A 57671-nucleotide genomic window follows, 5' to 3' on the forward strand; every position below is an offset into this window, starting at 1 on the left:
AAGCGGTTGGAGATTAACACTATTTTGGCCTATATTTTTGGCGCTAACAAGGCAAGTCAAGCTTTATTTAAGGCAGCTGGTTATCAAGTCTACGGTCACTTGCCTAAGGTTGCCGATATGGATGGCCAACTGATTGACCTAGACATTTTAGGTAAAAAATTTGGGTAATATTTCAGTGACTTAATAAAAATAATTTAACGATAACAAGCAGCTAGTATTTTTGCTATAATCATTGTTGAACAATGTAATAAAAGTTTTAAAGGGCGGTGGCTGTTCAATTCCGAGGAGATGGTTGTCTATGGAAACATGGAACAAATTATTGAAAGGGTTAGCAGTTAATGAGCACGTTCGATGCAATTTCTTTGATGTTGCAATTAAGTTTAGTTTTGCTGGCGCTATTGACATATATCAACAGCAACCATCACGACAAATGATTGCAACAAAAAAGACCGTCCCAATCATAACTTTGACCAGTTATAGGATAGTCTTCTGACAAACTTATAATTTTAGCCACCGCTCTTAAAGGCGGAGTTGCTTGTTCAAAGAAGTTCTATTAGCGTAGAACTTCTTTTTAATTACAGTCATATTGTAACAGCTGCAATAACAATATGCAATTATCACGACAGATGATTGCAACAAAAAAAGACCGTCCCAATCATAACTTTGGCGAGTTATGGGATAGTCTTTTAGTTACCCTATAATTAAGTCACCGCTCTTAAAGGTGGAGTTATTTGCTTAAAGAAGTTCCATTAGCGTAGAACTTCTTTTTTAATTATAGCAATATTTAACAGGTTGGGCTAATTTATTCCTGCTTAAATAATTTGAATTTATACTGGCAAATACCGTCAACTTTAACCTCGTATTCGTGACCTGCAATTAGAGGTGTTGTACCTGGCAGATAAGTAATAATTGTTTCAAAATTGCCATAGCCAACATTCTGATAGTTAGTTACGTTGGTTGCCGGATAAGTTTGTGCAGTATCGTTATCCGTGATTGTAATTTGCGGCGTAGTTGTGATCGTTTGATTGGAAAAGTAGAGCGACCAGGCAATTTGTGGATCACTGACTAATTCTATTGGGAAGAGCCCACTGCTAGGATAAGTTACTAATTCTTGACTAGCTGGCCGAAAAGTATCACAGGCGTTGAGAACTTTTTGAACAGAATAACGATAGCCATTACTGCCATAAGCTGCCCCGGTACCAACGCAAGATAAGCGGGTTGATAATAGCCATGCACGGTGGCCAGTATCAAGCCCCGATAAGTTGTAGCGGTCGGTCAGTAGGTCAGTTATGACATCACCGGCTGACTGATTACCTGTATTAAAGTTTAGATTGGCTGTTTTAGAAGTGGCTTGCGCAATTTTCCAAGTAGCCTGTGTAATCTCTTTTGGACGTTTTTCGTAAGGCAAACCGTGTTGGTTAATCAGCGGGTTAGCATTTAATGCTGCTAGGACTGCCGCGGTCTTTTGTGATTTTAAATCAGCTGTTGAATTTTCAGTTACTGGACTTAAGTCAAAAAGACTACGGTAATAATTGATGTAGTCCAGCTGGGTATTCGAATAGCTGGGTGCAAGTATGCCTTCCTTGAAGTGCCGGCTCAATTTGGGCTTAGTTTCATAAAGATTGTTGAGATTAAATGGCGTTTTGTTTAGCGCGGCATATTGTTGCTGGAATTGCTCGACTTTATTGGCTTCAGCTGGTGTAAACTCAGCAGCCATAACAGTTGTGTTGCCGATCGCAAATACCAGTAATAGACTAGCAAGCGTAATTAGCAATTTGCGTGACATTCTAAGCCCCCTTCTTGTAAGTATGAAATTATTATAGTCGATATTTCGTAATTTTTGATTAATTAGGATTAAAAATATAATAAAAGATGTAACGGTAAAAATGTTGGATATTTTTGATTACTGTTATTGCATATGTGTATAAATTATTGCATAATAATAATTAAAAAATATGTTACATTATAATTTTGGTAAAGGCCATGAACTTAAAAACAATCAATATTTTAATCTCTATCATCTATCTTGTGCTGTCTATTTTGGTAATAATCTGTCAACCAATAATGACAATTACACTCCTGTTTTTCTTGCAGTTTTTTTCCATGATACTTTATTTTGCAAGGAAGATAAGTAAAAAGTATTTTGGTTAGTCCAAAGTTCATTAATATTTTAATTTCAATTATGAATATGCTACAATAACCACATAAAGAAAAAAGAACCAAGTTCCAGCTTGGTTCTTAAAAGATGTTCCCGCTTAAAAGGCGGTGGCAAGATTATTTTGACTAAAGAGTCGTCACAAACCTGCCAAAGTATCGGACGGCTTTTTTAGTACAATTATTTTTGGTTGTGCTTGTCGATATAATCGAGCAACGCAAGAATAAACATACCGAATGTAAACATCAGCGTTAATGCATCGTAAACACTCACTAGCTGCTAGTCCTTTCAATAATTTATTCCATGTTTCCATAGACAATCATCTCCTTGGGATTAAACAGCCACCGCCCTTTAGCTTTATTCATCTTTTGCAGTAATTATACAAAGATAATTGTTTGTTAGCAATCTGGGATTTTAAAAAATCTTGGGTTGTGTTTGTGCTAAATAAGTTAATTCTAAATAGAAAAATCAAAAGCAAATTAGGAAAAAACTAGTTTGCTTTTTTAATCCTTAAAAATATTTCAAAAATTACTCTAATTTAAGTTTTTTCTATTAGCTAATGCCGTATAATTAACAGGTGATAACGATAATTAAGAGGTAAAAATAATGACTAAGAAAACACAAGTTGGGTTAATTTTTGGCGGTAATTCATCTGAGTATGAAGTTTCAATTATGTCAGGCCATAACATTTATAAGGCGATTGATAAGGAAAGATTTGAAGTACATCCAATTTGGATTACCAATGATGGCTATATTGCTAGTGAGGAAGACTCGTTTAAGGTTCTTGATGATCCTAAATATACGGTAGCTAATCCACACAAGGTAGCCAATCTGTCTAACTTAAGTGAGTTAGCTAATTTACCGGAAATTGATGTTTTCTTCCCAATTGTCCACGGTAATTTAGGTGAAGACGGTAGTTTACAAGGCTTGTTCCGGATTTTGGATAAGCCATTTGTTGGCGATGATGTGTTAGCTGCTGCAGTTACAATGGATAAGGAATTTACCAAGATTTTGGCTCAACGTGCTGGTGTGCCAGTAGCTGATTGGATTGCCATTAAGCGTTTTGAATATGATGATGAAACTAATCCGAAGCGTGATTATGCCAAGGTTAGTGCTAAACTTGGCGGCGACCTATTTGTTAAGCCATCTAACCAAGGTTCATCTGTTGGGGTGCACCATGTTACTAATGAAGCTGAGTTCAAGGATGCCTTAGCTGATGCCTTCAAGTATGACGATAAGGTATTAATTGAAGAAACAATTCATGGTACTGAAGTTGAAACTGCTGTTTTGGGTAATGACCACCCAATCGTGTCAGGCGTTGGTCAAATTATCAATGCCGCTGGTACTTTTTACAGTTATGACAACAAATATGATGATGATTCCACTTCAAAATTACAAATTCCGGCTGATTTGCCTGAAGATATTGTTGCCAAAGTACGCGACAATGCAATCAAGGTTTATGAGGCAACTGAATGCAGCGGGATGGCTCGGGTTGATTCGACTTTGCGTGCCAGTGACAACAAGATAATTTTGACTGAAATCAATGCTTTGCCAGGCTTTACCAATATCAGTATGTATCCTAAGTTATTTGAAGAAGCTGGAATTCCTTACACTGAATTGATTACACGTTTGATTGATAAGGGAATTGAACGTTACAACCATAAGAAGACTTTACTTCACAAAATTGGTTAATCACTTAGTGCTAGGGAGAACACATGATGACAAGTGATAAGCATAATTTTGAAGAACTACTGGCGCCAGGTGCTACGGCGCGCCAGTTGCATATTAGTGTGGCAACTTTGCGTAAGTATTCGCTGATTGTTGAGCGGATTACGGGTAAGTCTGATTATTATGCCAGAAATAAGCAGCGAGCTCGGCTTTACAGCAAGCAAGATGTGCAGGATCTGGATGATTTTCATAAATTAGCGCAAAATAATGGCTTAACTCTGCAGGAAGCAGCTAGACAAATCTACGCCGTTAGTGATAAGGATGATGAGGCAGGTTCTACATCTGGAAAAGATCAAGAAGTAATGACCACGCCGCAGGCGGTAAAACTGTTAAACGCCTTGCAACAGACAATTAGTCAGCAGAATACGGCAATTAAGGATTTACAAGCTCAACTTAGCAGAATTGAAGAGCAGAATAAGGAGCTTTTGGCTAAGCAGGACCAATTGTCCAAGCCTAAAGACGAGCAGGATTTTAGTGCTTTGCCAGATATTTCTGGAATCGTGTCAGATGATGAAGCAGAATCCGCACCACTTCAAGCAATGCAGGAAGAAAAGCCCCTAACTAAAGAAGAAAAACGGGCACAAGTTGAACTTGATGAAGCAAAATCAAGTCAGCAGCTTCACGATGAGATTTTGTCTAAGGCCAAAGAAAACGCGCAAAAGCGTGCCGAAAGCAACGCCCATCGGACATTGCAGGATATGCAGTTGGAACCAGAAAAGAAGCACTGGTGGCAACGATTTATTAATTTGTAAATAGAAAAACGACTTTTAGTTAAAAGTCGTTTTTTCATGTTAAAATTAGCTAAAATCTGCGCCGTAAGGGCTAGTTTTGCGTTACAGTAGACGAATAGATGGGATGATTATGTTGAAAAAAGTTAAGCGGCGCTACTGGGTGGCGTTAATTATAGCGATTATCGGATTAATATTGACGGTCTGCACTTATTTTGCAACTACAATTTATAGTAAAGATGATGTGGCAGTTATCACGGACCATACGATTAAGGACACTTTAGTGCAGAAAAATCGTGATGTCTACAATAATCATGATGAAACCAGAAAGCAGATTTTGCACCTCAAGATTTTATCTGGAAAATATCGCGGGCGTACCTTTACAGCTCCGAATATCTATTATCCCTCGCAAATGGTCACGCAAAAATACCGCGCGGGGCAGCGGGTATTTGTCAGTATCAGGAGCGGCGATCCGGCAATCAAGAACCCCAAGCGTGATTGGGTTCTGGTCTTGGCGTTAACCGTGACAATTGTCTTAATGGTCTTGGTTGCAGGTAAGGAGTCATTGGGCTTAGTTGTTTCAATGGCATTAAGCTGGCTATTGTTTTATCTTGTAATTATCTGCGACGTGAAGTTAAATGGTTCCTACATTATTCTGTTATTTGGTTTAGCGGATGTTGTGTTCTCGTTCTTCAGCTTGTTAATTGTCCAGGGACTTAATCGCAAAATGCTGGCAACATGGCTGGCGACTTTACTTGGAGTATTCGTTTCCTTTGCACTCTGTTATTTGATTATGCACATTACGGGTGAGTCCGAAATTAAGTATGAAACTGGTGACTACGCGACCCAAGACCCGCGCGGGCTCTTTTTAGCCCAAACTTTACTTGGAATTTTGGGTGCAGTTATGGATGAGGCGACAGATATCATTTCCAGTTTATACGAATTGGTTCAAACTAAGAAGGACTTGACCGCTAAGCAAATGATAGCAAGCGGGCGCACGATGGGTCAGGAAATCATGGGGCCACTGATTAATGTGTTGGTCTTGATTTTTATGTCCGAGGCACTGCCCATGACAATTATCTATTTGCGTGATAATAATAGTTTAAGTTCAGCTTTTGGATTTACCTTGTCGCTGGGAGTGACGCAGAGTGTCATTTCGGCAATCGGAATTGTCTTAACGGTAGTGTTTGCGACCGGCTGCAGTCTGTTGTTTTTAGAAGATAAAAAATGGAAGGCGAGGGCTGACAAATGAGTACCTTAATGGCGTTAATTATTGTTTTGGCGGTTTTGATGACGCTAATTGGTGGTGAAACTGGTATTCGTAGCTTCTTTAGTGTGTTAATCAATACACTGCTTTTGATTTTGGTAGCAGTCTTTATTTCGTGGGGAATTAGTATTCCGGTCTTGATTTTGTTATTTATTCCGTTAAAATTAGTAACAATTATCTTTTTAGGAACTCATGATTATCAAGTTGCTAAAAACTCATTTTATTCAGCGCTGATTGTTTGTTTAATTGATAGCTGCCTGATTTTGGGTTTTCAATGGCTGGCGCAAGCTGCAGGTCTAGGGCCAGAAGCAGGAGAAGTCTTAGTTGGTCTGTCGCAAATGCCGGGTTTGAGTTACCCCCTGATTGCTGTGGCCGTGGCAATCTTTTCAACATTAGGTGCAGTGGCGGAAGCCGCGGTGGCAATGAGTTCCGGTCTATTAGAAATTAAAAAGCACAACCCTGACATTAGCCAGCACGAGCTGCTTGTTAGTGGCGGCAAAATTGGTAAGGATGTGTTAGGAACCGCGATGAACACAATTTTGTTCGGGATGTTCGGCAGTTTTCTCTCATTATTCTTGTGGTATTTCCGCTTGCATTACACTCTGGGTGAAGTTTTAAATGAAAAGTTATTTGTCAATGAAGCGTTAATCATTATGTATTCGCTTATTGGCGTGTTATTAACTGTTCCACTGTCGACGGCTTTTTTGGCACGAGGAATGGCAAAACGTGAGGTGAAAAATGAAGATAGAAGATAAGACGTTAACTAATTTTAATGGTCGTGAATTTAAGATTCATACTTATACTTTGGGTGATATTGGTGACTTGGTAACGGCCAAAAGACCACTAGCTGTAGTAATTCCCGGTGGCAGCTTTGACCATCTGTCTAAACGTGAGGGTGAGCCAGTTGCCTTGGCCTTTAATAATCGCGGGTTCAACAGTGTCGTAATGGATTATAACCTGATTCAAGATGAAGGGGACATCTATCCTGATGCGGGGTTAGATGTTTTGACCACGATTAAATATTATCGTGACCACGCTGCTGAATACCAGATTGATCCAGAAAGAATTGTCACAGTTGGCTTTTCTGCTGGTGGTCATGTTGCCAGCATTGCCAATGACTTTGCGACTTCAAGTAAGTATCAAAAACAGTACAATTTTGCTTGTCAGGATGTTATCCCTAATAAGACAATCTTGGGTTATCCATTAATTGATGTTAATAAGATTGGCTTTGATGTGCCTGATGGCGAAGAAGGCATGATCCCAGAAGATAGGTATCTGCAGGACAGTGCATTAAGTGTTACACGTGAAACTCCAGCAACCTTTATTTTTCATGCGTGGGATGACCAGGTTGTATTAGTTGAGAATACCTTGGAATATGTGGCGGCATTGCGGGCAAAAGATGTGCCGTGTGAAGTTCATATTTTTAATAAAGGTGGTCACGGCTTTTCACTGGGACGCGGCGACATGGTAACTAAGGGTCGCGAATGGCAAGAAAATCCGCACGCGGGACATTGGTTCGACCTTGCTCAAGAATGGCTGACAAGTGAATGGTAATTAAGATGAGGCAATCTGCTAAATAGCAGGTTGCCTTTTTATTTAACTAATATTTTCTAGAATTATTAAGCAAAGGACTTGCAATTTTTGCTAGAGGGTATATAATGCAAATATTTATATCGAAAGAAAGGACATGATTTTTTGAAGTTATTAAAGATGAAACTATTGACAGCAATTAATGGCTTACTGACAGTGAGCAGTTTAATCATGTTGTTCTTTGGGTTATGCAATCAAATTAATGAGTCAGGCAGCTTTTTAGCAGGTGAGCAGACAATCGCAAATAATGCTAATTTAATCATCTTTATGGCAGTAATCGCCATGATGATTTTCGGATTTGCGTTTTTTGCCAGCTGGATCAAGAAGAGAAAAGTTGAGGCACATTTATTACGACACGCGAGACACAGTGCGCACAGAGCGTAAACTGGTTAATTAAAAAAGCTGCATTTTGCAAGTTGCGAAGTGCAGCTTTTTGCTTGTTAAAAGTAGTTAAATATCAATACTTGATGATAAAAAACAGGTATTGAAAAAGCAGCCTAATAATTATTAGACTGCTTTTTATTGTGGGAATTAATAAAAATTAAATTTAATACCAGTTGTGAGCCAACCAAAATCTTTTGGCGTTAACCCATGAACCATAGCGACCGTAAACGTAATTATCAGCGGTTCTGTCTTGGTTCTTCTTCGAATAATCACCGTGCAGGTAGCCGATATTTAATTGGTATTTACCGTAACAAGAACCGTTTCTTGCTGAGTAGTTGCCGCCGGACTCTTGCATGGCAATCCAGTTTTTAGCTGCTTTTTCAGTTTTGGATAACTTACGTGCGGCTTGAACAGTTTGAGTATTAGTGTTAGTGGTTGTTTGGACAACTGCGGTAACACCTATGGCAAGCGAGAGAGCCGCGATTAATTTAAGGATAAAAGGTTTAATTTGTTTCATTTATTTATTCATTCCCTGTAATTCGTTAATTTTTACTATTGATTATAGTACACTAGCAATATTTCATTGTTGTTACAGAAATAACACATGGACCTTACAATCAAGTTTTAATGTTATTTCTGTACATTTTTGGTAGAATTTATAATAATGACTAATTCAGGAGGCAATTATGGCAGTAAAACATTTTTACGAAACTTTTCACCCAGAACATTATGATTTGTTCATAGATGTTAACCGTGAAAAAAAGACGATTACTGGTACCTCAACCATTACTGGTGAGGCACTTGAAGACACAATTTTAGTCAACCAAAAGTACATGAAAATTGCGGCAGTTAAAGAAGATGGCAGGGACGTGCCGTTTACTGTTGATGATGATAGAGAAGCAATTAAGATTGACTTGGGCAAGACTGGAACGGTTACCGTTGCTATTACTTATAGTGCGCCGCTAACTGATACTATGATGGGAATTTATCCATCATATTACATGCTTGATGGTGTCAAAAAGCAGATTATTGGTACCCAGTTTGAAACGACTTCCGCAAGACAAGCTTTTCCGTGTGTTGACGAACCGGAAGCCAAGGCAACATTCAGCTTAGCAATTAAGTATGATGAGCATGAAGGTGAGACAACGATTGCCAATATGCCAGAAGTCAAAGTTGAAAATGGCGTGCACTACTTTGAAAAGTCAGTTAGAATGTCCAGCTATTTGGTTGCCTTTGCCTTTGGTGAATTGCAGTCCAAATTAACGGAAACCAAAGATGGCGTTAAGGTCGGTGTTTTCGCAACCAAGGCGCATAAGGCTAAGGAATTAGACTTTGCCTTGGATATTGCTAAACGAGCAATTGAATTTTATGAAGAATTTTACCAGACTAAGTACCCATTGCCGCACTCATGGCAATTGGCATTGCCAGACTTCTCTGCTGGTGCAATGGAAAACTGGGGCTTAGTTACTTACCGTGAAGCCGCAATTTTACTTGATCCTGACAACGCGACAGTTGAACAAAAGGGTTACGTTGCTAGTGTCATTACGCATGAGTTAGCTCACCAATGGTTCGGTGACCTTGTAACCATGAAGTGGTGGGATGACTTATGGTTGAACGAAAGTTTTGCTAACATGATGATGTATCTGTCAGTTGATGCAATGGAGCCTAGCTGGGATGTTTGGAACAATATGTACCAAACTGGTGAAGTTCCGTCAGCTTTAAACCGTGATGCAACCGATGGCGTGCAGTCAGTTCACGTTGAGGTAGAACATCCAGCAGATATTGACTCACTCTTTGATAGTGCAATTGTCTATGCCAAGGGTTCAAGAATGCTGGTAATGGTGCGTCAATTGTTAGGCGACGATGCTTTACGTAAGGGACTCAAGTACTACTTTGACCACCATCAATTTGGCAATGCCACGGGGGACGACTTGTGGAACGCCTTATCAACGGTAACTGACTTAGATATCGGTAAGATTATGCACACTTGGCTCGACCAACCTGGCTATCCTGTTGTCAGTGCGCGGGTTGAGAATGGTCATTTATTATTAAGCCAAAAGCAATTCTTTGTTGGTGAAGGTAAGGATGTTGGCCGCACTTGGGCAATTCCGTTGAATGCTAACTTTACCGCACCGCAAATTATGACAGAGCAAGAATTAGACTTAGGTGACTACCAGACGTTGCGCGCTGAAGCCGGTCATGCTTTACGCATCAATGTTGGTAATAATTCTCACTTTATCGTTAATTATGATGAAACCTTAATGACTGACATTATGAATGAATTGGATACCCTCAAGCCAGTTGATGAATTGCAATTATTGCAAGACTTAGGGTTATTAGCAGAAGGCAACCAAATTTCTTACGCTGAAATTGTGCCATTATTGCCAAAATTTGCGGCTTCAAGATCAAATATTGTAATTAATTCCTTATTTAGTTCAGCTCGGCAATTACGTAAGTTTGTTAAGCCAAATTCAGTTGAAGAAAAGAACTTGAAGGCCTTCTTTAACCAATTGTCAGCTAAGCAAGTTGAACGCTTGGGCTGGGAAGTTAAGGCAGATGATAATAGTGCTGATTTGCAAATGCGGCCAATTGAATTATCTGCTGCCTTGTACGCTGATAATCAGGCCGTGATTGATGAAGGACACAAGATTTTCGCTGCGCATCAAGATGATTTGGCTGCAATCGAGGCATCTGTAAGACCATACGTTTTAATTAACGAGGTTAAGAATTACAATGAAGCGGGCTTAGTTGACCGTTTGATTAAGGAATACCAAACAGCAGTTGATCCTTATTACAAGGAAGATTTGCTTGCCGCAATTACCAGTACTAAGAATGATGCTGAGATCAAGCAAATTGTAGCTGACTTTGAAGATGCCGATGTTATCAAGCCGCAGGATTTGCGGACCTGGTACTACAATATCTTGGCTAATCCTCAAGGTGAACAAGCTGCTTGGGACTGGCTGCGTGATGAGTGGTCATGGCTGGAGAAGACGGTCGGTGGTGACATGGCATTTACCAGCTACATCACTGTTACTTCTAGAGTGTTCCACACACCAGAACGGTTAGCTGAATTTAAGGCTTTCTTTGAGCCTAAGGTTGACCAACCTGGCTTGGGTCGTGAAATTATCATGGACACCAAGGCGATTGCAACCAAGGCAGAGTTAGTTGAGAAAGAACAAGCTGCTGTTAATCAAGCAATTAAAGATTAAATTCAATTAAAGTTAAAAGAGCATTACTGTTCTCTAGGTAATGCTCTTTTATTTTGTTAATTGTGAGTATAAGATTTAATTTTTATTAACATTAGCTGTATAATTGTAAGGTACTGTCTAATTAAAGGAGCTTAATTTTAATAATGAAGGAAAAAAATAACGATACGGCGTTCTTTGGCCAACCTAAAGGGTTATCAACGCTTTTTTTCACTGAAATGTGGGAAAGATTTAGTTATTATGGGATGCGAGCAATTTTATTGTTCTACATGTATTACGCGGTAAGCAAGGGTGGTTTGGGCATGAACCAAACTACGGCTGCTTCGGTAATGTCAATTTATGGCTCGCTAGTCTATCTATCAAATATTGTCGGTGGCTGGTTGTCCGACCGGGTCTGGGGCCCGCGCAAAACCGTCTTTATCGGTGGCGTTTTAATTATGTTCGGTCACATCGTCTTATCTTTGCCGATGGGACTAGTTGCACTTTATGCTTCGATTGCCTTGATTGTTGCAGGTACGGGATTGTTGAAGCCTAATGTCTCTGACATGGTTGGTGGCCTTTATTCCGAAACTGACCGGCGTCGTGATGCTGGCTTTAGCATGTTTGTTTTTGGAATTAACCTAGGTTCCGCAATTTCACCAATTTTAGTACCTTGGGCTGCTAATGGCTTTGGTATTCACATGTTTGGCAATGAAATGAACTTCCACGCCGGCTTTTCACTGGCTGCAATTGGGATGTTCTTTGGCTTAATGCAATATTATTTTGGCGGGAAAAAATATCTCTCAAATGAGAGCTTGCTGCCAACTGATCCGATCGATCACGATAGCTTAATTAAGATTTTGAAAAAGTCAGCAGTTGCCGTGATTGCCGTTATCGTATTGTTAGCCATTATGGCAGCTTGCGGTCAATTAAATATTGCCAATGTTATCTTATTGATTACGATTGTGGCAATTTTACTGCCGATTTACTTATTTGTCGTTATGCTGCGGAGTAAAAAGGTAACCAAGATTGAACATTCACGTGTTCTCGCATATATTCCACTCTTTATCGCTGCTGCCGTATTCTGGGGAATTGAAGAGTCTGGTTCAGTTGTCCTAGCTCTATTTGCGCAAGAACGGACGGTTCTTCATATTGGTAGTTGGCATTTTGCTGCCGCTAACTTCCAGACGCTTAATCCGTTATTTATCATGATTTTGACGCCATTCTTTGTTTGGTTGTGGAGTAAGTGGAAGAAGCAGCCAAGTGCTGCCGGTAAGTTCTCATGGGGCTTAATTTTCGCTGGGTTATCCTATGTAGTGATGGCAGTTCCAGGTCTACTTTACGGTACTGCTGGCCGCGTTAGTCCATTTTGGCTTGTCGGTTCATGGTTTATTGTTGAAATTGGGGAAATGCTGATTTCACCAATTGGCTTATCAGTTACAACCAAATTGGCACCAGCTGCTTATAGCTCACAGATGATGAGTATGTGGTTCTTAGCTGATGCAGCAGGACAAGCAGTCAATTCACAAATTGTTAAATACTTCTCTACTGGTACTGAAATTCAATATTTCTTGATTATTGGTGGCGTAAGTATTCTGCTAGGCTTGTTGATGTTCTTCTTAGTTAAGAAAATTGACAGCTTAATGGCTGGAGTTCACTAATTAATAACAAAAAATATCCGTTAGTTATTAGGACTAACGGATATTTTTTGCTTATTTAGTTATAAACGATGACGGCTTCGTGCTTAACAACATTGTGCCAAACCTGTTTGATTTCACTTGGCTTAATATTAACGCAGCCGTGTGAACCACCACGTAAGTATGCCTTCTTGCTCCAATCGGTGCGCCAACTGGCATCGTGCAGACCGCAACCGCTCAATGTGAATGGCATCCAATATTGAACTTTAGAAGCATATTTAGAACCATCGTCATTGCGGCCGCGCAGTGTTGCCGGTGACTGCTTGTCTTGGATATACCAGACGCCTTGCGGTGTTCGGTTGCCCTTGCCGCCGTCCTTAGTTCCTGTAACAACGTCAGTCAGGTGAACTGCCAGCTTACCTTTTCGAACAATCCAAACCTCCTGCTTTTTAAGAGAAACGACAACGTAATTATCGCCAATACCGTGGTTGTTCTTGCCGTAGCCTAGGCCATAAGTGCTGTAACCAAGTCCATAAATATAATCTTGACCGTCAATTGTCTTGGTCTGGTTCAGATAGGCTTGTTCAACCGCTGTTTGGGCCTTTTTGACATAAACGCCCCAGCCGTAACTTTGGTTTTTGACCGTGATTTTGTTGCTGCTCAGTTTAGTTTTACTTGGTACGGCAAAGGTGTAGCTCTTATGCAAAGTTGAGACATCCTTATCAATTTGGTTGAGCTTAGCGGTTAAGTTCTCAACATTATTGAAGGAATATTTGCCATTTTTAAAAGTCAGCTGGTTAATCATTTTCTTTGCGGGCAAGTTATAATTTTTGCCAGCGACTTGATAATTAATCTTCGCTTTACTAATAGTTTCGAGCTTTTTGGCGGCCGCCTTTAACTGCTTAAAGTCATAAGTATGACTTTGCTTGTCGGGCATTCTTGTGTGCTGCTCTTTGAAGTAAGTCGCTACTGTGTCCGCGTCAATTGTACTAGTGTCAGGATCGCGTTCAATGGTGACTTTGCCGTTTTCAAGTAAAGCCATGTTATTGGCGCGAGCATTAATCTTACTGGTTGCCTTATTGACCGTTAGATTGCCAACTTTTACACCATAAATGGTGACGTTAGGATTGAAGTGGTCAACGGCAAACTCGCGTGCCCGCTTTTCGGAGGCAACATGGTTATTGTATAAGACTACACCAAAAATAACGGCCAAAATCAAAATAACGCCAGCAATAACTAAGTAGAGGTTATTGCGGTGATTGTACCTTTTTAAGTCTTTTCGTGATTGCATAAATTTACCTACTAAAAATCAAACAAAATAAAACACCTGTAAGATGATCGCTGCTACAGTTTATCATCTATTACAAGCATAGTAAAACTTATCAACAAAGCGGGTTATCTGTGATAATAACTGGATATGTATTTAATTAATTATAGAATATTTTTTGTTACTTGGGAAAGATTAACTTATAATACGTAACATTAAGGTGGCAAAATTATTGTTAGGGGGAGTAAGAAAATGGAAAATGAACCGTTAGTTTTTGAGTTAGGAATTGCCAAGGGTAAGCCGCACTCATACCGTAAGACACCGCGTAAGCCGGTCTGTCCCTTTTGTGAAGTTGACCAATTAACGGATATTTATGAAAAACGCGGCGAGATGATCTGGCTGCATAACAAATTCCCGACTTTGCGCGATACTGTCCAGACAGTGTTGATTGAATCTAACAATCATGCTGGTGATATTGCTAATTACACTCCCACTTATAATCGGAAACTCATGCGTTTTGCTCTGGCGTGCTTTAAAAAGATGAATGATAGCGGCAAGTACAGGTCTGTTCTGTGGTACAAAAATTACGGGCCGCGTTCTGGCGGCTCGCTTGAACATCCGCACATGCAGCTGGTTGGTTTAAAGCAGCTTGATGGCTACAAATATCTTCAGCAAAATAATTTTGTCGGGATTTCCGTGTTTGATAATCAGGACGTTGAGGTCAATATTGCCACGCATCCGGTTCAAGGCTATGACGAGCTAAACATTAATCTGTTAAAAGATTCAGGTCAGGATTTATGGTCTGACTGGATTCAGAGCGGTGTTAAATACATGCTCAATATCATGTTTAACGGTCGCTGCACATCGTATAATCTATTCTTTTATCCGCGTGAAGATGGCGGTATTTGTGCTAAATTAATTGCTCGTTTTGAGGCGCCGGCATATTTTGTTGGTTATAAATTATCGCAGGTTGATGATGAAAAGACGCTGCAAGTTGAGGCAGAGCAATTTCGCCATTTTTTTGATAATGGTTCACAGCTTGAATAAGGTCGTTGCCAGACACGGTTTAGCAAATTTTTGGTAAGATTAATGGTTAAGACAGCCAGTACAAATTTTATCAGTAATATATTGTAAGTATTTATCAAGGAGAAGCACATGCACAGAAAAGAAACGCGTAACTTAGCAATTACCGCAGTATTTGTTGCAATTTTTTTATTACAGACTTTCGTTCCTAATATTGGTTATATTCGAATCTTGCCGACATTGCCGGCAATTACGACCGTACCGCTGACAGTAGCCGTGTATTCATTATTAATGGGACCTAAGGCAGGAACGCTTTTTGGCCTTTTCTGGGGCTTGTTGCGGCTCTTTCAGGCATATACACAGCCGGGAGACATTGTCAGTTTGATGCTGTTTCAAAATGTCTTTATTTCTCTTGTACCCAGCATTTTGGCGGGGCTATTCCCAGGGCTAATTGGCCGCATGTTTGAACATAAGTCGGGTAAGGTGAAGGAATTGGGCTACATCTTGGCTGGGGCAGTTACATCCTTGACCAACACCGCGATGGTAATCTTACTGACAAGTGTTATCTTTATGGGAAATGGTAAATTGGCAGCAAGCATGGGGCATTTTGCACCGGGAACGCCGCTAATTGTGATTTTGATTTTGGCATTAGGGATGAACGGCTTAATTGAAGCAATCTTCACGGCAGTTATCACGCCAATTGTTGTTACCCCAATGAAAACAGTGATGAAAAAATTACGGTAGAGTAAACGGCCGTTAATAAACTCAAGAGCAGGTTACCTGCTCTTTTTTTATGGCTGAAATTATATTAAAATAAATATGTTCGAAAATTCAATTAATTAGTGGGAGAAAATTAAATGAAAAAGTGTCCAAGTTGTGGTGCATTAATGAACGTTGACGTAAATTTTTGCACTAATTGTGGTGCGGATATTCGACAAGTTGCGCAACAGCAGGTTAACCGTGCGGATATTCAAGCAGAAATTAATCGTGGTCAGGGTACAGCTGATGAAACATCACGGCAAAATTCCGACGACCAATTACAAAAATACTGGCATTGGCTCGTTAAGTCGTGGCGGCATCCGTTTAGTGAGCAGGAAAGTGTTAACTGGTATGGCGCAATTACGTTACTGATTGAGGACGTAATCTTTGCCTTAGGGCTATATATTGGCATGAGCGGGATTTCCAGCCAATATATCAATGGTCAACAATTGCCTGTCTTTACCGGGATTTCTTTTGGTACGGCACTTGAAGTTCTGTTTTTTGTCATGCTCTTAGAAGCAGCGATTGCTGGGGCCAATTATCTGGCGTATCTGTTTATTTATGGTCAAAGACGCAGTTTTATTTCGTTTTTTAATTATGCCATTCAGGCATCTAACCTCAATGTTATTTTGATCGTAGCTGCCTTTATTTTTATGATGCTGGGTATCGGCGGCAAAGTTTTTGCCGTATTGTTGTGCCTAATTTGCTTTGGCATTTTTGGCGATGCTTTCCAAGTAGTCTTATTGGGCGACACCAACCCAGTGCGTGACAAAATGTATGGCTTCCTAATTTCCTTATTTGCCAATTTTATTGTCGGATTAATTTGGCTGGCGGTTGTTTATAATACCGTTATTTTGCAGTTTATTTCGTACTTTACCAGGCTATAAGTTAAGGGAGGTTAATTATGGGAGAGAAAAAATTTTGTCCGCAATGCGGTAACCAAGTAGAGGCAAGCGTTAAATTTTGTCCACATTGTGGTGCAGATCTAACAGACGTGGCGACTGTTCAGCCGCAAGCAAAAGCTAATTCGGCTAAAATGACTGGTCAGCACACGCCACCTAAGTCGCGCCAGCAGGTTAATCAAGTTGCGGCACCGAAAAAACAGCCGCTCAAGAAGAAAACCAAGGTTACTTTGTGGCTAGTGGCAATTGTCGTGGTTTTATTTGGCGGCTTTTATGCTTGGGGCAGTAATCATTACAGCCGCAACAACCAGATTGACCAGATTATTGTTAGTTTGAAGAACCCGCAAATGGGTTTGGCACAATATGTGACAACTGATGACCATACTATCAAGGTAACTAACGATGCTTTGAAGCCGCTGCAGAAGTATTATCAATCGCACCAAACAACGGCTAACAATTTGAGTATGAATTTAAAAGCCGGCGGCAGTACCAGTCAGATCAGCCTAGTACAGTCGGGCCGCTATCTGCTGCTTTTCCCGAAGTATACATTGCACATCAATACGTATACCCCGCAAGTGAAGACCAATCATCGTGACACCCGCGTGTTAGTCAACGGCAAGTCAGGTGGTCAAGTTAAGGGCGACGCGGACAGCTATTACAAGAAATTACCGCCGCTGTTTCCTGGTAAGTATCACCTTGAAGTTGACTCTGTTGTGTCAGGGCGTGAGCTCAAGGCTGACTCGACAGTCAATGTTTGGTCGAACAAAACGATTAACATGAATATTAAGACAGCGACATTTTCAATTGCTAGTGTTCCCGGCGGGACGATTTATATCAATGACAAAAAAGTTGGCGTTCTGAGCGGCAATGGCAGTAAAGTTTTCAAGAATTATCCAATTACCGATAATATGGAAGTCTATGTCACGACGACTTTTGGCAGTCAAACGATTAAGTCGCAGTTGATTACTGACTTGCCAGAGGCAATTGATAACGGCGACAGCGATAGCAACATTAGTGATGATGTTGATTTTGATGATGACGATCATGTGGTCTTGAAGCCGCAATGGAAGGGGCTAATTGATAAGAGTGACGCGGAGGATTTGTTAAAGGGCGACTTTAATGATCCTGAAAGTGAAGACTTTATTGGCGGCAGTGACAACAGCAGCTATCAAGAATTGCGCAAGATGCTCAAGGGCTTTGACCGCAATGACTCCACGATTTCCTATGATATGGATTGTGACATCGTTTCAATTAATCCGGCTCCGAATGATTCCAGCAGTGTTATTTACAAAATCACCTATACCTTTGAAAAGGATAACGGCGACGAGCATACCCAAGTGATGCTCTATAAGGGTGCGATTTTGCAAGAAGACAGCGATAAGCAAAAGATTAAGTCAATCGGCAGCGGGGCAGTTATCAGTGATAAGACTGATAAGTCCGGCGAAGATGACGATGATGATTAACTAAATAATGACTAAAAGATAAATCTTTCTAAAGAAATTGAAGGATTTGTCTTTTTTTATGATTTTGTTTGACAATTTACCAGATTACATATTATTGTATTAGTTAGATAGTACAGATAAGTTTTTGAAGAGGATGAATTATGACTGAAATTTTACGGGTAGATCAAGCTACTAAAACTTACGGTAAACGTGGTGAAAAGCAATACCAAGCACTAAAAGGGGTCAACTTTGGTGTTGATGCTGGTGAATTTGTGGCCATCATGGGTGCGTCTGGTTCCGGTAAGACAACGCTGCTTAATATTTTGTCAACTTTGGATAAGCCGACAACTGGCCATGTGTTTATCAATCATGAAGATATTAGCACTTTGAATGCTAATCAGATGGCGGACTTTCGAAGCAAGCAGATTGGTTTTATTTTTCAAGATTTTAACTTATTAGAGAATCTGACTAATCGGGAGAATATCGCGCTGCCATTAACCCTTCAAGGCGTACCGGCACGTAAGATTGATCCGCTGGTTGACAGGATTACTGAGAGACTAGGTATTAAAGAGATTTTGGCTAAATATCCGGCAGAATTATCTGGTGGTCAAAAGCAGCGGGTTGCTTCAGCACGGGCTCTAGTTCATGAACCAGCAATTTTACTAGCTGATGAACCTACGGGGGCACTAGATTCAACCAGTGCGCGCGAATTGCTTGATACGATGGCAGACTTGAACCAAAAAGATGGAGTAACCACGTTGATGGTAACTCACGATCCGTTTTCTGCTAGTTTTGCTAATCGGATTTTATTTATTAAAGACGGTAAGATCGGCGAGCAACTCTTAAAGAAAGATCAATCAAGACAAGACTTTTATCACCTGTTAATCGAGCATTTGGGCACCGAAGAATAGGAAGTAAGTTATGATTTGGAAATTATCGCTTACGGGAATTAAAAGCCGGCTGAAAGACTATCTTGTCCTGTTTTCGGGTCTAGTTGTTGCCAGCATGATCTTTTATATGTTTCTAACTTTGGCAATTAATCCGGCCTTTTTAAAAAGTAACAGCGGAATATTGCAAGATAATCTGATTACTTTTATTTTTGGCTTCGGCATTGCCTTGTTAATGATTATTACTGTGGTGTATCTGGTCTATGCCAACTCGTTTTTACTTAGTATGCGTAAGCACGACTATGGTATGTTTTTAACGTTAGGAGCTAAAAGTTCACGTATCGGGTTGTTGATTTTTTGCGAAACACTCATCACGGGATTGCTTGCGGCTGCGTTAGGGATAATCCTTGGCTTTGGTTTAACAGCGTTAGTTGGTCACCTGTTAATCAGCAGGTTAGGCTTGGTAATTGCTTATTTTCAAGTGATTTTGCCCAGTGCGATTTTGGGGACACTTGCCTTCTTTATTGTCGTTTTCTTTTTGGGTGCGTTACGTAATGTTTATAAATTAACCCATACTAAAGTAATTGATTTATTGCATGAAGATCAGGAACCGGCAAAGTTTAAGCGGCGGCCAGTTTTACATTCGATTGAGGCAGTCTTGGGCTTAGTCTTATTAGCTGCTGGGTACTGGATTATGCAACAGCACGGGCTGGATCCGTTTAATGTCATTCCAATTGCCTTAGTAACGATTGTTGCTGGATCATATTTTGTTTTTAATTCTTTATTTACGGCAATTATTGGCTATTTGATTAATCAGCGCAAGTTTTCTTATCGCGGCATTCGCATGTTTACTTTAGGGCAGTTAAAGTTTCGCTTGCATGATTACACTAAAATTTTAACAGTGATTTCGTTATTGTTTGCTTTAGCTCTAGGCGCAATTACCGTCGGCCTTAACTTTAATTCTGAAAAGGAAATGACGAAGTCGAGCATCTATTATGATGCAACGATAATTAGCAAGTCTCCAGCCGTCCAAAAAGAATTAGCAAAGGTATCAATCAAGTCTAAGCAAACTTACCATTATAAAGAAACTAGACATGGTCTGTATTTTAACCAAGCAGAATTTAAGAACCAGCCAATAAAAACCGTTGAGACTAAAGGGCAAGGGGACAATCTCACTTGGTCTGAAAAGACACTGCCCACAAGTCAGCTTGACCGTGCAAGGACCGAGGCCAACAATGAATTTGGCAATCTGCTTCCTAACGGCATAGCGAAAAAGATTCGCTTGGTTTCTGCCGCTAGATTAGCCAAAGTTAAGGGCCAACAAAAGTTCATCTCGCTAATTAGGGTTAATGACTTTGACAAAGACTACTTAGCATTGCTTAAGATTGAACAGCTGCAGAATAAAGAAACACCAGCATTTCACACTGTCTATACTGGCAGTAAGCCATATTCCTATCAGGGAATATTGGGGATAGTCAGCGGGTTTGAATTCATGGGCTTCTTCTTAGGACTGGCGTTCTTAACAATGTTGGCATCAACTTTGATGTTTAAGGTTTTGAGCAGTGCAGCCAGTGATAAATTACGGTACCAAATGCTGTTTAAGATCGGTACTAGGCGGCAAGTCTTGAAGCGATCAGTCGCTGAAGAAATCGGCATGCTGTTTTTAATACCCGGTATTTTAGGAATTATCGACGTTTTGTTTGGCTTGCAGCTATTTAGAACAATTTTATTACGGCCGTACGCTGGAATTTGGCTGCCGTTTAGTATTTTTATTGTTTTGTATTTCTTCTATTATGTTTTGACAGTACATCTTTACGAAAAAATCGTTCTGGCAAAAAATTAGGGAGAGGATAAAGAAATTATGATTTGGAAATTATCGCTTACGGGGATTAAGAGCAGGTTAAAGGACTATCTAGTGCTGTTTTCTGGGTTAGTTGTTGCCAGCATGATCTTTTACATGTTCTTGACGATTGCAATTAATCCGTCATTTATGACCCATGATGTAAATGCTCCAGCTAATTATCTCAGCTTTATTTTTGGGGTTGGGATTGTCTTACTTGTGATTATTACGCTGGTCTACTTGATGTATGCCAATTCTTTTTTGCTGAATATGCGCCAGCATGACTACGGGATGTTCATGATGCTGGGGGCAAGAAGCTCACGGATTGGGATGCTAATTTTTTGTGAAACCTTAATTACTGGGATCATAGCGGCAATTGTTGGGATCATTATTGGCTTCGGGTTAACCGGACTAGTCGCCAACCTCATTATTGGTAACTTGGGCCTGCATATTACCCATTTTCAAGTAATTCTACCGAGTGCAATTTTATGGACGTTAGTCTTTTTTGTAATAATTTTTATCATTGGGGCAATTCATAATGCCCGAAAGCTCACGCGCAGTAAGGTAATTGACTTACTTCACGAAGATCAAAAGCCGGTAAAATTGGGTCAACATCCTACTTGGACTGCAATTCAGGCTATTCTAGGCGTTGTGCTGCTGGCAATTGGCTACTATGTACTCAATTTGTCGTCAGCAATGATCTTTGTAATTGTTCCGGTTGCTTTAGTGACCATCGTTCTTGGGTCATACTTTGTCTTTAACGCATTACTAATAGCAGTTATCAATTTCTTGTTAAAGAAAAAGAGCTTTTCCTACCGTGGCATCCGGTTGTTTACGTTGGGGCAATTGAAGTTTCGCTTGCATGACTATACCAAGATTTTAACGGTGATTTCATTGTTATTTGCCTTGGCATTAGGGGCAATCACAGTTGGACTGAATTTTAACACGATCAAGGATCAAGCCAAGACTAGTAGTTATTACGACGGCACCATTGTCAGCAATTCACCGCAAGTTAACCAGCTGAAGGCTAAGTTGACGATCAAGGATGAGCAGACATTTTACTATAAAGAAACGGCTAAGTATTTATACTTTAACCAAGCAGAATTTGTTCATCATCCGGTTAAGACCATGCGTTTTGAGCAGCAGAATGGTCAGGCAACTTATCACTTACAAACATTGCCGACTAATAAGCTCGATAAGCCAGGAACAACTGCCAATGAAGTTTTTGGCAGTATGGTACCGAATGGAACGCCGAAGGTGATTCAATTAGTTAATTCGCAGGAATGGCAAAAAATTGCTGGTAAAAGAGAGTTCGTCCAATTTATTAGGGTAAAGGATTTTGACAAAGATTACCCGACACTTTTGAAATTAGGTCAGCTGCAAGCTAAAGAAAAATCCAGCTACGGTGATGTTTTCCAGACCAGTAAGGCGTATGGTTACCAACTGATGCTGGGCATGGCGAGCGGTTTTGAGTTTATGGGCTTTTTCTTAGGGATTGCCTTCTTAACAATGCTTGCGTCAACGTTGATGTTTAAAGTATTGAGTGGGGCAGCAAGCGACAAGGTTCGTTATAAGATGCTCTTTAAGATTGGTGTTCGCAAACGCATCTTGCGTCGCTCAATCAGCCGTGAGATCGGAACTTTATTTTTGGTGCCGGGAGTTTTAGGTGTGATTGATGTTTTATTTGGCTTGAAGCTGTTTAAAGCACTATTGCCTAACCCATACGCTAATATCTGGGTGCCGTTTTTAATTTTTATTGTTTTGTACTTCTTGTATTACGGCTTAACCGTTAAGCTTTACGAACGAATTGTATTGACAAAAGAATTATAAATAAAAGGCTGCAAATAATTGCAGCCTTTTTAATTTGGTCTAATTTTGGTGACTTCACCACTAGTAATTGTGCGTAATTGACCGTGGCAGTCAAGAAGCAGGTTTGCCTTTCGGTCAAGTTTGACGGCAGTCCCCGTAATTGTCTTTTGTCCCAATTTAACAGTGACTTTTTGCCCAAGCATTGGCAGATGCTTTTGGTAGTCCGATAAGAATTCTCCTTGGGCAAAATTTGGCAGAAAAGACAAGATGTTTTTAATTAGTTCTGCTACAAAAATGCAAAATTGTTCGGTACTTGGTGGCTCAGCCAGCAAATTAGTGCTGGATGCCAGTTCTTGTTCTAAGTTAGGCTGATACAAGTTGCAGCCAATGCCGATGACGACTATTTGAGGAGCAATTTGTTCGGTTAAAATCCCAGCGATCTTTTTCCCATGCAAAAGCAAATCATTAACCCACTTAATGTCGGGAGTGATCTTGAATTGCTGGCGAATCGTTTGGTGCAGGCACCATGCGATTCCAGTAGTTAACAGACCTTGGTTATTTGCCGTTAATTGCGGCACCTTGGTAATAAGTGACAAATAAACGCCGCCGGTATTAGAAATAAAGTGGCGTTTTTGTTTGCCGTAACCAGCCGTTTGTTTGTCGCTGCCAATCAAAATGGGATTAACAAGATGCTTGTCTTGATAGACTTTTTTGGCAATGGTGCTGGTGGAACCAACTTGTTTGTACCAATGAATTGTTACTAATAAATCTGCTAATAAATGTTTGATTTTTGATTCTTTTGTTAAGTTGATTTGCTCGTTCATAGTATATCCATACATGCTTTTGATTTTAAAAAAGCTTTGATAATCAAAATAAGTTGTTAATTGCTAAGGATAATTTTACCAAAGCTATATTATTTTGGGATATAATTTGACAAATTTGTTAGTTTGCAATATCATACTGCCATAAAATACTTTGATGTTTAAAGTAATTTGGAGGGGATGTTAATTAGCTCAAACAAGCAAAATTAAGCTAACAAAACATGTAATTTATTATTTGAATAAAAGGGGCAGTGGAAGTGGAAGCTAATTTAAAAGAAATAAATAATTTACTGACGACAGTTTATACCGACATCATGCAGGTGGAGGAACGAGAACTGCATAAAAGTGAATTTAAGGATATTTCGATTAAAGAGGTTCACGCAATTGACGCGATGACGATGTATGACCACAAGACGAGCTCGCAGCTGGCAAAAGAGCTGATGATTACTGCGGGGTCGGTTACCACGATGGTCAACAACTTAGTGCGTAAGGGCTACGTTGTCAGAATTCACGGCAATGATGACCGCCGCGTTGTACGGCTTGGGTTAACTCACCGCGGGCGACTGGTTTATCGGGCACATGATTCGTTTCATCGCTACATGGTGAAGAAGTTTCTCCATGGTTTTGATGACAGTCAGATTGCGATTATTGAACGCGCGCTGTTGAACTTGCGCGCCTTCCTCGAATTTCCACCCCAAATAGACGGCAAAAAGGAGAAGTAATAAATGGGTCTAAAAATAACACAGACCGCGCATTATGTTCCTCCTAAAGTGGTAACTAATGATGATCTTACGGCCATGATGGACACTTCGGATGAATGGATTTCCTCAAGAACGGGAATTAAGCAGCGTCATCTTGCAAGACAAGAACAGACATCAGATTTGGCTATTAACGTAGCCAACCAATTGCTCAAACAAGCTGATTGTCCAGCTGACCAAGTAGATTTTATTATTGTGGCGACAATGTCGCCGGATTATTTAACACCGTCGACAGCCGCAATTGTTCAGGGTGCCATTGGTGCCAGCCATGCCTTGGCATTTGACTTAAACGCCGCTTGTTCAGGCTTTGTTTATGCCCTAGCCGTGGCTGATAAATTGCTAACAACTTATCGGCGCGGGATTGTCATTGGTGCCGAGGTCTTATCCAAATTAGTTGATTGGCAGGAGCGGTCAACGGCTGTCCTGTTTGGCGATGGTGCCGGCGGGGTCTTAGTTGAACAAAGCGCTGAGCAGTCATTGATTGCCGAAGACCTTACCACTTATGGCCAAGACGGTAGTACCTTAACTGCTGGTTACCAGCCGGTTAATTCTGCTTTTAGCAAGGATGAAGCTGCCTCTCACAAGCATTATTTTGAGATGGATGGGCGAGCTGTTTACCGGTTTGCGACCCATGAGGTGCCTAATTCAATTGAACGTGCTTTGGCTAAGACCGACTGGCAGCTGACTGATGTTGACTGGTTTGTTTTACACCAAGCTAACGGCCGCATCTTGACCTCGATTGCACATCATTTAGGTGTAAGTGAGCAGAAGTTTTTGAGTAATGTTGCCAAGTATGGCAACACCTCAGCTGCCAGCATTCCGTTATTGCTTGATGAAGCAGTTACGGCTGGTAAGATTCAGTCGGGACAGAAATTAATCTTAAGCGGCTTTGGCGGCGGTTTAACTACAGGTACCATTGCAATTATTTTTTAACGAATTAAAAGGAGTTTATTAACATGACAGATGAAGAAATTTTTAACAAAGTAAAAGAAATTATCGTTGACGAAACTGGTGAAGATGAAGAAGCTGTTACTCTAGAAGCTAACATCAAGGATGACTTAGATGCCGACAGTTTGGACATTTTTGAAGTAATCAATGAACTTGAAGATGAATTCGACATCAAGATTGAGAGCGAAGAAGGTATCGAGACCGTCCAAGACCTAGTTGACTTTGTTAAAAAGCAATTAGCTGCGAAAGAAGGTTAATTCATGGAATTGACGCCATTTATGAAAAGCCTGGGCCTCAAATATCCGATCTTTCAGGGTGGAATGGCTTGGGTTGCCGATGGAAAATTAGCTGCTGCTGTTTCTAATGCCGGCGGCTTAGGAATTATTGGTGCTGGTAATGCCCCAGGCAGCGTAGTTGAAGAAGAAATTAAAGTCGCTAAAAGCCTGACTGATCGGCCGTTTGGTGTCAATGTGATGTTACTATCACCTTACGCCGAAGACGTGGTGAAAGTGATTTTGGCTCATCAAGATAGCATTGCCGTTGTTACAACTGGTGCCGGTAATCCTGGTAAGTATGTTGCCGACTTTAAGAAGGCTGGAATTAAAGTGATTCCAGTTGTTGGTTCTGTTGCCTTAGCTCGCATGATGGAACGTGTTGGTGCTGATGCCGTAGTTGCCGAAGGAATGGAATCCGGCGGTCATATTGGTAAGTTAACTACGATGGCCTTAGTACCGCAGGTTGTCGATGCCGTGAACATTCCAGTTATTGCGGCCGGTGGGATTGGCGATGGCCGCGGTATGGCTGCTGCCTTTATGCTTGGTGCTGAAGGTGTACAGATGGGTACGCGGTTCTTAGTCGCTACTGAGTCTAAAGTTCACCCTAATTACAAGAAGGCCGTTTTAAAGGCAAAAGATGCCAGCACGATGGTTACCGGCGATTTTGCAGGGCACCCGTCACGTGTCTTAAAGAACAAGATGTCTAAGAAGTACATTAAGCTCGAAAAAGCTGAGGCACTCAAGGATAATCCGGACTTTGCGCAATTAGAAGAATTGGGCAGTGGTAGTTTACGCCGAGCTGTAATTGATGGCGATACTGATACAGGTTCGTTTATGGCCGGTGAAATTGCTGGAATGGTTGAAAAAGAAGAATCAGCAGCCGACATCCTGAATGATGTTTACACGCAAGCTGATAAGTTATTGAGTGGCAAGAACTAACGATGATTGGCTTATTATTTAGCGGTCAAGGTGCCCAAAAAACGGGCTTGACGCAGGATCTTTATGAAACAGTTCCAACATATCGGAAGGTCATTGACCAAGCTGCGACGATTTTGGACTTTGACTTACCGAGTTTATTATTTGATGAAAACCAAGCTTCTAAACTTGCGTCAACGCGTTATTGTCAGCCGGCAATTTTAGCCATCAGTTATGGACTATACCAACTGATTGAAGCTAATTTGCCGGAAGCAAAATTCGGTATTGGTTTAAGTTTAGGTGAATACAGTGCTTTAGCAGCCAGTGGCCATGTCGATTTTGCGACTGCTCTGCGGCTGATTAAACGTCGCGGCGAATTAATGCAGCAGGCTAGCGATAATGTACCAAGCAAGATGGCAGCTGTGATGAAGGCAGATCTGGCTGATGTTCAAACTGCCTGTAAAGAAGCAACGAGTTTGGGAGCTGTTGGTGTTGCCAACGTTAATACTCCCCAGCAGATCGTTATTGGTGGTGCAACTGCTGCTGTTGACCAAGTTACTAGTGAACTAACAGCTGCTGGCAAACGGGTTGTTCCGCTAAAGGTCAGCGGTGCTTTCCATACGCCAGTAATGGCACCAATTCAAGCTGATTTAAACGCTGAATTGCGCGCGGTTGATTGGCAAGCAGGGAATTTTCCTGTTTACAGTACAACTACACAGAAAGAATTTTCACCAGAAAATCTGACTGCTAATTTAACGCAGCAGCTTGTCTCAACTACCTACTTTGCTAAGACATTGTCTGAACACAAAGCTGATCTAACTGCGGTTATTGAAGTTGGCCCGGGTAGAACTTTGATTTCATTTGCGCGTAAACTTGACCGCAAATTGCCAACTTATCGCTTGGACAGCAGTATAGAACTGCAAAAGACCATTGCGGCATTGGAGGCACATTAATGGATTTAAAAGATAAAGTAGTCCTAGTTACTGGTAGTTCACGTGGCATTGGCTTAGCGATTGCCAAGGCTTTTGCTCAACGTGGTGCCAAAATTGTTTTAAACGCCCGTAAGCCAATTGCACCAGAGGTACTAGCTGAATTTGAGCAATTTGCGACACCTGTAATTGATATTAGTGCGGATGTTACAAATCCCGAGTCAGTTAAGGACATGATTGTGCAGATTATTGCGCAATTTGGCCAACTTGATGTGGTGGTTAATAATGCCGGCATTAACAAAGATGGCCTTCTTAACCGCATGTCTGAAGATGATTTTAATGCGGTTTTGCAGACTAACCTAGTAGGGACATTCAACGTAATTAGACAGGCTTTGCGGCCAATGTATAAGCGGCGTTCGGGCTGCTTTATTAATTTGGCTAGTGTTGTTGGTTTAACCGGTAATATTGGTCAGGCTAACTACGCTGCCAGCAAGGCCGGCATAATTGGCTTGACCAAGTCTGTTGCTAAAGAAGCTGCTCTGCGTAACTTGCGCTGCAATGCGATTGCGCCGGGGATGATCGATACGCAAATGACGGAAGCTTTAAGTGAAAAGCGGCAAGAGGAGATTGCTCAGCAAATTCCACTCAAGCGGTTTGGTAAAATTGAAGAAGTTGCCGAGACAGCAGTCTTTTTAGCACAAAATGATTACATTACGGGGCAAGTTATCACCGTTGATGGCGGCCTGACAATGCAGTAAGGAGAAGGGTTAATGACAAGAGTTGTAATTACGGGGATGGGCGCATTGACGCCCATTGGTAATGATGTAGCCAGCTTTGAGGCCAGCATTAATGCGCAAAAAGTCGGTTTTAGACCAATTACATATTTTGATGCTTCTGAAACTGGTGTTACATTGGCTGGTCAACTGAATAACTTTGATCCGCTGGTTCATTTGAAGAAAAAAGACACCAAAAGAATGGATCTTTTTACCCAATATGCGGTTTATGCGACCGATGAAGCAATGGAACAGTCTGGTATTAATGCCGAAAATACGGACAGCAACCGCTTTGGCGTTATTTGGGGGTCTGGAATTGGCGGCTTGACCACGATTGAGCAGCAGACCATCAAGATGCATGACAAGGGAATTGATCGCTTATCGCCAATGTTTATTCCAGTTTCGATTGCTAATATGGCTGCCGGCAACTTGTCAATTCGCTATGGTGCTCAAGCAATTAGTACCACGATTGTAACAGCCTGTGCTTCCGGAACTAATGCGATTGGCGAGGCTTACCGGCAGATTAAGGAAGGCCGCTGCGACGCGATGATTACTGGTGGTTCAGAAGCCGCAATCAACGCTGACGGTATTGGCGGTTTTGCAGCTCTATCAACCTTGTCCAAAGAAACAGATCCAGCCAAGGCAAGTTTGCCGTTTGATGCAAACCGTTCTGGCTTTGTCATGGGTGAAGGTGCTGGCTCGCTGGTTCTTGAATCTCTTGAACATGCACAAGAACGTGGTGCAACTATTTTGGGTGAAATTGTTGGTTATGGTACATCTTCTGATGCTTACCACATTACCTCGCCAGACCCAGCAGGCACGCAAGCAGCACGGGCAATGCAATTGGCAATTGCGGAAGCTGGCATTACGCCTGATGAAGTTGGTTATGTTAATGCTCACGGTACAGCTACTCAAGGTAATGATTCGGCTGAGTCCAAGGCAATTAATCAAGTCTTTGGTTCCGCTAGCTCGGTGTTAGTTTCAAGTACCAAGAGTATGACTGGGCACCTTTTGGGTGCTGCTGGTGCAATTGAAGCAATTGCTAGTGTAGAGGCAATGAATTCGGGTCAGTTGCCAGTTAACGTTGGGCTGACTGAACAAGCACAAGAATGTCCAGTGAATTTGGTTACAACAGAGAACCGCAACTGCCAAGTTGATTACACAATCAGTAATTCGTTTGGCTTTGGCGGCCACAATGCGGTTTTAGCATTAAAAAGGTGGGCTAATTAGATGACTTTTGAGGAAATTCAAAAATTAATAAAACAGGTTAATCAAAGTAACATCACCAAGTTAAACTTGGACTTTGACGGTGGGCACATTGATATTGATAAAAAGCAGGAAGTAGTTGCTTCGGCCCCTAGTGCTAGTCTAGCGCCAGTTGAAAAACAAGCAGCTCCCGCTGCCCCCGCAAAGTTGCCCCAAGTTAAATCCCCGCTTGTTGGCATTGTTTATTTGCAAGCTAATCCAGATGAGGCACCATATAAACAGGTGGGTGACCATGTGGAAAAGGGCGATGTAGTCTGCGTGATCGAAGCAATGAAGATGATGACTGAAGTCAAGAGTGACGTTAGCGGCACAATTAGTGAAATTTTGGTTGATAACGAAGACGTTGTTGAATACGATCAACCGTTATTTACGGTAACGCCAGAATAGAGAGTGATGAACATGGCAGAACAGGCAAACCCGCAAACACTTGATATTATACAAATTGAAGAGATTATTCCGCACCGCTATCCGATGCTTTTAGTTGACCGAGTACTTGATTATCAAGCCGGCAAGTATGCAATTGCACGCAAGAATTTAACAATGAATGAAGCCTTTTTCCAAGGACATTTTCCAGGTAATCCGGTAATGCCAGGGGTTTTAATTGTTGAAGCACTGGCACAGACTGGTGCGATTGCCCTATTGACCCTTCCAGAATTTAAGGGCAAAACCGCTTATTTTGGCGGGATTAAGAAGGCTCGTTTTCGCAAGATGGTCACTCCCGGTGATAGTTTGCGCTTGGAAGTACAATTGGATAAATTGCGCGGCAATGCTGGAATTGGCAAGGCTAAGGCGACAGTTGACGGCGAAGTTGCCTGCACGTGTGAATTAACGTTTGCGATTCAGTAGGGTGTGAAAAATGTTTGAAAAAGTATTAATTGCTAATCGTGGTGAGATTGCAATTCGGATTATTCGCGCTTTGCGGGAGATGGGAATTAAGTCGGTGGCCGTTTATTCGACAGCCGATAAGGATGCCCAGCACGTTAAAGAAGCGGATGAGGCTGTTTGTATTGGTGCTCCGCAACCCGCTGATTCGTATTTGAAGATGGAGAACATTGTCAGCGCCGCGATTTTAACTGGCGCGACTGCCATTCATCCGGGTTACGGCTTTTTGTCAGAAAGTCCTGAATTTGCCCAATTATGTGAAAAATGCCAGTTGACTTTTATTGGTCCGAAGTCGGAAACGATTGCGTTAATGGGCAATAAGGCCAACGCTCGTGAAGCAATGCGCCAGCATCAAGTGCCCGTTATTCCCGGCAGTCAGGGCTTTGTTAAAGACAGTGATGCGGCTTTAGCAGTAGCCAAAGAAGTTGGCTTTCCGGTAATGCTCAAGGCAGTAGCTGGGGGCGGCGGTAAAGGAATTAGGCAAGTGAATAAACCTGAGGATTTGCCTAATGCTTTTGCTCAAGCCCAAGAAGAAGCGCGTTTATCCTTTGGCGACGGCAGAATGTACGTTGAAAAGATTATTTCACCGGCTAAGCACATTGAAGTCCAAATTATTGGCGATCAGAATGGTCATGTTGTGGCACTGCCTGAACGTGACTGTTCAATGCAGCGTAATCATCAAAAGGTAATTGAAGAAACGCCATGTTCACAGATTAATGACGATGAACGTGTTTATTTGCAGGAAATTGCGATCAAGGCCGTTAAGGCAATCAAATATGAGAATGTCGGGACAATCGAGTTCTTAATGGATCCAGACCATCATTTTTATTTTATGGAAATGAACACCCGGATTCAGGTTGAACACTCAATTACTGAGGAAGTAGCCCACGTTGATCTAGTCAAAGAGCAGATTAAGATTGCGGCGGGCATGGATCTGACAATGACGCAAGATCAGGTTAAGGTTCACGGCGCTGCTATTGAAGCACGAATTAATGCGGAAAATCCAGCAAAGAACTTTCAACCACAAGCCGGCACGATTAAGCAGATGTCTTTGCCGGGTGGTTTAGGTATTCGGATTGAAAGTGGCGTTAACAGTGGCGATACCGTATCACCATTTTATGATTCAATGATTATTAAAATCATTGCTCATGCCACGGACCGCCCATTAGCCATTCGCCGGTTGATTGATGCCTTAAATGAATTTCAGGTTACTGGTTTGACAACTAACCGGTCGTTTTTAGTTAAGTTGCTTCAAGATAAGGTCTTTAATGATGGCAATTATTTGATTACCTATTTAGACCAAACTTTTTTGCCGCAATACATTAAAGAAGCGCAAAAGGAGGACAAATAATGGCTGCTAAGTTTGCCCGCCATCCTAAGCAGGCGCTGAAGGATTACGAGGAAAAAGTTCCGAAGGGCATTTTTCGTTATTGTCAAAAATGTGGTGCTAAATTTTACTTCGCTCGTGCAGGTAAGTATCATGTTTGTCCTAATTGTGGCTACGGCTTTCGTGTGACTGCGCGCCAGCGCTTAAAGATGCTGACGAAGCAGTTTACGGAATGGGATGCGGATTTAACAACGACGGATCCCTTAAAGTTCCCCGGTTATCAAGAAAAGCTAACCAAGGCGCGTGAACAGACCAAATTGCAGGATGCCGTGTTAACTGGTCAAGCCGAAATTAAGGGGCAGCAAGCTGCCTTAGGGATTATGGATCCGGCCTTTATTATGGGCAGTCTTGGTACGGCTAACGGTGAGCGGATAACGCGTTTGTTTGAAAAGGCAACGGAATTGAGTTTACCTGTAATTATGTTTACCGCTTCTGGTGGTGCCCGAATGCAGGAAGGTATTCAATCGCTAATGCAAATGGCCAAAATTTCGCAGGCAGTTAATGACCATCGCGCAGCTGGTCTTCCTTATATTGTTGTAATTATGGATCCGACAACTGGCGGGGTAACAGCCAGCTTTGCTTCGCAAGCCGATATTATTTTGGCTGAACCCAAGGCGATGGTAGCATTTGCTGGTCGCCGCGTCATTGAGCAGACAATTCATAAGAAGTTGCCACAAGGGTTTCAAAGTGCTGAAAATGCTTATCAAAATGGTTTTGTTGACGCGATCGTGCCAAGGTCGCAGCAGGTAGATAAGTTAGGGCAGTTATTGACGATTTTTGCTGGACAAAAGTGGAGAGGCGCTAATGGAGAGTAAAAAAATAGCAGCCATTATGGCTGGTGCGCGTGAAGACAGCAAGACTGACATGCGGGCACTGATTAATCAATTGTTCCCCGACTTTTTTGAAATGCATGGTGACCGCGCTGCCGGTGATGATGCGGCAATTGTTGGTGGTTTTGCCAGTTGCGGCGGGCGTAGCGTCTGTGTGATTGCGACTAATAAAGGTAAGGACATGAAGGAGCGTCTAGCGACTAACTTCGGTAGTCCCGAACCGCAAGGTTATCGCAAGGCATTGCGGATTATGAAGACAGCTGAAAGTCTCAACTGCCCGATTATTACGCTGATTAATACGCCGGGAGCTTATCCCGGTGCTGATGCCGAGGCTAGTGGTCAAGGGCAGATTTTAGCCGAAAATATTAGTGCAATGTTACAATTAAAGGTGCCGTTATTAGCAATTATCATCGGTGAAGCTGGTTCTGGCGGTGCCTTGGCTCTAGCATGCAGCGATCAAGTTTGGATGCTGGAACATAGTATGTATACCGTGGTTTCCCCAGAAGGCTTTGCCTCGATTATGTGGAAGGATGGCCAACGTGCACAAGATGCTGCGCAATTAATGCATATTGAACCGGAATGGCTCAAGAAGCAGGGCGTAGTTGAACGCGTTTTGCCGGAAAATATTCTGGCTGACAATGCTTCTGCCTTGAAGCAACTGATTAATGAGCAGTTAATTGACTTTGACCAAGTTGGGTTAGAGCAATTATTAGCCCAGCGTCATGCACGTTTTCGCAAATTTTAAAAGAATTAACGAACTTCGCTTAGTAGTTGAAGCTCGTTTTTTAATTTTATTATTAGATTGGCTGTTGATTACCATTCAAGCTAATAAGTATGGTAAGATGAATAGCAAGTTATACATTTGTTTTTGATTAAATATATAATTTAGTTTTAATTTTAGGAGCGAAGTTTATGCACAAAAAATTGCAGAAAAGCTTTTTTGGGATGATAATCCTGGGAATGATGTTGATGTGCTTTAGCATTTTTGCGACAAAAGCAGATGCTAAAACCTATGAAATTGGGACGGATGTGACCTATCCGCCATTCGAATTTGCCAATGATAACAATAAATATGTTGGTATTGATATTGACATTATTAATGCTGTGGCCAAAGAAGAAGGCTTCAAAGTTGAAACTAAGCAAGTTGGTTTCAATGGGGCAGTACAATCCGTGCAGTCTGGTCAGCTGGATGGGATTATTGCCGGAATGACAATTACCAAGGAGCGGCAAGCCAAGTTTGACTTTGGTACGCCGTACTTTAAGACTGGGATTGTCATGGCCGTTGGTAAGAATAGTAATATCAAGAGCTTTGCTGATTTGAAGGGCAAGCGGGTTGCCATTAAAACTGGTACCGCAGCTGCACAATATGCAACCAGTTTGAAGAAGAAGTATGGCTTTAAGACGGCTACCTTTGATGATTCCGACAATATGTATCAGGATGTTTTAACTGGTAATTCAGTTGCCTGTTTTGAAGATCAACCAGTCATGCAATATGCTATTAACCAAGGCATGAAGCTGAAGATTGTTACTAAGGCAGCTAATACTGGTTGGTATGGTTTTGCGGTTAAAAAGGGCACCCATCAAGAATTAATCAAGAAGTTTAATGCTGGTTTTGCCAAAATTAAGGCTAATGGTACTTATAACAAGATTGTTGGTAAGTATCTTGGCAGTAAATTAAACCCAGACTTGAAGGGTAAGACTTTTACAATTGGTACTGATGTAACTTTCCCACCATTTGAATTTGCTAACACCAATAATCAGTACATCGGCATTGATATTGACATTTTGAAGAATATTGCACAAGAGCAGGGCTTCAAGGTTAATATCAAGCCGATGGGCTTTAATGGTTCACTGCAAGCTCTAGAATCCGGTCAGATCGACGGGATGATTGCGGGAATGTCAATTACACCAGAACGTGAGAAGAAGATTGACTTCTCTGACCCGTACTTTATGTCGGGAGTTATTATGGCAACCTCGACTAAGGGCAAGATTACCAAATTATCGCAATTGCGCGGTAAGAAGGTTGCGATTAAGACAGGGACAGCTGGCGCCCAATACGCTAATAGTATTAAGAAGAAGTATGGCTTCAAGACGACTACGTTTGATGATTCCAACAACATGTATCAAGATGTGTTGACGGGTAATTCAGCTGCTTGTTTTGAAGACCAACCAGTTATGCAATATGCCATTAAAAAGGGTACCAAATTACGCATTGTGACTAAGCCTGCACTTAAGGCACCGTATGCCTTTGCAGTTAAAAAGGGCCAAAATAAAGCATTGCTGGCCGCATTTAATGCTGGTTTGAAGGACTTGAAGTCTAGTGGTACTTACGATGATATTACTGCTAAGTACTTAGGTACTGCTGACAAGAAGGTTGCTGATAATGGTCAAGGTAATGACGACCGCAGCTTTGTTGGTTTGCTTAAGCAAAACAAAGATGCGTTGTTGTCTGGCTTCGCGGAGACAATGTGGTTAACAGTCGTTGCCATTATCTTTGCTACAATCTTTGGTGTGTTGGTTGGTCTATTGGGCGTATTGCCGAATAAGTTCTGCAATGGCCTTTCCAGCACCTTGATTTATATCTTCCGGGGAATGCCACTCTTAGTTTTGGCATTGTTCATTTACACGGGAATTCCAAGTTTAACTGGACAAAAGATTCCAGCCTTTGTCGCTGGGGTATTAACGTTGACTCTAAACGAAGGAGCCTATATTGCTGCCTTTGTTAAGGGGGGAATTAATGCCGTTGATTCCGGTCAGATGGAAGCAGCGCGCTCATTAGGATTACCGTTTGGTAAGGCGATGCGTAAAGTTATCTTGCCGCAAGGAATCAAGATCATGGTACCGTCATTTATCAACCAATTTATTATTACCTTGAAGGATACCTCAATCTTATCAATTATCGGTATCCTAGAATTGACGCAAACAGGTAAAATTATTATCGCGCGGAACCTTGAAGGCTTTAAGGTTTGGACAATTATTGCGGTAATTTACTTAATTGTTATTACATTGCTGACTTGGTTATCAAATTGGGTACAAAAGAGGACAAATGTATGAGTGCGAAAATAGAAGTAAAGAATTTAGTTAAAAATTATGGCAGTAACCAAGTTTTAAAGAATATTGATTTAACTGTTGGTGATAACGAAGTTGTTGTTATTATTGGGCCGTCTGGTTCTGGTAAAAGTACCTTATTAAGAACACTTAATAAGCTTGAAGAGCCAACTTCAGGAACTGTTGTTGTTGATGGCATTAATATTGCCGATCCTAAGACTGACATGAACAAGGTACGTGAAAATATTGGCATGGTGTTCCAGCACTTTAACTTGTTTAATAATCTGTCAGTTGGTGACAATATTATGCTGGCACCTGTGGAGTTAAAGAAATTGGACAAGGCTGCTGCCGATAAGCAAGCTAAGAAATTGCTAGAAACAGTAGGTCTAGCTGATAAATTTGACGCAACCGTTCAGTCATTATCCGGTGGTCAGCAGCAGCGGGTAGCAATTGCGCGAGCACTAGCAATGAACCCTGACGTGATGCTTTTTGACGAGCCGACTTCGGCACTTGATCCAGAAATGGTCGGTGACGTTTTGGCTGTTATGAAGAAGCTGGCTAAAGAAGGAATGACAATGGTTGTTGTCACTCACGAAATGGGCTTTGCCAAGGAAGTTGCCGATCGTGTGGTCTTTGTCGCTGATGGTAAGATCTTGGAGCAGGGGACACCTGAAGATATGTTCGACCACCCACAAAATCCGCGTCTGCAGGACTTCTTGGATAAGGTCTTGAATGTCTAATAATTGAATAAACTAAAAAAGCGAACCTTAAACGAGGTTCGCTTTTTTAGTTTGTCGGTTACGATAATAACAAAAAAGCAGTCAATTGCGACTGCTCCAGGTATCTTGCGATTGATTAAGTCGCTTGTACACTTACATGGATGATTAGCCATGTACTACTATTCTTAAAGTCATTATAGCATGTTTTCTAAGATCTGATAGACTACTTGAGTATTAATCAAAAGGCATTCACCTTTAAGGATGAATGCCTTTTTGTATCTAAGTTAGAAGTAAAGTCCAACAATTGTACCAGTTAGGATTGAAGCTAAAGTCGCACCTAAAAGTAGTTTCATTGAGAATTTAGAAACTAAAGTTCCAGATTTTTGGCTGATAGATCTGATTGAACCGGTAATAATCCCAATAACACTAAAGTTAGCAAATGACACTAGATAAGAAGAAATGATTGCATTTGCCTTTGGTGATAGAGTAGCTGCAATTTTATTTAATTCACCTAATGCCACAAATTCGTTAGTTAAAATCTTGGTTGCCATCAAACCGCCGACTTTGGTAATGTCTGCTGCAGGTACACCCATCAGGTAGGCAATCGGGGCAAAGATATAACCCAAGAAGTTGGTAAAACTAATATGGAAAATCAGGGCAAAAGTATTATTTAAAAAGGTAATTAGGGCAACAAAGCCGATTAACATAGCAGCAACAGTAACAGCTAGTTTGAAGCCGTCTTGAATGTAATTGCCGACAACTTGGAAGAATGGTTCTTTTTCAACGCCAGTTTCAATGTTGTTAACTGAAATAGTTTCTTCAGCTGAGACATCGTATGGATTAACGATACAAGAAACAATTAAGGCAGATAAGATATTGAGAAAGACGGCAGTTACTACGAACTTGCCGGGTACAAGCTGCATGTATGAAGCGAGTACAGCCGCAGAAACGGCACTCATGGCTGAGGCACAAATAGTGTAGAGCCGCTTTTCATCAAGCTTAGGAATAATATCTTTAATTGTTAAGAAAACTTCAGGTTGACCTAAGATTGCAGTTGATACGGCAAAGTAACTTTCAAGTTCGCCCATGCCAGCTAATTTGTTAAGAATAAATCCGGTCCACTTAATAATGAACGGTAAAATCTTAAGGTAGTTAAGAATCCCAACTAGTGCAGAAATGAACACGATTGGCATCAAAACATTAAGAAAGAAAACAGAAGCGCCTTTTTGAATAACTAGGCCGCCGAAGACAAAGTTGACACCGCCAGCGGCTTGAACCATTAACCAACTGAAGAAATTGGAAATGGCTGCCATCGTGCTGACCCCGCCGGAAGTTTTGAGACATAAGAACGAAATTATTAATTGCAAGATGAACATTACAGCCATTTTGCGGTATTTAATGTGCTTACGATCATTGCTGACAAGCCAACCGATAACGAATACGAAGGCTAGACCAGTTAGTAAAAATAAAAATTGCATATTTTAACCTACTCTTACTTTTAACTATAAATATCTATTCAAAATTAATTATTGTATTAATGTATTGCTTTACTAATAAGCGCTTACATTAATTGCTATTAAGTGTACCATTATTTTTATCAATTGTAAATATTTTTATTGAAATTATGTTCAAAAAGTAAACATTTTCATCAGCAGAGCCTATTATACAAATGTTCAGGTAAAAGCATTTACATTTGTAAAAAATGAGTTATACTTTAGGCGAAAGGAGTTGTTAAATATGGATAAAACAACATTAGCAAAATATTTAGATCATACACTTTTGAAACCAAATGCAACTAAGGAGGATATCATCCAGATTTGTAACGAGGCAAAGCAATACAATACGGCTTCTGTCTGTGTTAATTCTTACTGGGCAAAGCTTGTCACTGAGGAATTAGCAGGTTCAGATGTTAATACCTGTTGCGTTGTTGGCTTTCCTTTGGGAGCAATGAGCAGCGAGGCAAAGGCATTTGAAGCTACAAAAGCAATTGCAGACGGTGCCGAAGAAATTGATATGGTAATTAACATTGGTGAATTGATTGCTGGTAATGATGACGCCGTACTTGCTGATATTAAGGCAGTAGTTGCAGCTGTTCACCAAGAGAACAAGTTACTCAAGGTTATCATTGAAACTTCATTTCTTAACCACGATCAAAAAGTACGCGCTTGTGAACTTAGTGAAGAAGCAGGTGCTGACTTTGTTAAGACTTCAACTGGTTTTAGTTCTGCAGGTGCAAAGGTAGAAGACGTTAAATTAATGCGTGAAGTTGTTGGCGACCGTTTAGGTGTTAAGGCATCCGGCGGCATTCATTCTTATGATGAAGCAATGGCAATGATTGATGCAGGTGCTAGTCGCTTGGGTGTTAGTGCAACCTTGCAAATTTTGTCTTAATTATAACGAGGCTTAAAAAATGAAATATAAGCGTATTTTTGGGTTAGTAATGGACTCTATCGGTACTGGTGAAGCACCAGATGCCGCTGATTTTGATGATGTTGGTGCTGACACATTAGGCCATATTGGCGAGTACTTTAAGGGCGAATTAAAGTTGCCTAATTTTGCCAAGTTAGGTTTGTCTAACTTGCGGGACACGCCAATTGCTGGTGTTCCTGTTCAAGATAAGCCGGTAGGCTACTTCGGTAAGATGAAAGAAGTATCTGTCGGTAAGGATAGTCTTGACGGCCATTGGGAAATGATGGAGATGCCGGTAATGCAGGAATTAAGCTTTTTCCCGAATGGCTTTCCTGATGAATTATTAGACAAGATTGCGGCATTTTCAGGTCGTAAAATTGTCGGTAATCGTCCAGAATCTGGAACAAAGATTATTGACGAATTGGGCGAGCACCAAATGGCAACGGGTGATTTGATTATCTACACTTCTGGTGATTCAGTCTTGCAAATTGCAGCCCATGAAGACGTGATTCCCGTTGAGGAACTTTACCGTATTTCTCGTTATGCCAGAAGTTTGGTCAATGGTCCTAAGTATCGTGTTGGCCGAATAATTGCGCGGCCATATGTTGGCAGTGGTAAGGGTCACTTTACTAGAACTGCTAACCGGCATGATTTTACCCTAGAACCAACTGGAAAATCAGTTTTGGATTATTTGCAAGATGCCGGTTACCACACAGTTGCTGTTGGTAAGACAATGGATATCTTTTCAGGTCATGGCATTGATGAAAATTACCATAATGAAAGCAATATGGACGGGATGGATCATGTGGACCATGTAATGAAAGAAGACTTTACTGGTTTTTGTTTCATTAACTTAGTTGACTTTGATGCTATGTACGGTCATCGCCGAAATACAGCAGGTGATGGTGAAGCCTTGATGGCACTTGATAAGCGGTTAGGCACTGTAATGGCCAACATGCATGATGATGACTTGTTAATCATTACAGCTGACCATGGTAATGACCCAACTTACAAGGGAACCGACCACACTAGAGAGTATGTGCCACTACTTGCTTATTCGCCAAGTATGAAGAACCCTGGCAGTTTAGGTACACGTGAGACCTTCTCTGATTTTGGTGCGACTGTTTTGGCCAACTTTGGTGTTAAGGGCAATGATGTTGGTACAAGTTTTTTAAATGATTTGCAATAAAAATATTAGAGTAATTCTTTTGTAGCCAGTTTTAGTGATTAAGTAATGAAATCAATGTTTATCAGTTGTTTACTAGCACCATGCTTTAATATATAAGTTGGTTTTATACAGGATTATGGTAAAATTATTAGACTGAAGTCTGTTAGCAATAATTACGATAATAATGGAGAAATTAAATGGCTGATAAATATGATAAAAAGAAATTGGCACAGAGTGCGGCCATTGCTAGACTTTATTATGAAGATGACTTGGATCAAACTGAAATAGCAAAACAGGTTGGACTTTCACGGCCGACGGTTTCACGGTTATTAAAATTAGCACGTGAAACAGGAGTGGTTAAGATTCAAATTTCTAATCCATTAATTAACGGAGACCATTTAAGTGATCGTTTATCCAAAAAATTTAATTGTAAAATTTCAGTTGTTCCCAGCAACTTTAATGGTGAATTAACAGCTCTTAATGGTGTTGGTGCTTATGCGGCACAATATCTAATGCGCTTGATTAAGCCGCATGATATTGTTGGCCTCGGCTGGGGCAAGACCATGCATGTGGTGACAACCAACTTGGAAAAGCGCGCTGTTTCTGACGTGCAGGTTGTTCAGCTCAAGGGCGGCGTCAATATCAATAATGAAGAGACTTACGCTGATGAGAGTGTGACCGAATTTGCCAATGCTATTGGTGCGGCCGCACACTTTTTACCGTTGCCGCCATTTTTTGATAATAAAGTTACTAAAGAAATTGTTGAAAAAGATCGTTTTATTAACAAGACATTACAGCTTGGCCGGGCCGCAAACATTGCGGTCTATAGTGTTGGCACGGTGCGCAAAGATGCGCTGCTGTTTCAATTAGGCTACTTCAATAAAACGCAGAAAAAACAGCTGCAGGAAAAGGCAGTGGGTGATATTGTCTCACGCTTTATTGATCGTGATGGTAATATTGTTAGTCGCGGGCTTGATGAACGTACTGTCGGCATTGAACTGAGTGATTTAAAATCTAAGGAACATTCGATTTTAGTTGCTAGCGGCATTTTAAAAGCGCCGGTTGTCTACGCCGTTATTAAAGCAGGATACGCAAACGAACTTATTTTAGATCAGGCAATTGCACAAGAATTACTCACCTATTAATAATGAGGTGAGAAGCCATGAGAATGGTAGATATAATTGATAAAAAGAGAAATAAGCAAGAATTAACCGACGCTGAAATTCAATTCTTTGTTGATGGTGTAGTCAGCGGTGAAATTCCGGACTATCAGACAAGCGCGTTGTTGATGGCGATTTTCTTTAATAATATGACTGACCATGAGCGTTCAACGTTAACCCTAGATATGATGAATTCCGGCGATCATTTGGACTTGTCTGGGATTCCGGGGATTAAAGTTGATAAGCACTCAACTGGTGGTGTTGGCGACAAGGTTAGTTTGCCGCTAGCAGCAATGGTTGCGGCTGTTGGGATTCCGGTACCAATGATTTCTGGACGCGGTTTAGGTCATACTGGTGGTACGCTTGATAAGCTAGAAGCAATTCCTGGCTTCAAGGTGGAGATTGGCGAGCAAGACTTTATTGACCAGGTTAAGCAGGAAAAGCTGGCAATCATTGGTGCTACAGGTAATATTGCACCGGCAGACAAGAAGATTTATGCTTTGCGGGATGTCACTGATACTGTTGATTCAATTCCGTTAATTGCCAGTTCAATTATGAGTAAAAAAATCGCATCAGGAACTGATGCGCTGGTAATTGATGTTAAGACCGGTTCAGGTGCCTTTATGAAGACTTTGCCAGAGTCTGAAGAATTGGCACATGCCTTAGTGGAAATTGGTAAGGGTGTCGGCATGAAGTGCATGGCCCTGATTTCTGATATGAACCAACCACTAGGCAACAAGGTCGGTAATACTTTAGAAATTGAAGAAACGCTTGACCTGCTTAAGGGCAATGGTCCACAAGACCTACTTGACTTAGTCTTAACTCTTGGCAGTTACATGGTTGTTTTGGGTCAAAAGGCAGAGACAGTTGAAGAAGCTCGCCAGAAGCTTGAGAAAACAATTGCTGATGGGTCAGCTTTAGATCGGTTTAAGGCAATGGTAATTGCTCAAGGCGGCGATAGCAGTGTGATTGATGATTACAGTGTTATGCCGCACGCGCAATTTAAGATTGAACTGCCTGCTAAGCAAGATGGTTATTTAGCACAATTGTCAGCTGATGAAGTTGGGATTGCCAGCATGAAACTTGGTGGCGGTCGTGAAAAGGCCGACGATCAGCTTGACTATGGTGTTGGAATCGAATTGCACAAGAAGGTTGGCGACAAGGTCAAGAAGGGCGAATCCTTATTGACTATTCATGCCGATAGTTCAGATGTTGCTGAAGTTCAAGAGATGCTTTACAATTGCATCAAAATTGCGGATGAGGCTAAGCCTTACCAAATGATTTATGAAGTAATTGAATAATTAAAAATAGCGTAATTAGATTGCACGCCAGTCTGATTGACGCTATTTTTATTGGCGAAAAGTCTAAAAAAGTCTAAAATAAAAATCAAAGTCTAAAAAAGTCTAAAAGGAGAATTTATGATTAATCCGTTTAATCCGACTTTTGGTGATGTACCGCCAATTTTTTTGGATAAAAACAAGCAGGTAAATGATTTAGTAAAATTAATTAAGGAAAGCCAATTTTCACGATCGTTTTTTATCACCGGTGTCCGTGGTTCTGGCAAAACAGCATATTTAACACAATTAGCTAAACAATTTAAACAAGACGACAATTGTTATTATGTTGATTTACTTAATCGTAATGGGATTTTGACGAGCTTGGCACATAAGTTAGATCATCGGGTTCACTCTAAAGCAAATAGGCTATTTAATAGTATTAATTCTTTGAGTTTGGGTGGTGTATCAGTTAGTCGCGAAATTGAGGTTCCTGAAGTTGATGAGATTTTGGAAGACTTAATGTCCGAAATTAAGCAACAAGGAAAGTTTGTGGTTGTCACGATTGATGAGGTAACTAATTCTAAGGCAATTCAAGACTTTGCCCAGGTTTATAATTCACTTAAGCGAGCTGAATATCCAATTTATGTTGTAATGACCGGATTGCCTGACCTTATTTTGGATATTCAAAATGAAGATAAACTGACTTTTTTGTTGCGTTCAGAAAAAATAGTGATGATGTCGTTGAACGCTGCAGATATGGTGAATACTTATCAAAAAGTCTTTGCGTGTTCCTTAACTGTTGCAAACAAAATGGCACAGATGACTAAGGGTTACTCTTATGGCTTTCAATTATTGGGTTGGCTGTATTTTGAAGAGTTAAATGGCCGTGAACCAACTATAGAAGTATTAAATGAAGTTAAAGTACAATATCAACTAAAGCTTTTTGAAAATGCTTATCAAAAAATTTTGATGGGCTTGTCGGAAAATGACCGTCAATATTTGATAAATGTTAATGACCATTGTAAGTTCAGTGATGTTGTTGCCAAAATGAAAAAGACTAAGGGTTATGTCTCACAATATCGGCGTCGAGCATTAGAGCGGCAGTTAATTACTCCAAGTGGTCATGGTTATGTTGATTATACGTTGCCATTTTTTGGTGAATATTTAAAGCAAACCCAAAATCCAGATTCGGTATATTATTTGGGCTATTAATTATAATTTTTGTGTTTATATAGTCTAGTTAAATGGCTGAAAAATATTATTAGAAATTCGATTAATTTTGTATAAAATTAGTAGTAAGATTAATAAAATTAAATAGATTATAGAAGGAACATGAGGAATGAAACAGAGAAAATTTTTAGCTCTATTATGTATAGTAGTGTTAGCCATAAGTAGCATTGGAATGGAGAATATAGTAGTTTCTAAAACGGTTCAAGCTGCTAAAGAAGAATATGTGTCAATATTTAATACTGATAACTATGATACAAACAAAAAGGGCTTAACTTATGCTACAAAAGTTTCTAAGGATAAGGTTAAAACGAATCAGAAACATTCTACTGTAGTAGGAAATAAGTATGGATTTGTAAAGCCATTTAATATTCCAAAGTCATGGCGTGGAAACTGGTACGATAAAAACGGATTGGCCCAGAAGTTGACAGCAAATGCGTATAACATTGAAGGAATAATTACGAATAGAATATGGATTGTTGGAAAAGTTAAGGGAACAAATAAATATCCTTGGCAAATAGCTGATAGATTGAATAAAAAATATCCAAGAGCGTATATTCATGATGCTCGAGGAACATGGAGGTATGTATCAGGTTTAAATTTAATCATTACTAGTCCAGTAACAGAAAAATCAGTTATAAAAGATGGATTTGCTTTTACATGTCATAAAGAACAAGTTTCTGGAGAAGTTCAATCAGTTTATTTTGATGTTAATGCGAAAACAGGAAAAGTAAAAGATCAACTATTTAAAACTAAGCAATTAGCTAAAGAGTATGCTCATCATAAATTTTCTGATATGCATTACTCATCGAAATTTAAATAATGTTTTAGGAGTAGTAAATATTATTTAGGCTATTAATTATAATTATTCTTAGTAAAAAACGACAGCCCCTATAAAGAGCTGTCGTTTTTTCTAGAAAAATAATTGCTGGATTTTTTGGAATTGCTTGGCCTTGTTTAGGCTTAATAGAACAATAGTGGCAACTACTGATCCAATAATAGCAGCCCCGATAAAACGCGGGGTGTAAACGAACCAATACAGGTTATTGGAGCTGCCTGTGAACCAGACCATGACTGGGTAAGAAAGCAGCGAGCCGATAATTCCGGTGCCGATAATTTCGCCGAGACAAGCTGCCCAAATTTTGCCGGTTAACTTATATAAAATTCCGGCTAATACTGCACCAAAGATAGCACCAGTTAGTGCCAGTGGCGGAATTCCCATGATTAACATTCTGATAATTCCACACAAGGTTGCCATAATTGTCACGTAAACGGGCCCCAGCATGGTAGCGCCAATAATGTTGATAACACTAGACATGGGCGCCATTCCTTCCACGCGAAAGATGGGCGATAATACCACGTCTAGTGCAATCATAATCGCCAAAATAGTAAGTTTTTCTGTCTGTTTTCTCTTATTAGTCATTTCTAACTCCCTACTTCTAACAAGCGTCTACAAAAAAATCCCATTCGCACATAGCGAACGGGATTTTGCTTAATTAGCCTATCCCTTGCGCTAGTATTATCTAGATCAGGTTCATGGGTTTAATCTCAGCTTAAATAAGCACCCCATAGACTCTTGTATATTAATGTTAATTTGATTATAGACTTTCAATGATGAAAAAGAAAGCATAAATTCTATTTTCTTATAGTTTCATTTGATTATATGATGTAACTTTTCTCTGCTTATCAGTCATTGTCATCATGGTAATTGACGCATTACGTGGACCGCAGCTGACGTCGAAATCGCCAAAGCGGTCGGCAATACTGCGAATAGTAAAGCCGTGAGTTACCAATAAAATGTTTTCGGCACCATCAAGCTGGCTGATTAGGTCAAAGCCCTGGTCAAGGCGGTGCCAATATTCCTTGGCATTTTCCGCGTCATGAAACGGATCAGCTTCCTTAATCCAGTCGGTTGCCGTATCAATTGATTCGTTCTTGAACAGATCATAGTGGGTCTTATAGCCGTGCGGTCCACCAATCATTTGCCAGGCCATGTCGGTATCCATTCCTTCAAAGTAGCCGTAAAAGTGTTCGCGGAACAGCGGAGTTGCAAGATGTTGGATTTCGTCGCGGTTAACATTGTGCTTAATAATGATGTCGCAGGTATCACTTGCCCGCTTCAAGTCGCTAGAGATGGCGATGTCAAAGGGAATATTCTTTAGTGTTTCGCCCGCCTTGTCGGCACCAGCAATGCCGTCTTCAGTTAATGGGGTGTCACACCAGCCCTGCATCTTGTTGTAACGGTTAATATAAGTTTGTCCGTGACGGACAATATAAATTCGCTTCATTTTTAAACTCCTTATTTTAATTATTTTTCATGATAAATTTGTTTAACTTTTGCGACATCTTGCGGTTCAATTGAGTAAATAGAGCCGGCAGGATACATGACGGACTTGCCTTTATTGTGATTCAGACCGATAGCATGACCTAATTCGTGTTCAACAGTATTGACAATTCGCTGATAAGTATAATAATATATAAAATTCTGCAGATAATAAACATTTAATTGGATTTTTGCCTTACTAAGCAATTTAGTCTTGGGATTATAGGTAATGCTTGCTTGCCCAGCGGCATCCGTGTCGGGGTCAAACATCGGCTCAATTGTAATCTGTGCATTTTTCTTCTTATTAGTCTCAGTAAAAGTAAAACTGCCAGTATCATTCCAAGCACTAATGGCGTCTTGAGCGGCTTGAGTTAATTGCTGGTTATTCGCCAAATCAAGATAAACTTTGGCGGAATTTTTTGACCAGTGACAATTTTTGCCCGCATTTTTCGCAGTTTTTTCGCGATGTGTCTTAGCTAAGACGACATGGCTGGGTGTATTAGCAGGACTAATAGCCGGGATATACACGCTGCCTAGAGAAATTCCAGCGACTAATGCACAAGATAATTTACGTAAAAAGTGTAAAATCTTTTTCATAATAAAAACCACCTCCAATATAAAAAATTATAGAAGCAAATTGCTTAATTTTCACTAGTTTTTAATAATCTTAGTAAAAGAGTTTTAAGAATTATATATTAAGTTCGTTTCATGTTAAAATAGTATGCAAGTTTTGAAGAACAGGTGACTTTATGACAAAAGCGATGGATGAAAAACAGTTTGAACAGAAGCATCTCGACGCTATCTTAAAAATGATTAAGGAGCGGCGGGGAGAATTAACTGCGGCAATTAAGTCAGCTGAAGGTGAAGCGCGGAACCTCAATTCGCACTTCTTTGATGATGTCCGCTTAGATTACGATGGTTATTCCACCTCAATGGAAACGGCGCTCTCGATACACCAGCAGCAGCAACTGCTTGATGAACGTGAGAATGCTTGGCAGCATTCTGCTAAGCAGTTAGGAACAGTTCAACGACTGGAAAAGAAACCGTATTTTGCCCGGGTGGATTTTAAAGAAGGCAATGAAAAACCGGAAACAATTTATATTGGTTTGGGTTCATTTGCGGACAAGGACAACCACTTCTTAATTTATGATTGGCGGGCACCAATTTCTTCAATTTATTATGACGGCAAGCTAGGGCAGGTTTCGTATTTGTCGCCAGATGGTGAAATTACCGTTGACATGACGAAGAAGCGGCAATTCATGATTGAAGATGGTCAAATTGTAAACATGTTTGATACCAATGAATCAATCGGTGACCAAATGCTCTTAGAGGTGCTGGGCGAAAAGTCCAGTACCCAGATGAAGTCAATTGTAACGACAATTCAGCGTGAGCAAAATAAAATCATTAGAAATACCAGTGCTGATTTGTTGTTTGTCCAAGGAGCCGCAGGGTCAGGGAAGACGTCAGCGATTTTGCAGCGGATTGCCTACCTGCTTTACCGGTATCGGGGCAACTTGACCAGCAGCGACGTGATTATGTTTAGTCCTAACCAATTGTTTAATGATTATATTAAAAACGTGCTGCCGGAAATGGGCGAGCAGAATATGGTTCAAATGACTTATTGGCAGTTCGTTGCGCGGCGGTTGCCAGGGATGGACGTAGAAAACTTGTTTGACCAGTTTGAGGATCAGACTGCTGATACAGCAATTGGTAAATTTAAAGATTCTACTGCTTTCTTTAAGCTGGTAACGCGTTATGCCAAGCATTTGAATAAGCAGGGAGTTGTCTTTAAGGACATCTTTTTCCGCAACAAGAAGCGTCCATTCTTTGCTAAAGAAAAGATTAACGAGCTTTACTATTCATATAATTCTAATTATAATTTAAATAATCGGATTGACGCAACGCGTGAAGAACTGATTAAGACGCTTAACCGCAAGATTAACGCGGAAACTAAGAAGCCTTGGGTGTCAGAAGCCATTGAAAGTTTGAGCAAGGAACAATTAAATGCCCTTTATGACCGCCCAGACCAAGAATTTGAATCTGAAGAAAAAGAAGAAAAATTCCTGGGTCGTAAGATTGTAGTTAAGGCCTTGGACAAGGTTTACCAGCAGATTCGCCGGAATAATTTTATTAATATGCGGGCGCAATATTTGAGCTTTTTGCGGGCAGTGCCGAAAATGACTGACCTGAATAAGTGGCAGATTAGTGCTAGTGATTGGGCTAAGCACGTTGAGGATGTGAAGGCCAGCTTTAAAAAGCATTATATCCACATGAATGACGTTTCGGCTTACTTATATATGTATGATTTAATTACCGGTCGGCACGTTAATTATGAGATGCGTTATGCCTTTATTGATGAAATTCAGGATTACACGGCGTTTCAATTGAGTTATTTGAAGTATAACTTCCCGCGGGCCAAGTTTACGATGCTGGGCGATTTGAACCAAGCGATTTTTACTAAAGATGAGAGCCGCAGCCTGTTAAAGCAAATTAGTGGGTTGTTTGACCCAGAGAAGACGACCGTGGTGCAATTAACCAAGTCCTACCGGTCAACTAAGCAATTGACCGACTTTACCAAGCAAGTTTTACGACAAGGCGAAAAGATTGAATCCTTTAATCGGCAAGGTCCTAAGCCTGTCTTCTGGAAACGTGAGAATGATGATGCGGCAATTGCCGTTCTAGAGCAGGTTCTAACAGATAATACTGCTGGCAAAATGACTACGGCAATTATTACTAAAGATCTGGCAAGTGCCAAGTTTGTCAGCCAAAAATTGCAAGATGATGGCGTTAAGGCAACGTTAATTGCGACTGCCAACCAGCGACTAGTTGAGGGTACATTAGTTGTTCCGTCGTACTTAGCTAAAGGATTGGAATTCGATGCGGTTGTTATGTGGGATGCTTCTAAGGCTAGCTACAATCAGGCAGACGAAATTCAATTGGTCTACACAATTACTTCACGCGCAATGTACAAGCTCGATTTGATTTATACGGGAGAAAAGAGCCCGCTACTCACGGTTGACCCGCAGACGTATGAGGAAAAATAGGAGGCAGTGCTGATGGCGCAGGAAAAATTTACTTTTAAAAAAATTGACGAGATGTCAGGTCGCGAAATGTTTTGTATCGCCCGCTTGCGGATCAACACTTTTGTAACTGAACAAGAAATCACGGTACCAGAATTGGACGATGAAGATTTGACTGCCATCCAGGTTTACTTGTTAAATGAGGATCAGACCATGGCATTAGCTGTTTGCCGGATTTTTCAAGAAGATGGTAAGTGGATGTTGGGTCGGGTTGCTGTTGCCAAGGCAGCTCGCGGTCAAAAGCTGGGCAGTAAAATGATGGCGCAAGTCCACGCCTACCTAAAAGAGCACGGTGCTGACCGCTTGTATTGTCACGCGCAGTGGCAGGCTAAGCCATTTTATGATTATTTGGGCTACAAGGTTCAGGGCGAGCCGTTTGATGAGGCTGGCATTAAGCATACAATGATGTATTACGAACTATAATAATTAAAAAAACTCACGTTAATTACGTGAGTTTTTGTTTGCCTGTTTTTCTTTAATTGCCTCAGCCACAAGATTAATTAAAACTTTATTTCCTTGGTCGCTAAAGTGTTGCCCATCTGTTTGGTAGTAGGACTCAATCTGCAGCAGCTTACTAAAGTTAGCAATCAAATCAATAAAGGGAATGTTATGTTCGAGAGCTGAATTTTGCGCAATTTGGTTATAGCGATCCAAACTCTCCTGCGTGTAATATTGCATAATCGTTTTGTTTTTTGGGTTAGGATAAGCTGGTCCAACAAGAATTATCCGGCTAGCGCCAATTGCGGTAATCATTTTTTGTAGGTTTTGGGCGTAAAGATTGCTTGGCAGGCCCCAAGTAGAAGCAGAATCGTTAGTGCCAAATTCCAAGACAACAAGGTCGGCATCTTCATCAATTAATTGCAGCCGCATCAAGCCGTCAGCGGTCGTCGCACCACTTTGTGAACGATTAGTGACGTGGAAGTCACTACCAAGAGCTTTTTGTAAGCCATTAGTAATTAGGTTAGTGTCGCGACCATTACGGTACCCGTTAAATAACGAGTCGCCAAATAAAGTTATATTTTCCATCTAAGTCTCTTTTCGTTTTTTATTAAAGCCAAAACATTTTGGTGTTAATATTTATTTACTTTATAATATAAGAAAACGAATTGAAGGACAATTAAATGAAAAATTATTTGCAGTTTAATCGGGATCAGTGGGCATCATTTTCCGCGGGCGACCAGGTTAAAATTAGCCAGGATGAATTGACAAAGATTAAGTCCCTAGGCGATGTAGTCAATTTGACAGATGTGCGCGAAATTTACGGCAGCTTGATTAAGTATTTGTATTTAGTTTACCAAGAAAAAAGTGCCCTGCAGAACCAGCAGCGTGAATTTTTGCACGAAAATGTGGCAGCAGCTCCCTTTATTATTGGCATTTCAGGGTCGGTAGCCGTAGGTAAGTCAACAACCGCGCGGTTATTGCAGGTATTATTAAGTCGGACTTATCCAGACCTAAAAGTGCACTTAATGACAACCGACGGCTTTATTTATTCCAATCAGGAGTTGAAGCGGCGGAATTTGTTTGAACGCAAAGGTTTCCCCGAAAGCTACAACATGAATTTGTTGACCAACTTTTTGCAGGATGTGATGTCTGGCAAGGAGGATATTGTCTATCCGCTGTATTCGCAGGAGTTGAGCGATATTGTGCCAGGGGAATACGGTCATGTTAAGCAGCCAGATATTCTAATTATCGAGGGGATTAACACGCTGCAATTGCCAACCAATGGTCAGATTGTTACCAGCGACTTTTTTGATTTTTCGATTTATATTGATGCCGCAGAAGAATTAATTGAAGAATGGTTCATGCAGCGCTTCGTTCGGGTATTAGAGCTGAATAAAAACAACCCAAATAATTTTTATTACGAAATGGCTAATGGTCCAAGAGAAGATGCCCTGCAGTTAGCTCAAGAGACGTGGCAGATGGTTAACTTAGTTAATTTGCGTGAGTATATTGCGCCGACTAAGCAGCGCGCAAGTCTGGTTTTGCATAAAACTGAGGGACATTTAATCGATCAAATCTACCTGAGACACTTTTAATTTGCTATACTAAGATCATGAAGATTTATTTATTATTGATTAAAAAATTCACGTTACCTCCAGCGTGAATGACTTTGAATTTAGGCATTAAGCATTTTAAAAATTTAAAGGAGTATAAACATGGTACAAGCAATTAACTTAAAAAAGGGTATGGTTTTTAGCCAAGACGGCAAATTAATTCGGGTATTAAAGGCCAACCACCACAAACCCGGCAAGGGTAATACAGTAATGCAAATGGATCTGCGTAACGTTGAAAGCGGCGCAGTTGTCCACAAGACAATGCGGCCAACAGAAAAGGTTGACTTGGTCGACATTACCAAGAAAAAAGCCCAATATTTATATAATGAAGGTGACACTTATACATTTATGGACAATGAAACTTACGAGCAATACGAAGTTTCTGGTGACCAATTGGGCGACGACAAGCTTTACTTAATTCCAAATATTGAAATTCAATTGGAATTTGCCAATGGTAGTAAATTGTTAGGGGTTGAACTGCCGTCGACAGTTGTGATGAAGGTTGCGCAGACCGAACCTGGAATTAAGGGTGCAACGGTTACTGGCTCAGGTAAGCCAGCAACAATGGAAACTGGCTTGGTTGTTCAAGTGCCAGACTTTATTACTGAAGGTGAAGACTTAGTAATTAACACAGATGGTGGTGTTTATAAGTCAAGAGCTGAAGGCAATAAGTAACATAATGTGAGTTTTAAGCTGCAGCTTAATTGGCTGCGGCTTTTTCTGTGCGTAAATTTTTGTAATTGACATTGGTTGCGGTAAAATATCTAGGTGTTGTTATTAAAAACGCTTGCAGTTGCGCATAGCTGCAGGAGTTTAATAATGGGTTATTGCTCTTTGAGGCATACCATTAGCTAAGTATTTTTAGCATACTTTCTAATAGCTTGTTTCAGGGAGTTTTTTTATGGGAGGAAAATTGTGTTTGGATTTTTAAAGAAGAAAAAGCCAGAGTTCGAAGTAACTGCACCAATAGCAGGAGTAGTTACTGACCTGAGTACGGTTGATGACCCGGTTTTTTCACAAAAGTTAATGGGTGATGGCTTTGCAATTAAGTTGGCAGCTGATGTGGACACGGTTAGTGCCCCAGTTGCTGGTGAAATTATGTCATTACCAGAATCAAAGCATGCAGTAGGGCTAGTAACGCCAGCTGGCGATGAAATTTTAATTCATATTGGGATTGATACAGTCAACCTTAATGGCGCTGGGTTTACGGCTCTAGTTAAGCAAGGAGATAGCGTTAAGCAGGGACAGGAATTGATTAAACTTGACCGTCAGAGTTTGGCCGCAAATAATGTCGACTTGACCACGATGGTGATTTTTACTAAGTTAGCACCGGCCAATCAGGATTGGACGATGACAAAGGACTTTGGCATGCAAACTGCCAGTCAAGACATACTTGTTAAGCAGAACCAGTAATTATTTAGCTTACTTAACATCAAAGGAGAATTAAATGAGTAAAGATTACCGAGAAATGGCGAAGCAGATTGACCAAGCTGTTGGCGGCAGCAGTAATGTTGCTAGTGTTACGCATTGTATGACGCGGCTGCGGTTCAATTTGAAGGATATGAATGTTCCTAAGGACGACGAAGTTAAGAAGATTGGCGGCGTGCTTGGGGTTGCCCGTTCAGGCGGCCAGTACCAAATCGTGATTGGCCAGACAGTTAACGAAGTTTATGATGCCGTTGTTGCAGAAGGCAACTTGACTTCTGCTGCACCAGTTAACGAGAATTTAGACCAAGCAGCCACTAATAAACCAGAGAAGCGGACTTGGAAATCTGTTGGTAATGCAATCTTAAATAAAATTGCCGGCAGTTTAACCCCGCTAATTCCAATGTTAATTGCTGCTTCAATGTTTAAAATGCTGGTTGCTGTCTTAGGACCAACAATGTTGAACGTAATTTCAGTTCACAGCGATTTATACCAATTATTTACTTTTGTTGGGGATGCTGGGTTTTACTTCTTCCCGATAGCAATTGGTTATACTGCTGCTAAGCAGTTCAATACATCACCGATTTTGGGGATTTTCTTGGGCGCAATTATGCTGGATCCAGGTTTAGTTAAGATTGTGGCTGCTGGAAAACCATTTACAGTTTATGGTCTGCCAATGCATTTGACTAATTATGCCAGCACAGTGGTGCCAATCCTGTTATCTGTCTGGATTATGTCATATATTGAACGCTTCTTTAACAAGCACATTACTGCTTCACTGAGAACGATTTTTGCCCCAACCTTAACGATTGCCATTATGTTGCCTTTGGCACTCTGCATCTTAGGGCCTTTGGGCGGGTTCTTAGGTGAATATGTTTCTAAGGGAATTATTTCCTTTGGTCAATTAGGCGGTATTGCCGCTATTATTGGTGTCGGTCTAATTGGTGCCTTCTGGGAATTGCTCGTCATGACGGGAATGCACCTAGTTTTAATCAGTGCGATGATTACGATTGTTGCTCAGACTGGACACGATAACTTTATTTTACTTGGTTCAATTGCAGCCAGTATGGCAGTTGCCGGCATGAGTTTAGGTGCCAGCTTACGCTTAAAGGATAAGAAAGAAAAATCCTTGGCATTCAGCTACTTTATTGCTAACTTAATCGGTGGTGTTACCGAACCAGCATTATATGGTTTAGCAATTAAGTATCGTCGCCCGTTTATCGGCATGATGCTTGGTGGTTTTGCTGGTGGTATTTATGCGGCAATAACTCACGTATCAGCTTATGTAGTTGTACCAGTTGCTAACTTTATGTGTTTAAGCGGTTATGTTGGCGGCTCAACGACTAACTTAATTAACGGGGTAATTAGTGGTGTCATTGCATTACTAGTTGCCGCAATTGCGACTTACGTTATTGGAGTTGAACCAAAGACTAAGAATTAAGAAGGGAGCATATTGATGCATAACTTGATTATTCGCGCTGATGACTTGGGTTATTCCAAGGGTGTCAACTATGGTATTTATGAAGCAGTAAAAAACGGCATCATCAACAATGTTGGGGTCATGGTTAACATGGCTGATACTGTTCACGGCTTGGATTTGTTAAAAGGTTTTGATTTTGATTTGGGGATGCACACGGTAATTTGCGCGGGCCGGCCAATTACTGATCCTAAACTAATTCCGAGTTTGGTGACTGCCGATGGTTCTTTTAAACCGTCAAAGGTATATCGCCAGGCTGACCATGACTTAGTTAATTTGGACGAAGTAGTCATGGAAATTGAAGCGCAGTACCAACGTTTTTTAGAATTGACGAATAAGAAACCTGATTACTTTGAAGCACATGCGGTCTACAGTAACAACTTGCTTAAAGGATTGGCGATTGTGGCTGAGAAGCATGACTTGCCGCTGTTGCCATTTGATTTGGAGCTGGATCCAGTCAAGTTTAAGAAGCAAACGACAATTACGACCTTCATGGATAGCATGAAGCCGAATTATGATCCTTACCGTACTTTTGCACATGCTGTTGATTTTGCGGTGGAAAGTTCTGCTGATGACGTGCCAATGATGGTTTGCCATCCCGGATTTTTAGACCAAAGCATTATGCAGCAATCAAGTTTGACGATTCCGCGCACCCAAGAAGTAGCCTTCTTGTGTGATCCGCAATTGCCAGACCAGCTTGCCGAAAAGCAAATTCACTTGGTTCGTTACACAGAATTGAGTTAATAAAAAAGCTATAACTTGTTATGAGTTATAGCTTTTTTGGTTATTTAATTTAATGACATACTTTACATGGGGTGTAGCCCAATCTTCTTGCACGACTAAGCGAAATTTTCTTAATATGACCCTTAGACCTTCTTAAAGTTGGGCAAGAACGTGAAGTGTGGTACTTTTTCCCAGATTTTGTAGCGATATAAACGGTGTAAGTTTGGCGATTAGATCTTGCAGTTGATCTGTGATTAGCTGCTTTGACAATCGTTGTGCTATTAGATTGCGCGATATGAGTGGAATTAGCAGAATTAATTGCACCACTGCCTAATGCGCAGATAGTTAGAATAGTGGTAAGTGCTGTTAGCAATTTTTGATAAAACTTTTTCATGATACTGTCCTTTTAACAATAATTTTAAGTAAATATTTTTTATCTAAATACAGTTTAGCACTTTTGTAGTAAAAACCAGAATCACTAATTGACAGTTCAAAAAGTCGACATCAAAAAAGCCTAGCCGAATTAATGGCTAAGCTTTGGTTTTGTTAATTCATGTAGTCAATATCTTCTTTAGGGTTTACCTTGAATTCTTTGTAATCTGTTTCTTGCAATAATTCCGGAGTTAAGCGCACGCAGCGAATCCGTTGGTTATTGTAAGTTGAGTAGTAGTAGCTTCTGGATTCGGCACAGATGTAGGCACTGTAACAAGTGTAATCAAAGGTGTCGTTAGGTGTAACAACAATTCCGCGGGGAATGCTGACAGGTTCAAGCATGTGGTGAGCAAGGCTGACAGCAGCAGTTTCATCAGCTGGCTGCTCGACGTTGTTCTTCATGAAGGCAGTTCTAACAAAGCGAGAAACAGGAGTGTAATCACCTGGCAAGCCGAAGGTACCAGAGCCCTGACTGAATGGCTTTAATGTTTTACCTAAAAAGTTAACATCGTCATGCTGCTTAGGTGTTACTGATAAGTAGTTCCGCAAGTTAGTTTCGTGCCACTGGTAATCAGGACTGTTGGTCATGACACCAATTGAGTCCTTGATGATATGAACGCCATCTTCTTCGGGTTCAACGATTAGGCTGGCACCAGTTGTGTCTGAAAAGATAAAGTGCAGCGGTGAGACAGCCTTAAGTGTTGGGTTGGCATCATTAACAATGGTGATTTGCTCTTGGAAAAGCTCGGCAACATCATCTAAGTTGGCAGCTTGTGACAAAATTACAGAAATCACTTTGTCAGGTGAGACTGCCCAAGTACCAGCTTGTGCCTTTTCATGGTAGCTAGCATAACCTGGGAAGTACAGGGTTGCACCCATGAGGCCCTTGTCGTTAACACCGTCAAAAGTTACAGGGGCATTGTCATATTCCTGGATTTCCCCTAAGCCGATAAAGGCTCTCTTGCTGGTAATTTCTTGCTCAACACTGTAAGCAACTTTGAAAGTTTTCTTAATGGGTGTGTAAACGACTTGTTCAGCCATTTCCATCATAAAGTCCATTGTTCGTGACAAAAAGTGCTTTTTGTCCTTAGTTTCTAGTGTAAAACTGCTGCAACCAATCATTGGTTTTCCTCCGTAAATTAAAATATTATGTTTCTAAGATTATAAGAAACGATTATAGGAGTTTTGGTAAGATGATTCAAGAAGATGAAACTAATAATTGCTGTTAATTGTTTTCTTTGATTGCGCGGTTAATTTTACTGATTTGCTTTTTTGCTTTAAGCATTGAAGTATACCAAATAATGGCGTAAACAATGACAAAGACGAGGGTATAAAGACTGAGCCACAAGAAGTTTAGCGGGAACCAACCGGCTAAAATTGCCAGAGGTGTAAATAGACCAAACATTACAATGAAGTGAATAACTGTTTGCTTGGTAATGCTCCACCTCTCTTGCATGAAGATAAGAGCAGAAGCCCCACCTAGAAAGCCCATCAGAGCCCAGAGAATTGTTGAGATTAAAGTTGCTAAAGTAACAGAAGAAAATCTGTGTAAGAACGGTAGATTTGATGGCATAAAGTAGTTTGTTTGGTTAATAAGATTGCAGCACAGGGCAATAACAAAGCCAATAGCAATGCCTGAGAGAATACCTGAACAACCATAACGGATAATTTTTTTAAATAATTTCATTGTAAAAATTCCTTTCTTAACTTTTGCATATATCTTCTTGAGGTAAAAGTTGTTTCGCCAGTGGTTAAATTAACCTGATAGCAGCCAGTCTTGGTTAAGGATAGACTGTCAATACTTGCAAGACTAACAATTTCAGAGCTGGAAATCTGAATAAAAGTATCTGGCGGCAAACTGTTATTTAGTTCATATATTCTTGGCTTTATGCGGTAAGTCTGCCCGTCTGCTTCACAGACAACATATTTATTTTGAGTGTAAAAGCGGGTAATTTCATAAAGGGGAATCATTTTGATTTGGTTATTTCTACTTCCTTGAATTTGCCAATCGTTAACTAGGTGTCTGATGGAACTGGCCATCTTTTCTAGCTTAGTGGTTTTCTTATCCGTATTGATGGCAATCCAAGTTGGCTGAAACTGGGGATCTATGTTAAATTTTACAAGCATTGCATTTCTTCCTTTCTGTTGATATTTTAAATATATTCGCTTTTGACTTAAATTGCTATCTCTTGAGGATAAACGGGTCTTTTAGCAAGATAAGTGGTTAATGGGCTTTTAAAAATTCTTGACATTAACGTAAAATGAGATAAACTTAGGATAATTTATTGGAGAAAGGAAATAATTATGATTCAATCGTTCACATTAAACCTGAATAAGAGTTGGCAAAGCCAGCAGGATTGATCGTAATCGTCTTGAACGGATACGATCTGGCAAACAGTTTGTATCCGTGCTGACTACTTTTAACTTGACGAAGTTTGTTTGCATGGTAAAACGTGCAGCAGGCTTTGCGTCCTTAGGGCAGACCAGAGCAAGTGCTGGTTTGCCTTTTTTTTGTTGTCAAAAAGCCCTGATTTAACAAAAATTAAGGAGAAAAAATGAAACGAATGCTCGCATTTATCAGTGCCATTCTATTGTTTTTGGGGGTTGACTTGGCGATAGCTCCCAGAACTGCTAGTCAAACAGCATCTAAATCAGAGGTCGTCCGTGTCGGCATCCTGCAGATGATGACCCACCCAGCACTTGACCAAATTCATCACGGAGTGGTTGCTGGACTAAAAGAAGAAGGATTAATTACCGGCAAA

At 40.7% G+C, this 57671-nt stretch carries 56 protein-coding genes, 2 pseudogenes and 1 riboswitch (2 of these 59 running past the window's edge); of the genes and pseudogenes, 45 read left to right on the forward strand and 13 right to left on the reverse strand.

Annotated elements, in window-relative coordinates; all coding sequences use genetic code 11:
• Positions 1-168 carry the 3' portion of a GNAT family N-acetyltransferase gene (locus OZX58_RS00580; protein WP_277141054.1) on the forward strand. The gene continues 327 nt to the left of window position 1, outside the view, so the window shows 168 of its 495 coding nt (coding positions 328-495); the start codon falls outside the window, past its left edge; the stop codon is at positions 166-168.
• 634 nt (positions 169-802) lie between these two features.
• On the opposite strand, the gene OZX58_RS00585 is transcribed toward OZX58_RS00580, so the two are convergent.
• Positions 803-1786, reverse strand: a complete 984-nt coding sequence (locus OZX58_RS00585; protein WP_277141055.1) for a CAP domain-containing protein — start codon at positions 1784-1786, stop codon at positions 803-805.
• A 975-nt stretch (positions 1787-2761) separates the two neighbouring features.
• Between OZX58_RS00585 and OZX58_RS00590 the strand changes: the two genes are divergently transcribed.
• From OZX58_RS00590 to OZX58_RS00615, 6 genes are all read left to right on the forward strand, one after another.
• Entirely contained in the window at positions 2762-3847 is a 1086-nt protein-coding gene (locus OZX58_RS00590) for a D-alanine--D-alanine ligase family protein (RefSeq protein ID WP_277130909.1), read from the forward strand.
• Positions 3848-3873: 26 nt separating this feature from the next.
• Entirely contained in the window at positions 3874-4635 is a 762-nt protein-coding gene (locus OZX58_RS00595) for a transcriptional regulator (RefSeq protein WP_277141695.1), read from the forward strand.
• A gap of 109 nt (positions 4636-4744) precedes the next feature.
• Positions 4745-5863, forward strand: a complete 1119-nt coding sequence (locus OZX58_RS00600; RefSeq protein ID WP_277141056.1) for a YibE/F family protein — start codon at positions 4745-4747, stop codon at positions 5861-5863.
• The gene (locus OZX58_RS00605; RefSeq protein WP_277131023.1) at positions 5860-6633 is read left to right on the forward strand and encodes a YibE/F family protein; all 774 of its coding nucleotides are present in this window, start codon (positions 5860-5862) and stop codon (positions 6631-6633) included. Before OZX58_RS00600 ends, OZX58_RS00605 begins: the two co-directional genes overlap by 4 nt.
• Positions 6617-7432, forward strand: a complete 816-nt coding sequence (locus OZX58_RS00610) for an alpha/beta hydrolase (protein WP_277141057.1) — start codon at positions 6617-6619, stop codon at positions 7430-7432. The genes OZX58_RS00605 and OZX58_RS00610 overlap by 17 nt, the downstream gene beginning before the upstream one ends.
• Positions 7433-7588: 156 nt before the next feature.
• Entirely contained in the window at positions 7589-7852 is a 264-nt protein-coding gene (locus tag OZX58_RS00615) for a hypothetical protein (protein ID WP_277130906.1), read from the forward strand.
• A gap of 163 nt (positions 7853-8015) precedes the next feature.
• On the opposite strand, the gene OZX58_RS00620 is transcribed toward OZX58_RS00615, so the two are convergent.
• A complete protein-coding gene (locus OZX58_RS00620; RefSeq protein ID WP_277141058.1) occupies positions 8016-8369 on the reverse strand; it encodes an aggregation promoting factor surface protein in 354 nt (117 codons plus the stop codon).
• 169 nt (positions 8370-8538) lie between these two features.
• Here OZX58_RS00620 and OZX58_RS00625 point away from each other — a divergent pair, with 169 nt between their 5' ends.
• Both OZX58_RS00625 and OZX58_RS00630 read left to right on the forward strand, forming a co-directional pair.
• Entirely contained in the window at positions 8539-11061 is a 2523-nt protein-coding gene (locus tag OZX58_RS00625) for a M1 family metallopeptidase (protein WP_277141059.1), read from the forward strand.
• Positions 11062-11204: 143 nt separating this feature from the next.
• Entirely contained in the window at positions 11205-12698 is a 1494-nt protein-coding gene (locus OZX58_RS00630) for a peptide MFS transporter (RefSeq protein WP_277141060.1), read from the forward strand.
• A gap of 55 nt (positions 12699-12753) precedes the next feature.
• Here the strand turns inward: OZX58_RS00630 and OZX58_RS00635 are convergent, their stop codons facing one another.
• Positions 12754-13965 (reverse strand): L,D-transpeptidase family protein, encoded by a 1212-nt coding sequence (locus OZX58_RS00635; protein WP_277141061.1) that lies wholly within the window; start codon positions 13963-13965, stop codon positions 12754-12756.
• Positions 13966-14193: 228 nt separating this feature from the next.
• Between OZX58_RS00635 and OZX58_RS00640 the strand changes: the two genes are divergently transcribed.
• From OZX58_RS00640 to OZX58_RS00670, 7 genes are all read left to right on the forward strand, one after another.
• Positions 14194-14988: a DUF4931 domain-containing protein gene (locus tag OZX58_RS00640; RefSeq protein WP_277141062.1), complete on the forward strand. Its 795-nt coding sequence runs from the start codon at positions 14194-14196 to the stop codon at positions 14986-14988.
• Between the two features lie 108 nt (positions 14989-15096).
• The gene (locus OZX58_RS00645) at positions 15097-15708 is read left to right on the forward strand and encodes an ECF transporter S component (RefSeq protein ID WP_277141063.1); all 612 of its coding nucleotides are present in this window, start codon (positions 15097-15099) and stop codon (positions 15706-15708) included.
• 113 nt (positions 15709-15821) lie between these two features.
• The gene (locus OZX58_RS00650) at positions 15822-16610 is read left to right on the forward strand and encodes a zinc ribbon domain-containing protein (RefSeq protein ID WP_277141064.1); all 789 of its coding nucleotides are present in this window, start codon (positions 15822-15824) and stop codon (positions 16608-16610) included.
• A gap of 17 nt (positions 16611-16627) precedes the next feature.
• Positions 16628-18088: a zinc-ribbon domain-containing protein gene (locus OZX58_RS00655; RefSeq protein WP_277141065.1), complete on the forward strand. Its 1461-nt coding sequence runs from the start codon at positions 16628-16630 to the stop codon at positions 18086-18088.
• A 140-nt stretch (positions 18089-18228) separates the two neighbouring features.
• The gene (locus tag OZX58_RS00660; protein WP_277130897.1) at positions 18229-18978 is read left to right on the forward strand and encodes an ABC transporter ATP-binding protein; all 750 of its coding nucleotides are present in this window, start codon (positions 18229-18231) and stop codon (positions 18976-18978) included.
• A gap of 10 nt (positions 18979-18988) precedes the next feature.
• The gene (locus OZX58_RS00665; RefSeq protein WP_277141066.1) at positions 18989-20797 is read left to right on the forward strand and encodes an ABC transporter permease; all 1809 of its coding nucleotides are present in this window, start codon (positions 18989-18991) and stop codon (positions 20795-20797) included.
• Positions 20798-20815: 18 nt separating this feature from the next.
• Positions 20816-22624, forward strand: coding sequence for an FtsX-like permease family protein (locus OZX58_RS00670; RefSeq protein WP_277141067.1), 1809 nt, complete (start codon positions 20816-20818; stop codon positions 22622-22624).
• A 29-nt stretch (positions 22625-22653) separates the two neighbouring features.
• Here OZX58_RS00670 and OZX58_RS00675 read toward each other — a convergent pair whose 3' ends face one another.
• Positions 22654-23427 carry a biotin--[acetyl-CoA-carboxylase] ligase gene (locus OZX58_RS00675; RefSeq protein WP_277141068.1) on the reverse strand — a complete coding sequence of 258 codons (774 nt, stop codon included), beginning with the start codon at positions 23425-23427 and terminating at the stop codon, positions 22654-22656.
• 254 nt (positions 23428-23681) lie between these two features.
• Between OZX58_RS00675 and OZX58_RS00680 the strand changes: the two genes are divergently transcribed.
• From OZX58_RS00680 to OZX58_RS00745, 15 genes and pseudogenes are all read left to right on the forward strand, one after another.
• A complete protein-coding gene (locus tag OZX58_RS00680; RefSeq protein ID WP_277130887.1) occupies positions 23682-24146 on the forward strand; it encodes a MarR family transcriptional regulator in 465 nt (154 codons plus the stop codon).
• A gap of 3 nt (positions 24147-24149) precedes the next feature.
• Entirely contained in the window at positions 24150-25115 is a 966-nt protein-coding gene (locus OZX58_RS00685) for a beta-ketoacyl-ACP synthase III (protein ID WP_277141069.1), read from the forward strand.
• A 23-nt stretch (positions 25116-25138) separates the two neighbouring features.
• Positions 25139-25387: an acyl carrier protein gene (locus OZX58_RS00690; protein WP_277130883.1), complete on the forward strand. Its 249-nt coding sequence runs from the start codon at positions 25139-25141 to the stop codon at positions 25385-25387.
• A gap of 3 nt (positions 25388-25390) precedes the next feature.
• Complete coding sequence (gene fabK, locus OZX58_RS00695; protein WP_277141070.1) at positions 25391-26344, forward strand: enoyl-[acyl-carrier-protein] reductase FabK; 954 nt, start codon at positions 25391-25393, stop codon at positions 26342-26344.
• Between the two features lie 2 nt (positions 26345-26346).
• Entirely contained in the window at positions 26347-27273 is a 927-nt protein-coding gene (locus tag OZX58_RS00700; protein WP_277141071.1) for an ACP S-malonyltransferase, read from the forward strand.
• The gene (gene fabG / locus OZX58_RS00705; RefSeq protein WP_277141072.1) at positions 27273-28007 is read left to right on the forward strand and encodes a 3-oxoacyl-[acyl-carrier-protein] reductase; all 735 of its coding nucleotides are present in this window, start codon (positions 27273-27275) and stop codon (positions 28005-28007) included. The genes OZX58_RS00700 and fabG overlap by 1 nt, the downstream gene beginning before the upstream one ends.
• Before the next feature lie 12 nt (positions 28008-28019).
• Positions 28020-29252: a beta-ketoacyl-ACP synthase II gene (gene fabF / locus OZX58_RS00710; protein ID WP_277141073.1), complete on the forward strand. Its 1233-nt coding sequence runs from the start codon at positions 28020-28022 to the stop codon at positions 29250-29252.
• On the forward strand, positions 29253-29675 hold the full coding sequence (locus OZX58_RS00715) for a biotin/lipoyl-containing protein (protein WP_277141074.1): 423 nt from the start codon (positions 29253-29255) through the stop codon (positions 29673-29675).
• 12 nt (positions 29676-29687) lie between these two features.
• The gene (gene fabZ / locus OZX58_RS00720) at positions 29688-30134 is read left to right on the forward strand and encodes a 3-hydroxyacyl-ACP dehydratase FabZ (protein WP_277141076.1); all 447 of its coding nucleotides are present in this window, start codon (positions 29688-29690) and stop codon (positions 30132-30134) included.
• Between the two features lie 10 nt (positions 30135-30144).
• A complete protein-coding gene (locus tag OZX58_RS00725; RefSeq protein ID WP_277141077.1) occupies positions 30145-31521 on the forward strand; it encodes an acetyl-CoA carboxylase biotin carboxylase subunit in 1377 nt (458 codons plus the stop codon).
• A complete protein-coding gene (locus OZX58_RS00730) occupies positions 31521-32372 on the forward strand; it encodes an acetyl-CoA carboxylase carboxyltransferase subunit beta (RefSeq protein WP_277141078.1) in 852 nt (283 codons plus the stop codon). Before OZX58_RS00725 ends, OZX58_RS00730 begins: the two co-directional genes overlap by 1 nt.
• Positions 32362-33132 (forward strand): carboxyltransferase subunit alpha, encoded by a 771-nt coding sequence (accA, locus tag OZX58_RS00735; RefSeq protein ID WP_277141079.1) that lies wholly within the window; start codon positions 32362-32364, stop codon positions 33130-33132. Before OZX58_RS00730 ends, accA begins: the two co-directional genes overlap by 11 nt.
• Before the next feature lie 224 nt (positions 33133-33356).
• Positions 33357-33995 (forward strand): annotated as a pseudogene (locus OZX58_RS08175) (transporter substrate-binding domain-containing protein); the annotation flags it as partial.
• Positions 33996-34082: 87 nt separating this feature from the next.
• Positions 34083-35441 (forward strand): annotated as a pseudogene (locus OZX58_RS08180) (ABC transporter substrate-binding protein/permease); the annotation flags it as partial.
• Complete coding sequence (locus tag OZX58_RS00745) at positions 35438-36175, forward strand: amino acid ABC transporter ATP-binding protein (RefSeq protein ID WP_277130867.1); 738 nt, start codon at positions 35438-35440, stop codon at positions 36173-36175. The pseudogene OZX58_RS08180 and the gene OZX58_RS00745, both read left to right, overlap by 4 nt.
• Before the next feature lie 263 nt (positions 36176-36438).
• Here the strand turns inward: OZX58_RS00745 and OZX58_RS00750 are convergent, their stop codons facing one another.
• Positions 36439-37632, reverse strand: coding sequence for a nucleoside transporter C-terminal domain-containing protein (locus tag OZX58_RS00750; protein ID WP_277130865.1), 1194 nt, complete (start codon positions 37630-37632; stop codon positions 36439-36441).
• Positions 37633-37891: 259 nt separating this feature from the next.
• On the opposite strand from OZX58_RS00750, the gene deoC reads away from it, so the two are divergent.
• The 6 genes from deoC (at position 37892) to OZX58_RS00780 (ending at position 44218) form a co-directional block, all read left to right on the forward strand.
• The gene (gene deoC / locus OZX58_RS00755; RefSeq protein ID WP_277141081.1) at positions 37892-38545 is read left to right on the forward strand and encodes a deoxyribose-phosphate aldolase; all 654 of its coding nucleotides are present in this window, start codon (positions 37892-37894) and stop codon (positions 38543-38545) included.
• A 19-nt stretch (positions 38546-38564) separates the two neighbouring features.
• The gene (locus tag OZX58_RS00760) at positions 38565-39752 is read left to right on the forward strand and encodes a phosphopentomutase (protein WP_277141082.1); all 1188 of its coding nucleotides are present in this window, start codon (positions 38565-38567) and stop codon (positions 39750-39752) included.
• 176 nt (positions 39753-39928) lie between these two features.
• Positions 39929-40876, forward strand: a complete 948-nt coding sequence (locus OZX58_RS00765) for a sugar-binding transcriptional regulator (RefSeq protein ID WP_277141083.1) — start codon at positions 39929-39931, stop codon at positions 40874-40876.
• 17 nt (positions 40877-40893) lie between these two features.
• Complete coding sequence (locus tag OZX58_RS00770) at positions 40894-42192, forward strand: pyrimidine-nucleoside phosphorylase (RefSeq protein ID WP_277141084.1); 1299 nt, start codon at positions 40894-40896, stop codon at positions 42190-42192.
• Between the two features lie 117 nt (positions 42193-42309).
• Positions 42310-43380, forward strand: coding sequence for an ATP-binding protein (locus OZX58_RS00775; RefSeq protein WP_277141085.1), 1071 nt, complete (start codon positions 42310-42312; stop codon positions 43378-43380).
• A 127-nt stretch (positions 43381-43507) separates the two neighbouring features.
• Positions 43508-44218 carry a hypothetical protein gene (locus OZX58_RS00780; RefSeq protein WP_277141087.1) on the forward strand — a complete coding sequence of 237 codons (711 nt, stop codon included), beginning with the start codon at positions 43508-43510 and terminating at the stop codon, positions 44216-44218.
• A gap of 90 nt (positions 44219-44308) precedes the next feature.
• Here the strand turns inward: OZX58_RS00780 and thiW are convergent, their stop codons facing one another.
• From thiW to OZX58_RS00795, 3 genes are all read right to left on the reverse strand, one after another.
• Positions 44309-44818 (reverse strand): energy coupling factor transporter S component ThiW, encoded by a 510-nt coding sequence (thiW, locus tag OZX58_RS00785; protein ID WP_277141089.1) that lies wholly within the window; start codon positions 44816-44818, stop codon positions 44309-44311.
• A gap of 64 nt (positions 44819-44882) precedes the next feature.
• Positions 44883-44974: riboswitch (TPP riboswitch) on the reverse strand.
• 64 nt (positions 44975-45038) lie between these two features.
• On the reverse strand, positions 45039-45683 hold the full coding sequence (locus OZX58_RS00790; RefSeq protein ID WP_277141090.1) for a histidine phosphatase family protein: 645 nt from the start codon (positions 45681-45683) through the stop codon (positions 45039-45041).
• Between the two features lie 20 nt (positions 45684-45703).
• Complete coding sequence (locus OZX58_RS00795) at positions 45704-46315, reverse strand: matrixin family metalloprotease (RefSeq protein ID WP_277141091.1); 612 nt, start codon at positions 46313-46315, stop codon at positions 45704-45706.
• Positions 46316-46467: 152 nt separating this feature from the next.
• Between OZX58_RS00795 and helD the strand changes: the two genes are divergently transcribed.
• Positions 46468-48762: an RNA polymerase recycling motor HelD gene (gene helD, locus OZX58_RS00800; protein ID WP_277141092.1), complete on the forward strand. Its 2295-nt coding sequence runs from the start codon at positions 46468-46470 to the stop codon at positions 48760-48762.
• Positions 48763-48774: 12 nt separating this feature from the next.
• Positions 48775-49221 carry a GNAT family N-acetyltransferase gene (locus OZX58_RS00805; RefSeq protein ID WP_277141093.1) on the forward strand — a complete coding sequence of 149 codons (447 nt, stop codon included), beginning with the start codon at positions 48775-48777 and terminating at the stop codon, positions 49219-49221.
• 18 nt (positions 49222-49239) lie between these two features.
• Here the strand turns inward: OZX58_RS00805 and OZX58_RS00810 are convergent, their stop codons facing one another.
• A complete protein-coding gene (locus OZX58_RS00810; protein ID WP_277141094.1) occupies positions 49240-49824 on the reverse strand; it encodes a GDSL-type esterase/lipase family protein in 585 nt (194 codons plus the stop codon).
• A gap of 95 nt (positions 49825-49919) precedes the next feature.
• On the opposite strand from OZX58_RS00810, the gene coaA reads away from it, so the two are divergent.
• From coaA to OZX58_RS00835, 5 genes are all read left to right on the forward strand, one after another.
• Complete coding sequence (gene coaA, locus OZX58_RS00815; RefSeq protein WP_277141095.1) at positions 49920-50834, forward strand: type I pantothenate kinase; 915 nt, start codon at positions 49920-49922, stop codon at positions 50832-50834.
• A gap of 120 nt (positions 50835-50954) precedes the next feature.
• The gene (efp, locus tag OZX58_RS00820) at positions 50955-51527 is read left to right on the forward strand and encodes an elongation factor P (RefSeq protein WP_277130843.1); all 573 of its coding nucleotides are present in this window, start codon (positions 50955-50957) and stop codon (positions 51525-51527) included.
• 240 nt (positions 51528-51767) lie between these two features.
• Positions 51768-52265, forward strand: coding sequence for a PTS glucose transporter subunit IIA (locus OZX58_RS00825; RefSeq protein ID WP_277141096.1), 498 nt, complete (start codon positions 51768-51770; stop codon positions 52263-52265).
• 34 nt (positions 52266-52299) lie between these two features.
• On the forward strand, positions 52300-53718 hold the full coding sequence (locus tag OZX58_RS00830) for a PTS transporter subunit EIIC (protein WP_277141097.1): 1419 nt from the start codon (positions 52300-52302) through the stop codon (positions 53716-53718).
• Between the two features lie 15 nt (positions 53719-53733).
• Entirely contained in the window at positions 53734-54498 is a 765-nt protein-coding gene (locus OZX58_RS00835) for a ChbG/HpnK family deacetylase (RefSeq protein ID WP_277130839.1), read from the forward strand.
• 49 nt (positions 54499-54547) lie between these two features.
• Here the strand turns inward: OZX58_RS00835 and OZX58_RS00840 are convergent, their stop codons facing one another.
• The 4 genes from OZX58_RS00840 to OZX58_RS00855 all read right to left on the reverse strand — a co-directional run bounded on the left by OZX58_RS00840 (position 54548) and on the right by OZX58_RS00855 (position 57036).
• Positions 54548-54871 (reverse strand): hypothetical protein, encoded by a 324-nt coding sequence (locus OZX58_RS00840; RefSeq protein ID WP_277141098.1) that lies wholly within the window; start codon positions 54869-54871, stop codon positions 54548-54550.
• A 152-nt stretch (positions 54872-55023) separates the two neighbouring features.
• On the reverse strand, positions 55024-56031 hold the full coding sequence (locus OZX58_RS00845) for a choloylglycine hydrolase family protein (RefSeq protein WP_277141100.1): 1008 nt from the start codon (positions 56029-56031) through the stop codon (positions 55024-55026).
• A gap of 103 nt (positions 56032-56134) precedes the next feature.
• A complete protein-coding gene (locus OZX58_RS00850) occupies positions 56135-56596 on the reverse strand; it encodes a DUF3021 domain-containing protein (protein WP_277141101.1) in 462 nt (153 codons plus the stop codon).
• Positions 56593-57036, reverse strand: coding sequence for a LytTR family DNA-binding domain-containing protein (locus OZX58_RS00855; protein WP_277141102.1), 444 nt, complete (start codon positions 57034-57036; stop codon positions 56593-56595). Before OZX58_RS00855 ends, OZX58_RS00850 begins: the two co-directional genes overlap by 4 nt.
• A gap of 428 nt (positions 57037-57464) precedes the next feature.
• Here OZX58_RS00855 and trpX point away from each other — a divergent pair, with 428 nt between their 5' ends.
• Positions 57465-57671, forward strand: the start of a protein-coding gene (trpX, locus tag OZX58_RS00860; RefSeq protein ID WP_277141103.1) for a tryptophan ABC transporter substrate-binding protein. It continues 795 nt past the right edge of the window; the window shows 207 of its 1002 coding nt (coding positions 1-207); it begins with the start codon at positions 57465-57467; its stop codon lies off the right edge, out of view.

The sequence above is a fragment of the Lactobacillus sp. ESL0680 genome, assembly GCF_029392855.1.
In the GTDB taxonomy this organism is placed as follows: Bacteria; Bacillota; Bacilli; order Lactobacillales; family Lactobacillaceae; genus Lactobacillus.

Excerpts from the sequence above, each read along its gene's own strand:
- OZX58_RS00585 (WP_277141055.1), bottom strand. The coding sequence starts at position 1,786 with ATGTCACGCAAATTGCTAATTACGCTTGCTAGTCTATTACTGGTATTT.
- OZX58_RS00590 (WP_277130909.1), top strand. The coding sequence starts at position 2,762 with ATGACTAAGAAAACACAAGTTGGGTTAATTTTTGGCGGTAATTCATCT.
- OZX58_RS00595 (WP_277141695.1), top strand. The coding sequence starts at position 3,874 with ATGACAAGTGATAAGCATAATTTTGAAGAACTACTGGCGCCAGGTGCT.
- OZX58_RS00600 (WP_277141056.1), top strand. The coding sequence starts at position 4,745 with ATGTTGAAAAAAGTTAAGCGGCGCTACTGGGTGGCGTTAATTATAGCG.
- OZX58_RS00605 (WP_277131023.1), top strand. The coding sequence starts at position 5,860 with ATGAGTACCTTAATGGCGTTAATTATTGTTTTGGCGGTTTTGATGACG.
- OZX58_RS00610 (WP_277141057.1), top strand. The coding sequence starts at position 6,617 with ATGAAGATAGAAGATAAGACGTTAACTAATTTTAATGGTCGTGAATTT.
- OZX58_RS00615 (WP_277130906.1), top strand. The coding sequence starts at position 7,589 with ATGAAACTATTGACAGCAATTAATGGCTTACTGACAGTGAGCAGTTTA.
- OZX58_RS00620 (WP_277141058.1), bottom strand. The coding sequence starts at position 8,369 with ATGAAACAAATTAAACCTTTTATCCTTAAATTAATCGCGGCTCTCTCG.
- OZX58_RS00625 (WP_277141059.1), top strand. The coding sequence starts at position 8,539 with ATGGCAGTAAAACATTTTTACGAAACTTTTCACCCAGAACATTATGAT.
- OZX58_RS00630 (WP_277141060.1), top strand. The coding sequence starts at position 11,205 with ATGAAGGAAAAAAATAACGATACGGCGTTCTTTGGCCAACCTAAAGGG.
- OZX58_RS00635 (WP_277141061.1), bottom strand. The coding sequence starts at position 13,965 with ATGCAATCACGAAAAGACTTAAAAAGGTACAATCACCGCAATAACCTC.
- OZX58_RS00640 (WP_277141062.1), top strand. The coding sequence starts at position 14,194 with ATGGAAAATGAACCGTTAGTTTTTGAGTTAGGAATTGCCAAGGGTAAG.
- OZX58_RS00645 (WP_277141063.1), top strand. The coding sequence starts at position 15,097 with ATGCACAGAAAAGAAACGCGTAACTTAGCAATTACCGCAGTATTTGTT.
- OZX58_RS00650 (WP_277141064.1), top strand. The coding sequence starts at position 15,822 with ATGAAAAAGTGTCCAAGTTGTGGTGCATTAATGAACGTTGACGTAAAT.
- OZX58_RS00655 (WP_277141065.1), top strand. The coding sequence starts at position 16,628 with ATGGGAGAGAAAAAATTTTGTCCGCAATGCGGTAACCAAGTAGAGGCA.
- OZX58_RS00660 (WP_277130897.1), top strand. The coding sequence starts at position 18,229 with ATGACTGAAATTTTACGGGTAGATCAAGCTACTAAAACTTACGGTAAA.
- OZX58_RS00665 (WP_277141066.1), top strand. The coding sequence starts at position 18,989 with ATGATTTGGAAATTATCGCTTACGGGAATTAAAAGCCGGCTGAAAGAC.
- OZX58_RS00670 (WP_277141067.1), top strand. The coding sequence starts at position 20,816 with ATGATTTGGAAATTATCGCTTACGGGGATTAAGAGCAGGTTAAAGGAC.
- OZX58_RS00675 (WP_277141068.1), bottom strand. The coding sequence starts at position 23,427 with ATGAACGAGCAAATCAACTTAACAAAAGAATCAAAAATCAAACATTTA.
- OZX58_RS00685 (WP_277141069.1), top strand. The coding sequence starts at position 24,150 with ATGGGTCTAAAAATAACACAGACCGCGCATTATGTTCCTCCTAAAGTG.
- OZX58_RS00690 (WP_277130883.1), top strand. The coding sequence starts at position 25,139 with ATGACAGATGAAGAAATTTTTAACAAAGTAAAAGAAATTATCGTTGAC.
- fabK (WP_277141070.1), top strand. The coding sequence starts at position 25,391 with ATGGAATTGACGCCATTTATGAAAAGCCTGGGCCTCAAATATCCGATC.
- OZX58_RS00700 (WP_277141071.1), top strand. The coding sequence starts at position 26,347 with ATGATTGGCTTATTATTTAGCGGTCAAGGTGCCCAAAAAACGGGCTTG.
- fabG (WP_277141072.1), top strand. The coding sequence starts at position 27,273 with ATGGATTTAAAAGATAAAGTAGTCCTAGTTACTGGTAGTTCACGTGGC.
- fabF (WP_277141073.1), top strand. The coding sequence starts at position 28,020 with ATGACAAGAGTTGTAATTACGGGGATGGGCGCATTGACGCCCATTGGT.
- OZX58_RS00715 (WP_277141074.1), top strand. The coding sequence starts at position 29,253 with ATGACTTTTGAGGAAATTCAAAAATTAATAAAACAGGTTAATCAAAGT.
- fabZ (WP_277141076.1), top strand. The coding sequence starts at position 29,688 with ATGGCAGAACAGGCAAACCCGCAAACACTTGATATTATACAAATTGAA.
- OZX58_RS00725 (WP_277141077.1), top strand. The coding sequence starts at position 30,145 with ATGTTTGAAAAAGTATTAATTGCTAATCGTGGTGAGATTGCAATTCGG.
- OZX58_RS00730 (WP_277141078.1), top strand. The coding sequence starts at position 31,521 with ATGGCTGCTAAGTTTGCCCGCCATCCTAAGCAGGCGCTGAAGGATTAC.
- accA (WP_277141079.1), top strand. The coding sequence starts at position 32,362 with ATGGAGAGTAAAAAAATAGCAGCCATTATGGCTGGTGCGCGTGAAGAC.
- OZX58_RS00745 (WP_277130867.1), top strand. The coding sequence starts at position 35,438 with ATGAGTGCGAAAATAGAAGTAAAGAATTTAGTTAAAAATTATGGCAGT.
- OZX58_RS00750 (WP_277130865.1), bottom strand. The coding sequence starts at position 37,632 with ATGCAATTTTTATTTTTACTAACTGGTCTAGCCTTCGTATTCGTTATC.
- deoC (WP_277141081.1), top strand. The coding sequence starts at position 37,892 with ATGGATAAAACAACATTAGCAAAATATTTAGATCATACACTTTTGAAA.
- OZX58_RS00760 (WP_277141082.1), top strand. The coding sequence starts at position 38,565 with ATGAAATATAAGCGTATTTTTGGGTTAGTAATGGACTCTATCGGTACT.
- OZX58_RS00765 (WP_277141083.1), top strand. The coding sequence starts at position 39,929 with ATGGCTGATAAATATGATAAAAAGAAATTGGCACAGAGTGCGGCCATT.
- OZX58_RS00770 (WP_277141084.1), top strand. The coding sequence starts at position 40,894 with ATGAGAATGGTAGATATAATTGATAAAAAGAGAAATAAGCAAGAATTA.
- OZX58_RS00775 (WP_277141085.1), top strand. The coding sequence starts at position 42,310 with ATGATTAATCCGTTTAATCCGACTTTTGGTGATGTACCGCCAATTTTT.
- OZX58_RS00780 (WP_277141087.1), top strand. The coding sequence starts at position 43,508 with ATGAAACAGAGAAAATTTTTAGCTCTATTATGTATAGTAGTGTTAGCC.
- thiW (WP_277141089.1), bottom strand. The coding sequence starts at position 44,818 with ATGACTAATAAGAGAAAACAGACAGAAAAACTTACTATTTTGGCGATT.
- OZX58_RS00790 (WP_277141090.1), bottom strand. The coding sequence starts at position 45,683 with ATGAAGCGAATTTATATTGTCCGTCACGGACAAACTTATATTAACCGT.
- OZX58_RS00795 (WP_277141091.1), bottom strand. The coding sequence starts at position 46,315 with ATGAAAAAGATTTTACACTTTTTACGTAAATTATCTTGTGCATTAGTC.
- helD (WP_277141092.1), top strand. The coding sequence starts at position 46,468 with ATGACAAAAGCGATGGATGAAAAACAGTTTGAACAGAAGCATCTCGAC.
- OZX58_RS00805 (WP_277141093.1), top strand. The coding sequence starts at position 48,775 with ATGGCGCAGGAAAAATTTACTTTTAAAAAAATTGACGAGATGTCAGGT.
- OZX58_RS00810 (WP_277141094.1), bottom strand. The coding sequence starts at position 49,824 with ATGGAAAATATAACTTTATTTGGCGACTCGTTATTTAACGGGTACCGT.
- coaA (WP_277141095.1), top strand. The coding sequence starts at position 49,920 with ATGAAAAATTATTTGCAGTTTAATCGGGATCAGTGGGCATCATTTTCC.
- efp (WP_277130843.1), top strand. The coding sequence starts at position 50,955 with ATGGTACAAGCAATTAACTTAAAAAAGGGTATGGTTTTTAGCCAAGAC.
- OZX58_RS00830 (WP_277141097.1), top strand. The coding sequence starts at position 52,300 with ATGAGTAAAGATTACCGAGAAATGGCGAAGCAGATTGACCAAGCTGTT.
- OZX58_RS00835 (WP_277130839.1), top strand. The coding sequence starts at position 53,734 with ATGCATAACTTGATTATTCGCGCTGATGACTTGGGTTATTCCAAGGGT.
- OZX58_RS00840 (WP_277141098.1), bottom strand. The coding sequence starts at position 54,871 with ATGAAAAAGTTTTATCAAAAATTGCTAACAGCACTTACCACTATTCTA.
- OZX58_RS00845 (WP_277141100.1), bottom strand. The coding sequence starts at position 56,031 with ATGATTGGTTGCAGCAGTTTTACACTAGAAACTAAGGACAAAAAGCAC.
- OZX58_RS00850 (WP_277141101.1), bottom strand. The coding sequence starts at position 56,596 with ATGAAATTATTTAAAAAAATTATCCGTTATGGTTGTTCAGGTATTCTC.
- OZX58_RS00855 (WP_277141102.1), bottom strand. The coding sequence starts at position 57,036 with ATGCTTGTAAAATTTAACATAGATCCCCAGTTTCAGCCAACTTGGATT.